The sequence below is a fragment of the Sinorhizobium terangae genome, from assembly GCF_009601505.1.
Classification (GTDB): domain Bacteria; phylum Pseudomonadota; class Alphaproteobacteria; order Rhizobiales; family Rhizobiaceae; genus Sinorhizobium; species Sinorhizobium terangae.
Window position 1 is genome coordinate 1 of sequence record NZ_WITC01000004.1, and the last position, 40,698, is coordinate 40,698.

General features: G+C 62.2%; 38 protein-coding genes and 1 other RNA gene. 17 read left to right on the forward strand and 22 right to left on the reverse strand.

What is annotated here, in order from left to right:
• Positions 1-157: 157 nt before the first annotated feature.
• The 4 genes from GHK62_RS00355 to ruvC all read right to left on the reverse strand — a co-directional run bounded on the left by GHK62_RS00355 (position 158) and on the right by ruvC (position 3,664).
• Positions 158-1,060, reverse strand: coding sequence for a metallophosphoesterase (locus tag GHK62_RS00355; protein ID WP_153436392.1), 903 nt, complete (start codon positions 1,058-1,060; stop codon positions 158-160).
• A gap of 2 nt (positions 1,061-1,062) precedes the next feature.
• Positions 1,063-2,103: a Holliday junction branch migration DNA helicase RuvB gene (gene ruvB / locus GHK62_RS00360; RefSeq protein WP_153436393.1), complete on the reverse strand. Its 1,041-nt coding sequence runs from the start codon at positions 2,101-2,103 to the stop codon at positions 1,063-1,065.
• A gap of 171 nt (positions 2,104-2,274) precedes the next feature.
• Positions 2,275-2,892, reverse strand: coding sequence for a Holliday junction branch migration protein RuvA (gene ruvA / locus GHK62_RS00365; RefSeq protein WP_153436394.1), 618 nt, complete (start codon positions 2,890-2,892; stop codon positions 2,275-2,277).
• Positions 2,893-3,151: 259 nt separating this feature from the next.
• On the reverse strand, positions 3,152-3,664 hold the full coding sequence (ruvC, locus tag GHK62_RS00370) for a crossover junction endodeoxyribonuclease RuvC (RefSeq protein WP_153436395.1): 513 nt from the start codon (positions 3,662-3,664) through the stop codon (positions 3,152-3,154).
• A 169-nt stretch (positions 3,665-3,833) separates the two neighbouring features.
• On the opposite strand from ruvC, the gene GHK62_RS00375 reads away from it, so the two are divergent.
• Positions 3,834-4,835 carry an LLM class flavin-dependent oxidoreductase gene (locus GHK62_RS00375; RefSeq protein WP_153436396.1) on the forward strand — a complete coding sequence of 334 codons (1,002 nt, stop codon included), beginning with the start codon at positions 3,834-3,836 and terminating at the stop codon, positions 4,833-4,835.
• Between the two features lie 92 nt (positions 4,836-4,927).
• Here the strand turns inward: GHK62_RS00375 and GHK62_RS00380 are convergent, their stop codons facing one another.
• From GHK62_RS00380 to GHK62_RS33815, 6 genes are all read right to left on the reverse strand, one after another.
• Positions 4,928-5,674 (reverse strand): YebC/PmpR family DNA-binding transcriptional regulator, encoded by a 747-nt coding sequence (locus tag GHK62_RS00380; RefSeq protein WP_153436397.1) that lies wholly within the window; start codon positions 5,672-5,674, stop codon positions 4,928-4,930.
• A 137-nt stretch (positions 5,675-5,811) separates the two neighbouring features.
• Complete coding sequence (locus GHK62_RS00385; RefSeq protein ID WP_153436398.1) at positions 5,812-6,645, reverse strand: MBL fold metallo-hydrolase; 834 nt, start codon at positions 6,643-6,645, stop codon at positions 5,812-5,814.
• A 284-nt stretch (positions 6,646-6,929) separates the two neighbouring features.
• Entirely contained in the window at positions 6,930-10,109 is a 3,180-nt protein-coding gene (locus GHK62_RS00390; RefSeq protein WP_153436399.1) for an efflux RND transporter permease subunit, read from the reverse strand.
• The gene (locus tag GHK62_RS00395; protein ID WP_153436400.1) at positions 10,106-11,266 is read right to left on the reverse strand and encodes an efflux RND transporter periplasmic adaptor subunit; all 1,161 of its coding nucleotides are present in this window, start codon (positions 11,264-11,266) and stop codon (positions 10,106-10,108) included. The genes GHK62_RS00390 and GHK62_RS00395 overlap by 4 nt, the downstream gene beginning before the upstream one ends.
• 291 nt (positions 11,267-11,557) lie before the next feature.
• The gene (locus GHK62_RS33810; RefSeq protein ID WP_153436401.1) at positions 11,558-12,382 is read right to left on the reverse strand and encodes a TIGR00282 family metallophosphoesterase; all 825 of its coding nucleotides are present in this window, start codon (positions 12,380-12,382) and stop codon (positions 11,558-11,560) included.
• A gap of 6 nt (positions 12,383-12,388) precedes the next feature.
• The gene (locus GHK62_RS33815) at positions 12,389-12,970 is read right to left on the reverse strand and encodes a 5-formyltetrahydrofolate cyclo-ligase (RefSeq protein WP_153436402.1); all 582 of its coding nucleotides are present in this window, start codon (positions 12,968-12,970) and stop codon (positions 12,389-12,391) included.
• Positions 12,971-13,251: 281 nt separating this feature from the next.
• Here GHK62_RS33815 and GHK62_RS00410 point away from each other — a divergent pair, with 281 nt between their 5' ends.
• The 3 genes from GHK62_RS00410 (at position 13,252) to GHK62_RS34035 (ending at position 14,648) form a co-directional block, all read left to right on the forward strand.
• A complete protein-coding gene (locus GHK62_RS00410) occupies positions 13,252-13,467 on the forward strand; it encodes a helix-turn-helix domain-containing protein (RefSeq protein ID WP_153436403.1) in 216 nt (71 codons plus the stop codon).
• Positions 13,468-13,785: 318 nt separating this feature from the next.
• Positions 13,786-14,334 (forward strand): LysR family transcriptional regulator, encoded by a 549-nt coding sequence (locus GHK62_RS34030; RefSeq protein ID WP_234886729.1) that lies wholly within the window; start codon positions 13,786-13,788, stop codon positions 14,332-14,334.
• A 44-nt stretch (positions 14,335-14,378) separates the two neighbouring features.
• A complete protein-coding gene (locus tag GHK62_RS34035) occupies positions 14,379-14,648 on the forward strand; it encodes a type 2 periplasmic-binding domain-containing protein (protein WP_234886730.1) in 270 nt (89 codons plus the stop codon).
• Between the two features lie 20 nt (positions 14,649-14,668).
• On the opposite strand, the gene ssrS is transcribed toward GHK62_RS34035, so the two are convergent.
• From ssrS to GHK62_RS00430, 3 genes are all read right to left on the reverse strand, one after another.
• Positions 14,669-14,827, reverse strand: a non-coding RNA gene (gene ssrS / locus GHK62_RS00420) — 6S RNA.
• Between the two features lie 55 nt (positions 14,828-14,882).
• A complete protein-coding gene (locus GHK62_RS00425; protein ID WP_153436404.1) occupies positions 14,883-15,260 on the reverse strand; it encodes a cell division protein ZapA in 378 nt (125 codons plus the stop codon).
• Positions 15,261-15,270: 10 nt separating this feature from the next.
• Positions 15,271-15,540, reverse strand: a complete 270-nt coding sequence (locus GHK62_RS00430) for a DUF4164 domain-containing protein (RefSeq protein WP_136508101.1) — start codon at positions 15,538-15,540, stop codon at positions 15,271-15,273.
• A gap of 526 nt (positions 15,541-16,066) precedes the next feature.
• On the opposite strand from GHK62_RS00430, the gene tkt reads away from it, so the two are divergent.
• The 6 genes from tkt to GHK62_RS00460 all read left to right on the forward strand — a co-directional run bounded on the left by tkt (position 16,067) and on the right by GHK62_RS00460 (position 23,333).
• Positions 16,067-18,049 carry a transketolase gene (tkt, locus tag GHK62_RS00435; RefSeq protein WP_153436405.1) on the forward strand — a complete coding sequence of 661 codons (1,983 nt, stop codon included), beginning with the start codon at positions 16,067-16,069 and terminating at the stop codon, positions 18,047-18,049.
• Between the two features lie 70 nt (positions 18,050-18,119).
• Positions 18,120-19,130: a type I glyceraldehyde-3-phosphate dehydrogenase gene (gap, locus tag GHK62_RS00440; protein ID WP_153436406.1), complete on the forward strand. Its 1,011-nt coding sequence runs from the start codon at positions 18,120-18,122 to the stop codon at positions 19,128-19,130.
• 5 nt (positions 19,131-19,135) lie between these two features.
• Positions 19,136-19,726 (forward strand): putative glycolipid-binding domain-containing protein, encoded by a 591-nt coding sequence (locus GHK62_RS00445; protein ID WP_153436407.1) that lies wholly within the window; start codon positions 19,136-19,138, stop codon positions 19,724-19,726.
• Positions 19,726-20,925, forward strand: coding sequence for a phosphoglycerate kinase (locus GHK62_RS00450; protein WP_153436408.1), 1,200 nt, complete (start codon positions 19,726-19,728; stop codon positions 20,923-20,925). The genes GHK62_RS00445 and GHK62_RS00450 overlap by 1 nt, the downstream gene beginning before the upstream one ends.
• Before the next feature lie 244 nt (positions 20,926-21,169).
• Positions 21,170-22,195, forward strand: a complete 1,026-nt coding sequence (locus tag GHK62_RS00455) for a class I fructose-bisphosphate aldolase (RefSeq protein WP_153436409.1) — start codon at positions 21,170-21,172, stop codon at positions 22,193-22,195.
• Between the two features lie 220 nt (positions 22,196-22,415).
• Complete coding sequence (locus GHK62_RS00460; protein WP_153436410.1) at positions 22,416-23,333, forward strand: PhzF family phenazine biosynthesis protein; 918 nt, start codon at positions 22,416-22,418, stop codon at positions 23,331-23,333.
• Positions 23,334-23,336: 3 nt separating this feature from the next.
• Here the strand turns inward: GHK62_RS00460 and GHK62_RS00465 are convergent, their stop codons facing one another.
• Both GHK62_RS00465 and GHK62_RS00470 read right to left on the reverse strand, forming a co-directional pair.
• The gene (locus GHK62_RS00465; protein WP_153436411.1) at positions 23,337-25,244 is read right to left on the reverse strand and encodes a TPR end-of-group domain-containing protein; all 1,908 of its coding nucleotides are present in this window, start codon (positions 25,242-25,244) and stop codon (positions 23,337-23,339) included.
• Positions 25,245-25,420: 176 nt separating this feature from the next.
• A complete protein-coding gene (locus GHK62_RS00470) occupies positions 25,421-25,576 on the reverse strand; it encodes a hypothetical protein (protein WP_153436412.1) in 156 nt (51 codons plus the stop codon).
• A gap of 233 nt (positions 25,577-25,809) precedes the next feature.
• Between GHK62_RS00470 and GHK62_RS00475 the strand changes: the two genes are divergently transcribed.
• The 3 genes from GHK62_RS00475 (at position 25,810) to rcdA (ending at position 28,352) form a co-directional block, all read left to right on the forward strand.
• Complete coding sequence (locus GHK62_RS00475) at positions 25,810-27,114, forward strand: MFS transporter (protein ID WP_153436413.1); 1,305 nt, start codon at positions 25,810-25,812, stop codon at positions 27,112-27,114.
• Positions 27,101-27,289: a DUF1192 domain-containing protein gene (locus GHK62_RS00480; protein WP_153436414.1), complete on the forward strand. Its 189-nt coding sequence runs from the start codon at positions 27,101-27,103 to the stop codon at positions 27,287-27,289. Before GHK62_RS00475 ends, GHK62_RS00480 begins: the two co-directional genes overlap by 14 nt.
• Before the next feature lie 544 nt (positions 27,290-27,833).
• On the forward strand, positions 27,834-28,352 hold the full coding sequence (rcdA, locus tag GHK62_RS00485; protein ID WP_153436415.1) for a protease adaptor protein RcdA: 519 nt from the start codon (positions 27,834-27,836) through the stop codon (positions 28,350-28,352).
• Between the two features lie 133 nt (positions 28,353-28,485).
• On the opposite strand, the gene rpmE is transcribed toward rcdA, so the two are convergent.
• On the reverse strand, positions 28,486-28,707 hold the full coding sequence (gene rpmE, locus GHK62_RS00490) for a 50S ribosomal protein L31 (protein WP_153436416.1): 222 nt from the start codon (positions 28,705-28,707) through the stop codon (positions 28,486-28,488).
• 260 nt (positions 28,708-28,967) lie between these two features.
• Here rpmE and GHK62_RS00495 point away from each other — a divergent pair, with 260 nt between their 5' ends.
• Both GHK62_RS00495 and GHK62_RS00500 read left to right on the forward strand, forming a co-directional pair.
• Positions 28,968-30,770 (forward strand): ABC transporter transmembrane domain-containing protein, encoded by a 1,803-nt coding sequence (locus GHK62_RS00495; protein ID WP_184108575.1) that lies wholly within the window; start codon positions 28,968-28,970, stop codon positions 30,768-30,770.
• A gap of 323 nt (positions 30,771-31,093) precedes the next feature.
• Positions 31,094-32,086 (forward strand): Bug family tripartite tricarboxylate transporter substrate binding protein, encoded by a 993-nt coding sequence (locus GHK62_RS00500; RefSeq protein ID WP_153436417.1) that lies wholly within the window; start codon positions 31,094-31,096, stop codon positions 32,084-32,086.
• Positions 32,087-32,323: 237 nt separating this feature from the next.
• On the opposite strand, the gene GHK62_RS00505 is transcribed toward GHK62_RS00500, so the two are convergent.
• The 6 genes from GHK62_RS00505 to GHK62_RS00530 all read right to left on the reverse strand — a co-directional run bounded on the left by GHK62_RS00505 (position 32,324) and on the right by GHK62_RS00530 (position 39,339).
• Complete coding sequence (locus GHK62_RS00505) at positions 32,324-33,973, reverse strand: FAD-binding dehydrogenase (protein WP_153436418.1); 1,650 nt, start codon at positions 33,971-33,973, stop codon at positions 32,324-32,326.
• Positions 33,974-34,050: 77 nt separating this feature from the next.
• Complete coding sequence (locus GHK62_RS00510) at positions 34,051-35,082, reverse strand: peptidoglycan -binding protein (protein WP_153436419.1); 1,032 nt, start codon at positions 35,080-35,082, stop codon at positions 34,051-34,053.
• Positions 35,083-35,086: 4 nt separating this feature from the next.
• On the reverse strand, positions 35,087-36,187 hold the full coding sequence (locus GHK62_RS00515) for a MotA/TolQ/ExbB proton channel family protein (RefSeq protein ID WP_153436420.1): 1,101 nt from the start codon (positions 36,185-36,187) through the stop codon (positions 35,087-35,089).
• A 239-nt stretch (positions 36,188-36,426) separates the two neighbouring features.
• Positions 36,427-37,227: an inositol monophosphatase family protein gene (locus GHK62_RS00520; RefSeq protein WP_153436421.1), complete on the reverse strand. Its 801-nt coding sequence runs from the start codon at positions 37,225-37,227 to the stop codon at positions 36,427-36,429.
• A 282-nt stretch (positions 37,228-37,509) separates the two neighbouring features.
• Complete coding sequence (locus GHK62_RS00525) at positions 37,510-38,676, reverse strand: tetratricopeptide repeat protein (RefSeq protein ID WP_153436422.1); 1,167 nt, start codon at positions 38,674-38,676, stop codon at positions 37,510-37,512.
• 9 nt (positions 38,677-38,685) lie between these two features.
• Entirely contained in the window at positions 38,686-39,339 is a 654-nt protein-coding gene (locus GHK62_RS00530; protein ID WP_153436423.1) for a thiamine phosphate synthase, read from the reverse strand.
• A gap of 190 nt (positions 39,340-39,529) precedes the next feature.
• On the opposite strand from GHK62_RS00530, the gene GHK62_RS00535 reads away from it, so the two are divergent.
• Together GHK62_RS00535 and GHK62_RS00540 are read left to right on the forward strand one after the other, a co-directional pair.
• On the forward strand, positions 39,530-40,309 hold the full coding sequence (locus GHK62_RS00535; RefSeq protein WP_153436424.1) for a sulfite exporter TauE/SafE family protein: 780 nt from the start codon (positions 39,530-39,532) through the stop codon (positions 40,307-40,309).
• Between the two features lie 85 nt (positions 40,310-40,394).
• Positions 40,395-40,655: an ArsR/SmtB family transcription factor gene (locus tag GHK62_RS00540; RefSeq protein ID WP_153436425.1), complete on the forward strand. Its 261-nt coding sequence runs from the start codon at positions 40,395-40,397 to the stop codon at positions 40,653-40,655.
• Positions 40,656-40,698 lie beyond the last annotated feature (43 nt).

Consider the following 40,698-nt stretch of genomic DNA (forward strand, 5'->3'; position numbering starts at 1 on the left):
GTGGAATCAAAGAGTTACAGCGTCCTTTGTGCGTCCCAAAGGACGCACGACGCTGTAGGATGAGAGGGTTGGCCCGCGAGTCCCTTCGCCCGCCTCCGGGGAGAAAGCGGCGGCAGCCAGATGAGGGGCGAACCCAATCGAGAAACGCGGACGCCACCTACCCTATGTCGACAACAACAATCTCCGGCGGCACGCCGAAACGGATCGGCGCGAGCGAGCAACCGAGGCCGCCGGAGACGATCAGGTGGCGATCATCCTCGATCACGTGTCCGTAGGCATAGCGGTCGCCGTAGCTCGACGGCACCATCGGAGCGTGGCCGAGAAACCGTACCTGGCCGCCATGGGTATGGCCCGACAACGTCAGCGCCACACGCGACGGCACGCGGGGAAAAATGTCCGGCTCATGCGCCAGCAGGATGGCCGGAGCGGTGTCGCTGACTTGCGCAAGCGTGCCGTCGAGATCATCGAGCCCCTGCATGTGTTTGCGTTTCCACTTCTTACCCGCAATCAAGGCGCGCTGGTCCTCGAGGCCTGCCAGCCAGAAGCCCTGACCATCCTTCTCCAGCCGGACCGCCTGGTTGCTGTAGACCTTGATGCCGACGTCCTGGAGCGCCCTGTGTCCGAAGGTCGGTCCGCTGCCATTTCTCTGCGCGGTCTTGTCTTCCCACCAGTCGTGATTGCCCATGATGGCATGAACGCCGAGCGGCGCCGACAGCGTCGCCAGCGCCTTGGACCACTCGCTGGAATGAACGTAGCGGGTCACGAAGTTCATGCCGGCCGCATAGTCGCCGAGCAACACAGTAATGTCGCCACCGAGATCGTTCGCCTGCCGACAGATCGAGGCGATGCGGCTCGCGGACATCCAGGGTTCGCAGGCATGGATGTCGGCGAGTGCCACGATGCGCAGCTTCAACCCGGGCGTCCAGCCGGTCGGCGTCAGCGCGTAACGGGTCACGTTGAGCCGGGCCAACGGCTCGAAGGCAAAGGCATAGCTGCCGAGCGCCGCAAAGCTCGTGAAACTGCCGCCGATGAATTTCATGAAATCGCGACGGGTGATCATCCTCATTCGTCCTCGAGCGTCAGGCGGAATTGCGTCGCCTCGATATCCTTCGGCGGGTTGAGCCCGAGATGTTTCCAGGCGTTCGCCGTCAGCACCCGGCCGCGTGGCGTGCGCTGTATGAAGCCCTGCTGGATCAGATAGGGTTCAATAATATCCTCGATCGCATCGCGCGGTTCCGAAAGACCCGCCGCAATCGTGTCAATGCCCACCGGACCGCCACCGAAATTCTGGGCAATCATGGTCAGATAGCGACGGTCAAGCTGGTCGAGCCCCATATTGTCGACCAGCAACCGCGTCAGCGCCTCGTCGGCAAGCTCCCGCGTCACCGCCTCGACCCGCGCCACTTCGGCGAAGTCACGCACCCGGCGCAGGAGCCGGCCGGCGATGCGCGGCGTGCCGCGGGCGCGGCGAGCAATTTCGCGCGCCCCTTCGTCGGTCATGCCGAGGCCCATCAGCCGAGCGCCACGCCGGACGATCAGCTCCAGCTCCTCGACCGTGTAAAAATTGAGACGAACCGGAATACCGAAGCGGTCGCGCAACGGCGTCGTCAGGAGGCCGAGGCGCGTCGTTGCCGCCACCAGCGTGAACTTCGACAGGTCGATCTTCACAGAGCGTGCCGCCGGTCCCTCGCCGATGATGAGGTCGAGCTGGAAATCCTCCATCGCCGGATAGAGGATTTCCTCGACCGCGGGGTTCAGACGGTGGATTTCGTCGATGAACAGCACGTCGCGTTCTTCGAGATTGGTGAGCAGCGCCGCAAGGTCACCGGCCTTGGCGATCACCGGTCCGGACGTCGAGCGAAAATTGACGCCGAGCTCCTTTGCCATGATCTGGGCAAGCGTCGTTTTGCCGAGCCCCGGAGGGCCGACGAAAAGCACGTGGTCGAGCGCCTCGCCACGATTGCGCGCGGCCTCGATGAAGATCTTGAGATTGGCGCGCGCTTCCGCCTGTCCGGTGAATTCGTCGAGCGATTGCGGACGCAGGGTCGCGTCAAGATCCTCGCCCCGCTTCTCCGGCGCAATCAGGCGTGCGGCTTCACTCATCTCAAAACATCCATTCGGGCTGAACCGCGGTCATGGGAAAGCTGACGGCAAAGCCGGCCGTCCCGACGGCTGCGACGCTCAACCATACCGGGAGCGCGGCAGCCGATCCAGCAAGGTCGGCTCGCGATCCATGTACTCCGATGTCATTGTGGCTGCAGAAAGGCCTGCCATTCACCGGGAGAGTTCCTTCAGGCCCAGGCGGATGAGTTTGGCGCTGTCGGCGTCCTCTCCCCCATTCTTCAATGCAGCCGCGACAGCGTTTGCCGCCTGATCGCGCGAATAGCCGAGATTGGTGAGCGCCGAGACCGCATCGGAAACCGGCGCCGGCGCAACGCCTTCGCCGAGTTCCTGCTTCAGGCCGATCGACGGGGTCATCTCGCCGGCAAAAGCCGGAGCCTTGTTCCTGAGTTCGGTGACGATACGAACGGCCACTTTTGGCCCGACACCCGGTGCTCGGGAAATCGACGTTTTGTCCTGCAAGGCTATGGCGTTGGCCAGCTCGCCGGGCGTCAACGTCGAAAGCACGGCCAATGCGACCTTGGAGCCCACGCCCTGAACGCTCTGAAGCAGCCGGAACCACTCGCGCTCCAGCGCACTCATGAAGCCGAAGAGCTTCAATTGATCTTCACGCACATAGGTCTCGATGAAGAGGACCGCTGCCTCCCCGGCCCGCCCGAGCTTTGCCAGTGTCCGCACCGAACAATGGGCGACGTATCCGACTCCGTGGACGTCCAGAATCACGTGATCTTCGCCAATCTCGTCTATGGTGCCCTTGAGCTTACCGATCATCTGGCTTCCGTCTCTCTGCGTCCCTGAACCTGAAGATTCCCTGGTAGGTCATCATCCATCCTACCCCCTCTGGCCTGCCGGCCATCTCCCCCACAAGGGGGAGACCAGATGCGGCACCATCCGTGCCTCCACCGGAGCTTTCCGCTTGCTGACCTGTTTCGGTCGAAGCGAGGGGTAAGCGGCACGTACTCTCCCCCCCTTGTGGGGAGATGGCCGGCAGGCCAGAGGGGGTGACCCATCGCAACCGTCCCTTCCACGACTACCCCGCAAGCGCCGCAAGGCGACTCGTCACCGCCTGCCGGTTGTGCGCATGGCAGATGGCGATGGCGAGCGCGTCGGCGGCATCGTTGCCCTTGAACTGAACCTTCGGCATCAGCACTTTCAGCATCATGTGGATCTGCTGCTTCTCGCCATGGCCGACGCCGATCACCGCCTTCTTCACCGCATTCGGCGCATATTCCGCTACTCTGAGACCGGCACGCGCCGGAACCAGCATGGCAATCCCTCGTGCCTGGCCGAGCTTCAGCGTCGCTGTCGCGTCCTTGTTGACGAAGGTCTGCTCGACGGCGGCTTCGTGCGGCTGGTAGCTGTGGACGACATCGGCAAGCCCGTCGTGCAATTGGCAGAGACGTGACGCAAGATCCATCTCGCCATCCGAAATCACCGTGCCTGAGGCCACGAAACGCAACGAGTTACCCAGCGTCTCGATAATGCCCCAGCCGGTGCGCCGAAGGCCCGGATCGATGCCGATGATGCGAATCGTATTCTGCATGCCTCACCCTATGTCGGTCAGCCTAACGCTGCCAGCAAAAAGTGAACAAAACAAAAACATTACACAGGAATGCCCGGCGGTGTCGTGAAAAAGGCTTGCGCACTATTGGCTTTAAGAAACTTGAACCTACATTGCGATCGATCAATTTCTCTTAATTGAAGGCCTCGCCATGATTCCCTTCTCCATTCTCGACCTGTCGCCGATTACCGAGGGCGGCAGCGTCGCCCAGTCGCTCGAAAACTCGCGTCGGCTGGCGATCGCCGCCGAGGAGAACGGTTACAAGCGCTTCTGGCTGGCCGAACATCACGGAATGAAGGGAATTGCGAGCGCGGCGACCTCGCTGGTCATCTCCCACGTGGCGGCGGCGACACGATCGATCCGCGTCGGCTCGGGCGGAATCATGCTGCCCAATCATTCGCCCCTCGTCATCGCCGAGCAATTCGGCACGCTCGCCGCGCTCTATCCGGGCCGCATCGACCTTGGCCTCGGTCGTGCGCCCGGCACCGACATGAGGACGGCACAGGCGCTCCGCCGCAACATGGAGGCGAGCGCCAACAATTTTCCGAATGATGTCGTGGAGCTCCAGGCGCTGCTCGGCCCCGTCACCGAAGACCAGAGGATCATCGCCGTCCCCGGCGCCGATACCAATGTGCCGATCTGGCTGCTCGGTTCCAGCCACTTCAGCGCTCACCTTGCCGGCATGCTCGGCCTCCCCTTCGCTTTCGCCTCGCATTTCGCCCCCGACATGCTGCTCACCGCTCTCGAAATCTACCGCGAGCGCTTCACGCCATCGGCCGGTCTCGAAAAACCGCACGTGATGGTCGGCGTGATGGGCGTCGCCGCCGATACCGACGAGGAGGCAAATTACCTCTTCACCTCCATGCAGCAGTCCTTCGTGGCACTCCGCCGCAACGCGCGCGGCCGCTTTCCGCCGCCGGTCAAATCCATGGATGGGCTCTGGAGCGACGACGAAAAGATCTTCGTCGATCACGCCATGACCTACGCGGTCGTCGGTAGTCCCGAGACGATTCGCAGGAAAATTCAGACCTTCCTTGAGCAGACCAGGGCCGACGAGCTGATCATTTCCATGCCGATCTTCGACATGGAGGCGCGGCTGCATTCCTTGAAGCTGTTTGGCGAGGCGCAGGGGGATCTTGCGGCCGCAGAGTGAGCAAAGGTTTCGTCGGCAGCGAAGCCATGCTGAAACAAAAAACCCGCGTTCCACTCGGAGCGCGGGTCGTTTTCGTCAGATCAAAAGAAAACTTAGGCCGAAAGCCTGGCAAGAACCTCATCGGAAACTTCGAAGTTCGAATAGACGTTCTGAACGTCATCGTCGTCTTCGAGGTTATCGATCAGCTTCATCAGCGACTGCGCCTTTTCCTCGTCCACCGGCACGGTGTTCTGCGCCTTCCAGATCGCCTTGACGGTTTCCGCCTCGCCAAGAACCTCTTCGAGGGCCTTCGACACCTCGCCGATATTCTCGAAGCTGCAAATGATCGTGTGACCGTCTTCGTCCGTCGTCACATCGTCGGCGCCCGCTTCGATCGCCGCTTCCATGACCTTGTCTGCATCGCCGGCGGAAAGCTTGTAGGTGATTTCGCCGACGCGATCGAAGGAGAATGAAACCGAGCCGGTCTCGCCAAGTGCGCCGCCGGCTTTGGTGAAGGTCGAGCGGACATTGGAGGCGGTGCGGTTGCGATTGTCGGTCAGCGCCTCGACGATGACGGCGACGCCGCCCGGGCCGTAGCCCTCGTAACGGACTTCCTCATAGTTCTCCGCATCGCCGCCCGACGCCTTCTTAATCGCCCGCTCGATGTTGTCCTTCGGCATCGACTGCGCCTTGGCGTTCTGGATCGCCAGCCTGAGGCGCGGGTTCATCGCCGGGTCAGGCATGCCCGACTTTGCCGCGACGGTGATTTCGCGCGCGAGCTTGGAAAACATTTTCGAGCGCACCGCATCCTGACGGCCCTTGCGGTGCATGATGTTCTTGAACTGTGAATGGCCAGCCATGGCGCCCTCTGCATGCATGAATTTATTGAGATGGGGCGCCTTATAGTTTCATTGCCGGGCCCCGTCCAGCAGGGCCGCGTGTTTTCAATGCGCGGAAATCCGCCGCCGTCAGAGCGCGGATCGCCGCGGTGGGCAGCTCAACCGCCGAGGAGAACATAGATCAGGGGCTTGCTCGGCAGGGAGCGCAGCGACACCTTCACGCTTGACTCCGTGGCAAAGCTCTTGTCGTAGTCGTCGCCGAACATCGCCAGAAAGTCGTTGATCAACGGCGGCCGGTGCATTGGCAGGATCAGCGCGGCGCGCAGACGGGATACGACGCGGCTCATGCTCTCGGCGCCCATCGTCAGGCCGCCATCGACCGGGACCATCAGCACGTCGAGCCGGCCGATCTGGCGGTAATGGCTGTCGTCGAGTTCGTAATGCAGGTGGCCGAGATGGCCGATGCAGAGGCCGGCAACCTCGAAGATAAAGATCGAATTGCCGTTGTGCTCCATGCCTCCGTAGCCGGAACGTATGTCCGTCGTGACATTGCGGATATAGGCGTCGCCAACGACGAGATCATGGTCGGCCGGCTTGCCATTATCGCCCCAGCCATGCAGGACGTGCTGGATGGCGGGGTCCGGCGTCAAAGTATAGTGGCTGGAATGGGCCTTGTTCATCGTGACCACAGTCGGCGGTGCAGGGGGCCGGAACCAGCCGTTGTAGTCGGTGGCGATCGAAATTCCGCCTGGCGTTTCGATCAGGAACGTCGAGTGGCCGAGGTAGGTTATATTGACTTCGCTGTCGGCCGCACTCGCCGGCATTGTCCCCGGAACCGTGAAGCTGGCGAATGTCGCCTTTGGCGTGGCTTCGGCTATCGCCTGGCATTGGCTCACCGGCGGTGAAGGCTGCTGCGCATGCGCATGTTCGGGCCAGAACGTATGGATCAGCCAGATGGCAGCCAGAGTGTAGGCAAGGTATCGGAGCAGCATCCTTCACCTCTCACACGCGTTTTAGGGCGGGATGAGGAAAAGTGTACGCGGTTTTCCGCCCGCATCCCGCTCTAACTCCTTAGAATCGATCACGATGACTTCAGGTCGATAAGATCTAAAGTCATCGTGATCTGGCGCGTGGCAGGATCATTCAAGGCCGCAGGCCCGTCCAGCGCCAAACTGGCGCCGGCGCTCACAATCGCGTCATTGTCCGCATTTGTCGAACGAGGGCACTGAAAGCGTATTCAGGTCCAATACCCTGGCGCAGGATCGGCAAGACGCACTCACTCAGCCGGTGCGCCCGGTGCTTCCTCGACGGCTTTCACCCGTTTCCGGCCAAGCGAGCGCAGCGTCACATAGAAGACAGGCGTCAGGAACAATCCGAGGAGGGTCACGCCCAGCATCCCGGAAAAGACCGCCGTACCGAGCGACTGGCGCATTTCGGCGCCCGGACCCGTTGCGATCACCAGCGGCACGACGCCGAGGATGAAGGCGAAGGCGGTCATCAGGATCGGCCGCAGCCTCAGCCGGCTTGCGTCGATCGCTGCCTCCACCGGCGTTTTGCCTTCCTCCTCACCTTGTCTGGCAAATTCGACGATCAGGATGGCGTTCTTGGCGGCAAGGCCGATCAGCACGACAAGACCGATCTGCGTGAGCACGTTGTTGTCGAACCCCCGGATGGCAACACCGAGAAGGGCAGCCAGAACGGAAAGCGGCACGATCAGGATGATCGCCAACGGCAGCACCCAGCTTTCATATTGCGCCGCGAGCGCGAGAAAGACGAAGATCACCGAGAGCGTAAAGATGAAGACGGCCGTGTTGCCGGTCTGGCGCTCCTGGAAAGCAAGCTCGGTCCACTCGAAGGTTGTACCCTGCGGCAGGACCTGGGCAGCGAGTGCCTCCATCTTGTCAAGCGCGGTGCCGGTCGCGACGCCAGGCGCCGGATTGCCTTGGAGCGGCACGGAAACATACATGTTGTAGCGCTGGACAAGCGAAGGCCCGCTGGTGTCGCGGATTTCGACGAGCGTTCCGAGCGGTACCAGCGCACCCGATGCGGAACGAACCTTCAGGGCGAGGATGTCGTCCCGTTCTACCCGGTATTTCTGGTCGGCCTGGGCGCGAACCTGGTAGACACGACCGAATGCGTTGAAATCGTTGACGTAGGATGTGCCGAGATTGATCGAGAGCGTTTCGAAGATATTCGGGATCGGCACGTTCAGTGCCCGTGCCTTGTCTCGGTCGATCGCCAGGAAGAATTGCGGGCTCGACGCCGAGAAGGTGGTGAAGACCCCGGTCAGCCCCTCCGTCTGGCTGGCCATGCCCATCATCTGGCGGGCAAGCCCGAGGGCGCGGCGCATGTCGGCGCTCTGACGATCCATGACCTGCATCTTGAAGCCACCGGCATTGCCGATGCCGCGCACGGACGGCGGCGGAATAGCGATGATGAAGGCCTCCTGGATGCTCTGCATCGTGCCGAAGATCTGGCCGATGATCTGGGTGGCGCTTTGCCCGTTCTTGAGCCGCTCCTCGAAACTGTCGAACGGCGTGAAGATGACGCCGGCGTTGGATGCATTTGTGAAGGTCGCGCCACTGAAACCGGCAAAGGCGACGGCGTCCCTGACGCCTGGCACCTTCCTGATCATCTCCGATGCCCGCTGCACGACCGCGTCGGTCCGTTCGAGCGAAGCACCATCGGGAAGCTGGATGACGACGATGGCATAGCCCTGGTCCATCGTCGGGATGAAGCCGCGCGGCACGATCTGCGCCATGTACCAGGTGGCCCCGAGAAGACCGGCGAAGACGACGAGCGAGGCGCCAATCGCCAACCGTGTCTTGACGAGATGGCGTACCACCCAGCCATAGCCGTCAGCCATGCGATCGAAGCCGCGGTTGAAGCCGTTGGCGAACGCCCGACCGACACGTGTGACCGGATTGCGGCTCTCACGCTCATGGTTCTCGTGCGGGCGCAACAGAACGGCCGCGAGCGCCGGCGAGAGCGTCAGCGAATTGATCGCGGAGATCACCGTCGCTACTGCGATCGTCACGGCGAACTGCAGATAGAACTGGCCAGAGATACCCGGAATGAAGGCGGTCGGCACGAATACCGCTGTCAAGACGAGCGAAATCGCAATGACCGCCGCACCCACCTCGTCCATCGTCACATGCGCCGCCTCTCTCGGCGTCATGCCTAGCGCGAGATTGCGCTCGACGTTCTCGACGACGACGATCGCGTCGTCGACGACGATGCCGATCGCAAGCACGAGCCCGAATAGGGTCAGCATGTTCAGCGAAAAGCCGAAGGCAAAAAGCAGCCCGAAGGTGCCGATCAGCGAGACCGGGATGGCGACGATCGGAATGATCGCCGTGCGCCAGGATTGCAGGAAAACGATCACCACCAAGGCCACGAGGATCGCAGCCTCACCGATCGTCTTGTACACTTCATTGATCGATTCCGAGATGAACTCCGTCGGGTTGTAGATGATCCGGTATTCCAGCCCCTCCGGAAAATCCTTCGAAAGCTCAGCCATCGTGGCCTGGATCGCTTCCGCCGCCGCGAGCGCATTGGTACCGGGGCGCGAGAAGATGCCGAGCGCAACGGCGGGCTTGCCATTCAGGTAGCTGTTGGTGACATATTCGCGGGCGCCAAGCTCGACGCGGGCGACGTCCTGCAACTGCACGAGCCTGCCGTCTTCCGTGGCCTTGACAATCACGTAGCGGAACTGCCGCGGGTCGCTGAAACGCCCGTCGGTCGTAACCGTGTACTGGAAGGCGGTGTCGCCCGACATAGGCGGCCCGCCGATGGAACCACCCGAAACCTGGACGTTCTGCTCGCGCAGCGCCTCGACGACATCGCCGGAGGTCATGCCATAGGCGGAGAGCTTCTGCGGATCGAGCCACACACGCAGCGCATATTCGCGCTCGCCGAACAAGGTAACGTCGCCGACGCCGTCCAGCCTGACGAGAAGGTCGCGGATGCGCGTACGGGCGTAGTTCGAGACATAGAGCTGGTCGTAGCGGTCGTTCGGCGACAACAGATGAACGACCATCATCAGATCCGGCGAGCTCTTCGTCGTCGTGACGCCGATGCGCCGGACCTCCTCGGGCAGCCGGGGCTCGGCTACTGAAACGCGGTTCTGCACCAGCACCTGAGCCTGGTCGAGATTCGTGCCAAGCTTGAAGGTGATCGTCAGCGCCATCGAGCCGTCCGCGGTCGAATAGGAGGACATGTAGAGCATGTTCTCGACGCCGTTGATCTCCTGCTCGAGCGGGGTGGCGACGGTGTTGGCAACGGTCTCGGCATCCGCGCCCGGATAGGAGGCGCGTACGACGATGGTGGGCGGCGCGATTTCCGGATATTGCGCCACCGGAAGCTGGGAATAGGCGATGCCGCCGACGATCAGCAGCACGATCGAAAGCACCGAGGCGAAGATCGGCCTGTCGACAAAGAAATGGGCGAACCTCATTGGGCGCTCTCCGCCGCTTGCGCCGCTTCCTGCGGCAGCACGACGAGCTCCGGCTTCACCTTCGCGCCCGGCCTGACGCGCATGAGACCGTTGACGATAATCGTCTCGTCGCCGGTCATGCCGCTGCGGATGACCCGATAGCCATGCAGCCGCGGTCCGAGACGCACGGGCTTGGTCACGACGCTGCCATCCTGGCCGACCTCGTAGACGACGCGTTCGTTCTGGTCGGCGGCGATCGCCTCATCAGGAACAAGGATCGCCTTGTAGGTGTTTGAGCCTTCCACCTCCACACGCCCAAAGAGGCCCGGCTGGAGGATGAAGTTCGGGTTCGCGAACCGGGCGCGCAGGCGCATCGTGCCTGTTTGGTTGTCCACCCTGTTTTCCGAGAAGTCGAGCTTGCCTTCGAACGGTCGTTCGGTGGCGTCGGCGATCGTCACCAATACGCTGAGCGCCCCACCGCCCTCCTGTAGCGCACTGCCCCGCTCCCGGGCAGTGCGGGCGTAGGAAAGCACGCGACGCTCATCGACATCGAAATAGAAGTCGATCGGGTCGAGCGAAACGATGGTCGTCAACACCGTCTGATCGGCCTGGACGAGGTTACCCGGCGAGATCAGGCGTCGATCGACGCGACCGCTCAGCGGCGCTGTGATCGTCGTGTACTCGAGGTCGAGCTTGGCCCGCTCGACGGCTGCCTCCGAGCCGCGCACATTCGCCTGCGCCGCAAGCAGCGCGCGGCGATCGTCATCGAGCTTGGACACGGAGAGCGTGCCGCTTCCGGTGAGCGACTCCGTCCGCTTGAACGTGCTCTCCGCGAATTCAAGTGTCGACCTCGCCGCCGCAAGAGAGGCTTCGGCCTGGGAGAGAGCGGTGCGGAACGGTCGCTGGTCGATGACGAAAAGTTTGTCGCCTTTCTTCACCAATGCCCCGTCGGTAAAGAAGACCTCATCGAGATAACCGCCGACGCGGGACCGGACGGCGACCTGGTCGACGGGCTCGAAGCGACCGATGAATTCATCAGCGTCGATCACATCGCGCACGACCGGCTTGGCGACGGTCACCGTCGGCGCCGGCGGCGCGTTCTGGGCAGCCGCAAGCGATGCGGCGAGAAGAACGAACGGAACACTGAAGATTGCGGGCAACGGCCACTTTCGCAACATGCACGTCCTCCGAAAGCAGTTGAAAGCCGAAATCGCCCGGCGTGGATTTTACGTTCGGGCTGGCGACACTGAAACCCGAAGCGGGAGGCATTCGGGCGGCATTAAATGGAAAACTTGCAACAGCGGCCGCATCCCGTGCGGCTCTGATTTTGACGCTAACCTGCCACCATTTGGCGGGGCTGTCACTTGAAAAAACGCAATTCCCGGAAGACGATACCGCAGGACGGGATAGCCGGCTGCAAGTGCTAGAATAGGGTGGAAAAGCGCTTGCTCGCGCCGGCTGCGCCCCGTTTACGACCAGAACTCAGGGATCGTTTCGTCGAGCCTCGGGCCGAGCCGGAGCGGCGCGATCTTCTCCGCAAGACCGGTGCGATCGGAAATCTCGACGCCGACGCCGCAAAGGGTCGCGGGCCCGGACGCCGCCTCGAAGCGGCCCTTCGGCATCTTTGAGATGAACCGGTTGAGCGGCTCTTCCTTGTCCATGCCGAGTGACGAGTCATAGTCGCCGCACATGCCTGCATCGCTGATATAGGCGGTGCCGCCGTTGAGGATCTGATGGTCGGCGGTCGGAACGTGAGTGTGGGTTCCGACCACGAGGCTGGCGCGGCCATCGACGAAGTGTCCGAAGCATTGCTTCTCGCTGGTGGCCTCGGCATGGAAGTCGAAGACGATGGCGTCGGCCTGCTCCCCGAGCGGACAGGCGTCGAGGATCGTCTCGGCGGCCTTGAAGGGATCATCGAGCTCGGGATGCATGAAAACCCGCCCCATGATGTTGGCGACCAGCACGCGGGCCCCGTTGCGGGCAAAGAAGAGATTGGAGCCACGCCCCGGCGTGCCGGCCGGATAGTTCGCAGGGCGCAGGAACTGGTCGTGCCTCTCGCAGAAGACCACCGCTTCCTTCTGGTCCCACACATGGTTGCCGGTCGTCACCACGTCGGCACCGGCATTGATCGTTTCCAGGAAGATATCTTCGGTGATGCCGAAGCCGCCTGCGGCGTTCTCGCCGTTGACGATGACGAAGTCGAGCTTCAGGTCCCCGACCAATCCGGGGAGGCGTTCCCAGACCGCCGTGCGGCCCGTCTTGCCAACCATGTCCCCGAGAAAAAGAAGCCGCATACCCGTTCAATCCTGTTTGAAATGCCGGAAGCCGCTCTCCGTCAGCACCGCGTCCAGCGCGACGTCGTGCGGTTCAGCCGGCACTGATGCCACTTCCTGGCAGTCGAATGCAATCCCGATCAGTCGCGGCATATGCCCTTTGCGGCGCAATCGTTCGATTGCGCGGTCATAATAGCCGGCGCCGTAACCGATCCGGTGCCCGGCCGAATCGAAGGCGGAAAGCGGCACAAGCATGATGTCGGGATCGAGTTCGGGCGCGTCCGGCCCGGGGCCGGTGGTGCCGAACCCGGTTTCGACCACCGCGACGCCGTCGACAAGTTCGCGGAAGACGATGGTTTTCTTGTCCAGGATCACCGGCAGGCAGAGCCGGGCGCCGCGGTCCCTGAGCCGCACCATCAGCGGACGGATGTCCGCTTCCGAGCGAATGGGCCAGAAACCGGAAACGACATGGCCGGGATCGAGCGCGATGACATCACCGGCGTGCTCGGCCATGGACAGGCTCGCCTCGATGCGCACCTCCAACGGCATTTCATCACGCAGAGCCAGGCGTTCCTTTCTAAGCGCTGCCTTCAAATCTTTCGGTGACATCCGACAACCTTATCCTGCGGGGTTTTCGCCTTCATAGCGCAAAGCGCTCCGTAGCTGGAACCACGCCGCCGCCGCTTTTGCAACACCTCACGACAATCCCGTGCGCCTTTCCCGTTTCGGCACAGCATTAGCGCTCCATTCATCACTGCGCGCGGTTCCGCTTTCACGCGTCACCTTGGGCGTGCAAATAAGTTCGCGTTTTCAGATAATTAGCATCATCTAATCCGCGCAGAGAATGCGGAACTGTGGCCTTAACGGGCGAGAGTGGGCGGGCAGACAAGATGAACCAACTCGATCCCCTCGAACTGCGTTGCCTCACACTAGCCGCCTGCGGCAGGACCAGGCAGGACATGGTGCGTGAGACCGACATTCCGATGGAACGCATCAACAGCGCGCTCGATGAAGCGATGCGGAAGCTTCAGGCGACCAATCTCGCGGAAGCCATCTTTCGCGCAGCAAGACTCGAACTGCTTCATAACATCCAGTGGGAACGATAGGCCGGGTCCAGGCGGGTGGCGTCGAGGTCCGCTAACCAGCCGGGCTCGCCCGGAAGACCAGCGTCATTGAGCAATCGCGGATTATGCCATGGTGCCTCTGGATACGGCGCAGCCTGCGCGGCCTGCCACACGCGCCAGCGCGCGACCAGCCCCTGTAGTTGAAAGGCGAGGGAGGAGCCGGCGGAACCGGCAAGGAATGGCACACTCATCAGCGGAACTCCGGATGGCGCTCGACACTGTTGAATTCTCCACCCTCCGTTGACATCCGGCAAACGAATTGCAAACATAGCTGTCATCAGATTTTCTGATGGCTGCAAGATGTCCCTTCCGCTCGACAGCGACCTGCTGAGAACCTTCCTTGCGGTTGCCGACACCGGCAATCTGACCAAGGCGGCCGACAGCGTCGGGCGCACCCAGTCAGCCGTGAGCATGCAGATCAAGAAGCTTGAAGATGCGCTCGGCGACACGCTTTTCGACCGGCATTCGCGCGGGGTCGCGCTGACGATGCAAGGCCGGCGCCTTATCGACAACGCGCGGCGCATCGTGGCGCTCCTCGACGACACCGCGGCGGCCATGCGCCAGCCCGCGCTCGACGGCGCGGTCAGGATCGGGATTCCCGAGGAGTATATCAACTCCACGCTTCCAAGAGCGTTGGGTGCGTTTGCCGCCATACACCCCGGCGTGGAGGTCACGGTGCAACAGGGCACCTCGATGTCCAACCGAACGGCCCTCGAGGCAGGCGAGATCGACATTGCGGTCGTTTTCGAGCCCGGCGGGCGCACCAAGAACGAAGTCTCATGGTGGATCCGACTGTCTGGGTTACCTCGGATCAGCACTGCACACATGAGCGGCAGCCATTGCCGATAGCCACATACACATACGCCACGGGCGGATGGTGCGATGACTTGGCGATGCAGAGTCTGAAGAGGCGTGGAAAACGCAGTCGCGTCGCCTATGTCAGCCGAACGAGCGGCGGTCTGATCGCGGCCGTCGTTTCCGGTCTTGCGATCGCGCCGCTGTCGCGCAGCGCCATACCGCCCGGCTGTCGCGAACTGACCGAGGATGACGGGTTCGGCATCATCGACATGTCGAATGTCGTGCTGCGCACTAGGCTGGAAAATCGGTCACCGACGATCGATGCCATGGCCGACGCCATCCGCAGCGCTTTCTTGGGCCCATAGCGGTCCGCCAAGAAGGAGAAGTGCGATCCACGACGACCGGTGGATAGTTTACGATCCCGGGTGCCTACTAAGTAGGTGGGCGCCGTATGTCCGAACCCACGAGTTCGGCCAGGGACAGCTCCCTTGAGATCGTGTATGGCCCCGGGGATTGTGGTTCCTGTCGGGAAGCGCAGACCGCGCGCTCAGATATAGAGGCTCTTTTCCGTTTTCGCCAGAGGGGTCTTTTAAAGACGATCAGTTGGCCGGAACAGCGGGGCGGCCATTGAGCTTGGCAGCGATGCTATGAATCTGGGCCGTGACTTCGCTGAGCGCCGAGGCCAGTGCCTCCTCGCTCCTCGCCTGTTCGGACAACGCAACGTCGCGGCCGCTCTTCAGATTGCCGAGTTCCGTTTCAAGGCTCTTCAGCCGGCGATTGACCTCGCTCAATTCGTCCATGACCATGATGCCGGCCATCACGGTCAGCCGAAGATCGCCGATTTCTCCGAACTGTCCCTTGAGATGGGCCACATATTGGTCGAATCTCGCCGCGAGGTCGCTGAGGTGATCCTCCTGCCCTTCCTCGCAGGCCATGCGGTAGGCCTTGCCGTCGATCGTCACCGTTACCTGCGCCATCGCGTAAACCTCAACGATCCAGCACCGCTCGAATGGTTTCCATTGCCGTCACCAGGCGACGGGAAACTTCGCGGTTGACTTCCTCCAGCCGGTTGGCCCGGAACTGGGACTGGTCGAGCTCCTGTGCCAGCCGCGCCCGGTCGGTATTGACCCGCCGCACCTCGCCCTCGAATTCGCTCAAGTCCCTTTCCTTGTCGAAACGACCGTCGATCGCGCCCTCAAGCGACTGGACCGCGTTCCGTAGCTCCTCGATCGCCGCTTTGACCGTCTTTGCCGGCATGCTCCGATACCTCTCTGGAGCGGGATGAGGAAAACGTGTGAAGCGGATTTCCGCCCCGCCCTAAGTCAACCTGCCACTGCATGATCCCCTAAATCGAAATCGACTTAAGGACAAAATCATGCAGCATTCCAAAGTGCTACAGCGACCTTGGCGCGTCCGACTGGACGCGCGGGCGCCGTAGAATTCTCTGCGCGTTCCGGGAACGCGGCGCTCCGGAAGAGCCGAATCGGCAGACGCAGTCCGCTGCTTCGCCTCGATTCTTTTTAAACCCATTCCCCAAGTCTCAACAATGCCCTCGGCCGCAATCGGCGTCGGAAGCTGTGGATCATCGCTCCTTAGCAAGCGCAACATCACTCAATGCTGCAGCGCAAGAACGATATCGAAAAGCACGCCACCATTTAGTCGCGGAAGGCCAGTATTTCGTATCAATTGACTCGCGCGGTGCACCTGCTATGTGTCTGCCGCTTCTCATACGGTCTTGGAGGATAGAGACCGTCCCTGACCACCGAACTCAAACGGAACAGTCATGATCTCTCGCGAAAAACACGATCGGATGGCAAATGCGATCCGCTTCCTTTCCATGGACGCCGTCGAGAAGGCAAATTCCGGTCATCCAGGCCTCCCGATGGGCGCTGCCGATATCGCAACCGTCCTTTTCACGCGGTATCTGAATTTCGACCCCAAGAACCCGGCCTGGCCCAACCGCGACCGCTTCGTGCTTTCGGCCGGCCACGGCTCGATGCTGCTCTACTCTCTGCTCTATCTCACGGGCTACGAGGACATCACCATCGACGAGATCAAGAACTTCCGCCAGCTTGGTTCGCGCACGGCCGGCCATCCGGAATACGGCCATGCGGCCGGCATCGAGACCACCACGGGTCCGCTCGGCCAGGGCATTGCCAATTCGGTCGGCATGGCGATCGCCGAACGCAAGCTGCGTGACGAATTCGGCAGCGACCTGATGGAGCACTATACCTACGTGCTCGCCGGCGACGGCTGCCTGATGGAAGGCGTCAGCCAGGAGGCGATCGCGCTCGCCGGCCATCTCAAGCTCAACAAGCTGATCGTCTTCTGGGACGACAACAACATCTCGATCGACGGCCCGATCTCGATCGCGGATTCGACCGACCAGCACGCGCGCTTCCGCGCCTGCAACTGGAACACCATCGCAGTCGACGGCCATGATCCGGATGCGATTGCCGCTGCGATCGAGCAGGCCCAGAAGTCCGACAAGCCGACGATGATCGCCTGCAAGACCGTCATTGGTTTCGGCGCCCCAAACAAGGCCGGCACGCACAAGGTCCATGGTTCGCCGCTCGGCGCCGACGAAATCGCCGCCACCCGCAAGGCGCTTGGCTGGGAGGCCGAGGCCTTCACCGTTCCCTCGGACGTGCTTGACGCCTGGCGCCTCGCCGGCCTTCGCTCGACGAAGACGCGGAAAGACTGGGAAGAGCGCCTCGAAAAGACCGAGACCGAGAAGAAGGCACAGTTCATCCGGCGCTTCGCCGGCGAGCTCGAAGGCAGCCTTGCCTCCGCAATCAGCGCCTACAAGCAGAAGCTCGCCGAGACCAAGCCGTCGCCCGCGACCCGCAAGGCCTCCGAGGACGCGCTCGAAGTCATCAACGGCATTCTCGCCGAGACGATCGGCGGCTCTGCCGACCTCACCGGCTCGAACAACACCAAGACCAGCCAGACCCATTCGATCACGCCGGACAACTTCTCCGGCCGCTACATCCACTATGGCGTGCGTGAACACGGCATGGCGGCGGCGATGAACGGCATGGCGCTGCACGGCGGTCTCATCCCCTATTCCGGCGGCTTCCTGATCTTCTCGGATTATTGCCGTCCGTCGATCCGCCTCGCAGCGCTGATGGGCATCCGCGTCATCCACGTGCTGACCCACGATTCCATCGGTCTCGGCGAAGACGGCCCGACCCATCAGCCGGTCGAGCACATGGCTGCGCTGCGCGCCATTCCGAACCTCTTGATGTTCCGTCCCGCCGACGCAACCGAAACAGCCGAATGCTGGCAGCTCGCGCTCGAAAGCCACAACCGTCCGTCCGGCATTGCGCTGACGCGCCAGAACCTGATGGCGGTGCGCACGGAATATGAGGAAGACAACCTCTGCGCCCGCGGCGCCTATGACCTTATCTCCGCCAGCGATGCCCAGGTGACGATCTTCGCCACCGGCTCGGAAGTCGAGATCGCCGTCAAGGCCTGCCAGGCGCTCACCGCCAAGGGTGTTTCGACGCGCGTCGTGTCTGTTCCCTGCTTCGAGCTCTTTGCCGAGCAAAGCGAAGATTACCAGCAGGCGATCATCGGCAATTCACCGGTTAAGATCGCCGTCGAAGCCGGCATCCGGCAGGGGTGGGATCACTTCATCGGCACCGATGGCACGTTCATCGGCATGTCGAGCTTCGGCGCTTCCGGTCCTTACAAGGACCTCTACAAGCATTTCGGCATCACGCCGGACGCTGTTGTAGCGGCCGCCGAAGCCAAACTGTCCTGATCAAGCCGGGGGGCGCTTCCCAAGGCGCCTTCTATTCGTAAAACGCCATTCTGATAGGGAAGGACCCGATATGACAGTGAAAGTCGCCATCAACGGTTTTGGCCGCATTGGCCGCAACGTGCTCCGCGCGATCGTCGAATCCGGCCGCACCGACATAGAAGTCGTCGCCATCAACGATCTCGGCCCCGTTGAGACCAACGCTCACCTGCTGCGCTATGACTCGATCCACGGTCGCTTCCCGGCCGAAGTCAAGGTCGAAGGCGACACGATCACCGTCGGCGGCGGCAAGCCGATCAAGGTAACGGCGATCAAGGATCCGGCGACGCTGCCGCACAAGGAACTCGGCGTCGACATCGCGATGGAGTGCACCGGCATCTTCACCGCGCGCGACAAGGCGGCCGCCCACCTCGAAGCAGGCGCCAAGCGCGTCATCGTCTCGGCCCCGGCCGACGGCGCCGACCTGACCGTCGTCTACGGCGTCAACCATGACAAGCTGACGAAGGATCATCTGGTCATCTCCAACGCCTCCTGCACGACAAACTGCCTGGTTCCGGTCGTCAAGGTGCTGAATGACGCTGTCGGCATCGACCACGGTTTCATGACTACGATCCACTCCTACACGAACGACCAGCCGTCGCTCGACCAGATGCACAAGGATCTCTACCGCGCCCGCGCAGCCGCTCTGTCGATGATTCCGACATCGACCGGCGCCGCCAAGGCCGTCGGCCTGGTTCTGCCGGAACTGAAGGGCAAGCTCGACGGCACGTCGATCCGCGTTCCGACCCCGAACGTCTCGGTTGTGGATTTTAAGTTCGTCGCCAAGCGCAACACCTCGGTGGAGGAAATCACCAACGCCATCAAGGCTGCCGCAAACGGCGCGCTGAAGGGTGTTCTCGGCTACACGGAAGAGCCGCTCGTTTCGCGCGACTTCAACCATGACAGCCACTCCTCGATCTTCGCGATCGACCAGACCAAGGTCATCGAAGGCAACTTCGTCCGTATCCTCACCTGGTACGACAACGAATGGGGCTTCTCGAACCGCATGGCCGACACGGCGGTGGCCTTCGCCAAGCTCATCTAACTCAGATGTTTCGCGCCCTTTCTCCAACGACGGTCCGCTGGCGTCCGCTGGAAGGGGAAGGGCTCGAACACCTGACACTGACATCAACAGATACTCCTGACGGCGCGGTCATCCGCGCCGTTGGCGTTCTCATCGGCAACCGCGGCGGTGTGCCCTACGGCGTGCGCTACCGGGTTGACTGCGACGAGACATGGCTGGTCCGCAAGTTGATCGTCGACACGACAGACGGTCGGAGCCTGCATCTGCGCTCGGATGCCCCGGGCAAATGGGCTACGGCGCGAGGCGCTGCCCTTCCTAAATTCGACGGCTGCATCGATATCGATCTCGCCGGGACGCCCTTCACCAACACGCTGCCGATCCGCCGCCTCGGTCTCACCCGCCGGTCCGGCACCGTCAGGCTCAAGATGCTCTACGTACCGTTCAATACGTTCGAGCCGATTGTGGACGGACAACACTATACCTGCCTCGATGATTTCAAGCTCTACCGCTACGAGGCCGAGGACCGCAGCTTTGCCGCGGACCTGCCCGTGGACGAGGACGGCCTCGTCATCGACTATCCCACCCTTTTCCAGAGACTATCACCGGAGACTATCTGATGACTTTCAAGACACTCGACGATCTGACCGACATCGCCGGCAAGCGCGTGCTCGTGCGCGTCGATCTCAACGTGCCGGTCAAGGATGGCCAGGTAACCGACACGACCCGCATCGAGCGTGTCGCCCCCACCATCGGCGAGCTTTCCGAAAAGGGCGCCAAGGTCATCCTGCTTGCCCATTTCGGCCGTCCTAAGGGTGAGCCGGTCGCCGACATGTCGCTGAAGACAATCGCGCCCGCCGTCGAGGAAATTCTCGACCAGCGCGTTCATTTCGCCGCCGACTGCATCGGCGACAAGGCTGCCAATGCCGTTGCCGAGATGAACGACGGCGATGTGCTCCTGCTCGAAAACACCCGCTTCCACAAGGGCGAGGAAAAGAACGATCCGGCTTTCGTCACGGCACTGGCCGCCAATGGCGACCTTTACGTCAACGACGCCTTCTCCGCCGCTCATCGCGCCCACGCTTCCACCGAGGGTCTCGCGCATCACCTCCCGGCCTATGCGGGCCGCACGATGCAGGCTGAACTCGAAGCCCTCGAAAAAGGTCTCGGCAATCCGAGGCGCCCGGTCGTCGCGATCGTCGGCGGCGCCAAGGTCTCGACCAAGATCGACCTCCTGCAGAACCTGGTGAAGAAGGTCGACGCCCTCGTCATCGGCGGCGGCATGGCCAACACCTTCCTTGCGGCACAGGGCATCGATGTCGGCAAGTCGCTCTGCGAGCATGATCTTGCGGACACGGCAAAGGCGATCATCGCCGCGGCGTCGGCGGCCGGTTGCGCCATCGTGCTGCCGGAAGACGGCGTTGTCGCGCGCGAGTTCAAGGCGGGTGCTGACAACGAGGTCGTCGACATCAAGGCGATCCCGGCCGACGCCATGGTGCTCGATGTCGGCCCGAAATCGGTCAGCGCGATCAACGACTGGATCTCCCGCGCCGAGACGCTGGTGTGGAACGGCCCGCTCGGCGCCTTCGAGATCGCACCCTTCGACAAGGCGACCGTCGCCGCCGCCAAGCATGCGGCCGCCCGCACGCGGGCCGGTTCGCTCGTCTCCGTCGCCGGCGGCGGCGATACGGTCGCGGCCCTCAACCACGCCGAAGTCGCGGACGATTTCACCTATGTTTCGACGGCCGGCGGCGCCTTCCTCGAATGGATGGAAGGCAAGCCGCTGCCGGGTGTCGACATCCTCAACCAACAGAAGTGAAGCAAGCCTCCGACCCGGGCGCATGCGTCGCCCGGGTCGGAGACGCAAAAATAATTATGATATTTCAAACGATTAAAATAATTTAAATCGTTTCAGTCGATTTTCGCGCCATTTTCCCGGACAATTTCTTCTGTTATCGCGCCATTATTCGGAACGCGGCGGACGTAAGCTGCGCCTCAGACCGAACTTGTTTTCATTCGTCGCCCGCTCCGTTGGTGATCGGCGCTGTCTAAGGAGAAAAAACATGAGCGAAAGACTGGAAGATATTGCGGTTGCCATGGTCGCGAACGGCCGAGGCGTGCTCGCTGCCGACGAGTCGACCGCAACAATCAAGAAGCGCTTCGACAGCATCGCACTGGAATCCACCGAGACCTCGCGCCGCGACTATCGCGAGATGCTGCTGCGGTCCGATGAGGCGATGCGCAATTACATTTCCGGCGTCATCCTCTATGAGGAAACGCTGTTCCAGAAGGCGGCCGACGGCACGCCGCTCGTCGAAATCATCCGCAAGTCCGGCTCGATCCCCGGCATCAAGGTCGACACCGGTGCCAAGCCGATGCCCTATTTTGCCAAGGAGACGATCACCGAAGGGCTCGATGGCCTCGCGGGACGGCTTGCGAAATATTACGAAGCCGGCGCCCGCTTCGCCAAATGGCGCGGCGTCATCGCCGTGTCCGATGACCTTCCCACCTGGGGTTCGGTCAAGGCCAATGCCCACGCTCTGGCCCGCTACGCCGCACTCTGCCAGGAAGCGATGATCGTTCCGATCGTCGAGCCCGAAGTGCTGATGGACGGCGCACCCGGCGATCATTCGATCGAGCGCTCGGAAGAGGTCACCGAATGGGTGCTGCGCACCGTCTTCGAAGAACTCGGCGACGCACGCGTGAAGCTCGAAGGCATGATCCTGAAACCGAGCATGGTCATCGACGGCAAGAAGGCGCGCAAGGCGTCCGTCAGCGAAGTGGCCGAGCGTACGGTCAAGGTGCTGAAGCGCACCGTGCCCTCCGCCGTTCCCGGCATCGCCTTCCTCTCCGGCGGCCAGTCGACGGAAGAAGCAACCGCGCATCTCTCCGCCATCAACACGATACGCGACCTGCCCTGGAAGCTCACCTTCTCCTATGGCCGCGCCCTGCAGCAGGAGGCGCTGAACGCCTGGAACGGCAAGGCGGAAAATGTTGCCGCCGGCCAGCGCGCCTTTACCCATCGCGCGAAGATGTGCAGCCTCGCGGCCAAGGGCACCTGGAAGAAGGACCTCGAAAAGGCCGCTTGAGCGGCGACCGCATGGACCGAAAGTGGGAGTGGTTTCGGACAACCCGAAGCGCAACCAGAAAGAGCGTTAGAAGGCCCGGCGGCAGCGATGTCGCCGGGCTTTGCATGGGCGCCGTCCGCCCTGAGGTTCGCGGTGAGGCAATTGTCATGGAGACAAGTTCGCTGTTTCAGGCGACTCGCAAACGGCTCTAAATCCTGCTTCGATCGAGCAGGAGCCTGCAATGCCAACCGTTTCCTTCGTCACTGTCGATGTTTTCACCTCCGAACGCTTTGCCGGAAACCAGCTTGCCGTCATCCCGGACGCGCGAGGGCTGAGCGATCGTCAGATGCGGGCGATCGCCACGGAATTCGGCTATTCCGAAGTTACGTTTGTTCTTCCGCCGGACGATCCCGCAAACACCGCTCGCGTGCGCATTTTCACGCCCACGACCGAAGTGCCCTTTGCCGGACATCCGAATGTCGGCACTGCCTACGTGCTCGGTCGGCAATCGGAAATCTTCGGCAAGTTGCCGGGCGACCGCCTGCGTTTCGAGGAAAAGGCCGGGCTGGTTGAGGTGGCTCTCCTTGACCGCGATGGCGTTGTTACCGGCGCGCGCATTGTCGCGCCGCAGCAGCTTCTCGTCGGCCCTGCGATCGACGCAGCGGCCATCGCCGCCTGTGCCTCGCTCCCCGTAGCAAGCGTGAGCGATCGCCGCCACCCGCCGGTGCGGATTTCCGTCGGGCTTCCCTTCGCCGTTGCAGAAGTCCGGGACGTGGAAACGCTCTCAACGGCGCGTCCGAACGTCAGCGCCTTTCACGAGGCGAATGGCCGTTATCCGCTGGCCGAGGACAGTTTCAGCCTGTTCCTCTACGCGCGCAAACAGCACCAGCCATGGCGGATAAGGGCCCGCATGTTCGCGCCACTCGACAATGTCATCGAAGACCCGGCAACCGGCAGCGCGTCCGCCGCACTCGGCGCCTATCTCGTCTCCCTTCATCCGGAGGACGATGCCGAAATCGAACTCACGATCGAACAGGGCGTCGAGATGGGCCGGCGCAGTCTGATAGCGGTTACCGTCAGCAAGCAGGGGGGCACGGTCGGCAAGGTCAGCGTCTCGGGTGAGTGCGTGACGGCGATGCACGGATCGATCGAGCTATGACGTTCAGCGGGGTGCACCCTCGCAGTCCTCGATCGCGTCGAGGAGCGCCTGGAAGCGGGGATGGTCGCGAATGGGGTCGAGATCCGAATCGTGTTTGAACCAGTGGAGGTGGTAGCTCGAGCTCTGCGGCACGACCGTCTCGAGGAGATCGAGCGCGCGCTCGCCCTCGCCGAGAAGCGAATAGACACAGGCGGCATTGTATTGCGCAACAACATCGTCCGGGTCGATCGCCAGCGCGCGGGCCACCCATTCCTTGGCGCTCTCGGCTTCGCCCATATGCGCAAGCGCCAGTGCACCGCGATGGGCCGGGCTGGCGTTTTCCGGGTGCCGCTCCAGCGCTCTTTTCGCCCGTTCGATGCCGATGCGTGCCCAGCGCTGGCGCTCGGGCTCCATGCCGAGTGAGAAATAGCAACCCATCAAATGAATTGGCGAAAAGTAGTCGTCAGGTCGGATCCCGGCCGCACGCTCGAAGAAGCCGATTGCTTCTTGAAATCGACCCTGTGCGAACAGGAAACGGCCATAGTACAAGTTCGCCTCGTAGAGCGAAGGCTCTAGCGCCAGAGCCTGGCGAAACTCACGGCCCGCCTCCTCCGTTTGTCCGTCGTGGGTCAATGCCAACCCGCGTGAGGCGTGCGCTTCTGCCAGGTTTGGGTCAAGGGCCAGCGCCCTGGCGCTCATCTCGAAAATGCTCTCGAGCGGAAAATCCTTTTCGTGCCAGTCTCGGATCGCGCATTCGCATTCGGCTATGCCTGCATAGGCACGGGCATAGTTCGGATCGAGTTCGACAGCCTTCAGGAACATCCGGCGCGCGAGCAGAAGGTAGGGCCGGGTCCAGGTACGCGAGAACTGGCGGCCGCGAAGGTAGTAGGTATAGGCCTCCACGGAGGTGGTCGGATCGCTCTCGATCGCCTTCTTCTCTTCCGGCAGCAGCTTGATCCTGAGCTGGTCGACGATCGCGTGCGTGATCTCGTCCTGGATCATGAAAATGTCCGTGAGTTCGCGGTCGTAGCGGTCGGCCCAAAGATGCCCTCCGGTCTGCGCGTCGATAAGCTGGCCGGTGATGCGGACGCGCTCGCCTACCTTGCGGACACTGCCTTCGAGAATGAAGCGAACGCCGAGTTCCTGGGCGATCTGCTTCACCTTCACCGGCTTGCCCTTGTAGGTGAAGACGGTGTTCCGGGCGACGACATGAAGGCGCGAGATCTTCGAGAGATCGGTGATGATGTCCTCGGTGATGCCGTCGGAGAAATATTCCTGCTCCGGGTCGTGGCTCATGTTCGTGAAGGGCAGAACCGCAACCGAAAGCTCATAGCCGGGTTCCACCGCGACGGCGACCGGCTCCGCTGGCTTCTGGGCAGCCACGTCGCCGAAGGAGATGGTGTAGACGCGCACACTCGGGGCAATGTTCTTCAATGCGTGCTCGCCCTTGTCCACGAAGCCGAGGTCGAGCCGCGGGCCGACGTGATCGCGTACCGAGGCAGAAACCGCGATGCCGGAGGGCTCGGCCAAGCCTTCGAGCCTCGCCGCAACGTTCACGCCGTCACCGAAAATGTCGCCGTCTTCGACGATGACATCGCCGAGGTGAACACCGATCCTGAGCTCGATGCGCCTGTTCCTTGGCAGTCCTTCGTTCCTTGCGAGCATGCCGCGCTGAATTTCTGCCGCGCAAGCGACCGCATTCACCACGCTCGAGAATTCGACGAGCATGCTGTCACCCGCAAGTTTGACGACACGTCCCTTGTGGTTTGCAATCTTGGGCTCCAGGAACTCGCGGCGATGTCTTTTCATTGCTGCCAGCGTGCCGGCCTCATCGGTACCCATGAGACGGCTGTAACCCACGACTTCGGCAGCGAGGATGGCGGTCAGACGACGTTCCAAGAGACCCTCGATTTTCATCTTGTGTCCGAACAAGCTAACTTATCCTTTTATGCACCGGATGTCGTGTGGATACTACCGCATCTCCGTAGCACAGCCGCCAAAGGCGGATCTGTTTCAAATGGAACGGTTTCGTGAGCCTCAACCAGTCCGGGTGCTGCCGCATTACGTCCGAGGCGCGGCAGAGGAAAGCGCATCAATGAAACGACCTACTACGGCCGCACAAGCACTGTGATCATCATCACCGCGATCGCGAAAACGGCGATCTTCCAGAAATCGCGTCGTTGCCGCAGCCCCGGAAGGCCGAGCGGCTTGATGACTTGAACAGACATCGCGAGCAGAAAGAGTGCCATCAGGATTTTCGACATTCATTCGATTCCCGCAGAGTTCCGCAGTGATGCCCCCACAAGGGATGGGGCGGAAGACGCTTATGCACTTTTTCTCGTCCCTCTCGCCAGCGTCATACCGCCGTCACTTTTCGTCGCATAGAGGGCTATTGTTTCCGCCACCGATTTGCAATGACGGGTAGCACAAAATCCGGCTGGCAATTGCGGGAACTCGCCCCTAGCTTGCTGACAGCAGAACGATTTTCGGATTGATGATGAGAAAGAACCTGCTTCCCGTCGCTGCGCTCCTGGCTGGCACCCTGTTTCTCTTTCTTGGAAACGGTCTGCAGAGTCTGCTCCTGCCGGTGCGCGGCACGGCCGAGGGATACCCGACAACCATTCTCGGCCTTCTCGGCACGTCCTGGGCCTCCGGCTTCGTCCTCGGCTGCTTTCTAGGCCCGAACGTCGTCAAGCGCATCGGGCACGTGCGCGCCTTCAGTGTCTTTACGGCCCTGATAGCGATCATCTCGTTGTTGACCGGCATCCTGGTCGATCCCATCTGGTGGGTTGTCTTGCGCGCGGTCACGGGTTTCTCGACCGCCGGGACGTCGATGATCATCGAAAGCTGGTTGAACGAACGCGCCACCAATGAAAGCCGCGGCGTGATTTTCTCGCTCTACATCGCGATCACGCTTTTCGGTGTCGTCGGCGGCCAGATGATGATCCCTTTCGGCGAGACGTCTACGACCTTCTTCTTCATGATCTGCGGCATTCTCTATTGCGTCGCAATGCTGCCGACGCTGCTTTCCAAGGCTGCCTCGCCGCAACCGCTGAAACAGGTCCGGCTCGATCTGCGCGGCCTCTATCGCAATTCACCGGTATCTTTTCTGGGCATCCTTCTGGTCGGCATCGCGAACGGCGCCTTCGGCACGCTTGGCGCCGTCTTCGGCCGCCAGGCCGGTCTTTCCGACAGCACCGTCGCGACGATGATGAGCGTGGCGATCTTTTCGGGAGCCGTCATGCAACTGCCTGCGGGCCGTATTTCCGACCGTGTCGACCGCCGCTACGTGCTGGCTGTGCTGGCCGGCATCGGCGCTCTTGCGGGCCTCCTGATCTTCCTCGTCGAACCGAGCCAGGTCTGGATCGTTTTGACGCTGATCGCCATCTACGGTGCCGCCGCCAACGCCCTCTACCCAATCGCGGTCTCCCACGCCAACGACTTCGCCACGCCGGAAGAATTCGTCAAGGTTTCGGGCGGCCTCTTGCTGCTCTACGGCATTGGCACGATCATCGGCCCGACGATCGGTGGGCCGATCATGACCGCAACGGGACCTTACGGCCTGTTCATGATCACGGCTTGCGCGCATATGCTAATCACGGCCTACGCGATGGTTCGCAGCCGCCGCCGCGCGCCGGTTCCGGTCGCCGAGCGCGACGCCTTCTCGCCGGTCAATGCCGGTACGCCGACGACGCCGGAAAGCCTGCAGCTTTCGCCGCGCGCCGCGCCCCTTGACGAACTGCGCGAGGAGGATGTCAGCGACAACCCCGAGGAAGAGGAGAGATCGAATGAGCCTGTTTGACGACGACCTCCCAAAGAAGAAGACAGCCCACGAGATCGGCAGCGATCTGTCGCTGCTCTCGGTCGATGAACTGACGGCGCGCATCGCGCTCTTGACGGAGGAAATTGCGCGATTGGAGGCCGAACGGGAGCGCAAGTCGGCGAGCCGGTCCGCGGCCGACAAGCTCTTTCGCTAGAGCGGGATGAGGAAAAGTGTGCGGTTCTCCGCCTGCATTCCGCGTCTCAACTCATCAGAATCGATCACGGCGCGGAAGCGATTTGCCTTGCGCACGCGCGCTTCCTGCTTCGTGACCCGAAATAAACGCAACTTAACGGCAAATTAAGCATTTTCGGCGATTGTCGAGTTATCCGGTTCCCCCGGACTCAGACATTTTCTCCGACTGGCGAATGGGTCTGATTTCTCCCTGTTTTACCTTGAGAGCCGCTTTCCGCGGCTCTTTTTTTGTCTTTCAGCGCCGCGCGTCCTTGGGACACGCAAAGGACGCTGAAGCACTTGGAATTGCCGAATGATTTTGTCCGCGGAATCGACTCCGATCTGGGGAATCAAGCGGGAGCAAACAGGGCATTTCAAAGAATTGTGGAGATTAACCCTTTCTTAAGAATACCCTTGCGCGGAATGCGGTAAGGGATCATTCTTCAACCATAGAGGGGGCCAGGGGAGCTTTTCCCGGAGTCGCCCGTTACCCGACCGTGATGCGTTTGAACCAGGGAAAACAGGCCATGTCCGAGAGAGGATTGAATACCGTCAGTTTCGCGGGACACGCTGCGTCCTCGGCGCAGTTCAAGGCGCTCTATGCAGAAGGCATGGGCCTGGTCGAGGAAACCGCGAGCTATCTCGATGGACCTGGCCGTCTTGCCTCCAAGGCGCTGCCCCGCATGGCCTCGGTGCTCTACGCCGCAGAGTCTATGCGGCTTACCACGCGGCTGATGCAGATGGCCTCCTGGCTTCTGCTTCAGCGTGCCGTCAACAACGGCGAAATGAGCCGCGATCAGGTTCTCTCGGAAAAGAGCAAGGTGCGCCTCGACAGCTTCAACGTCGATCGCAACGCGCCGGGCTGGAACGATCTCCCCGAGATGTTCCGCGATCTGATCGAACGATCGCTCCGCCTGCAGAACCGTGTCGCGTTACTCGACCGCGAGATTTACCGGCCGCAGGAGGCGACGACCTTCGTTCCGGACAACCAGAACGGCGTCAAGGCGCAGATCAAGCTGCTGCAAACCGCCTTCGGCACCAACTGATAGCGACGCGCTGATCGTCCCTGACAATCTTGAACCCGGCCGCGCGCCGGGTTTTCGTTTTGGGGCCATTGCTGCGCGCAAACAAAAAAGCCCGGCAGAGCCGGGCTTCGAACACGCCGTAAAGGGCGAGCGATCAGAGGCCGAGGCCTTCGAAGCGCTTCTTGAACTTGGAAACCCGGCCGCCGCGGTCGACGAGCTGCTGGTTGCCGCCGGTCCAGGCCGGATGCGACTTCGGATCGATTTCCAGGTTCATGGTGGCACCTTCCGCACCCCAGGTCGAGCGGGTTTCATATTCGGTGCCGTCGGTCATGACCACCTTGATCATGTGGTAGTCGGGATGGATGTCTGCCTTCATAACAATCTTCCTAGAGTTCCAGGGTCCAATTGTCGCAAGGCATTGCGACTTTGGGACCGAACACGTAAATGGAGCCGCAGACCGCTCTTGGGCCGCGGCTCCCCAATTCGATGCCGTGCCTATACATGAAGGTCTGCGGGATAACAAGTGCCGCGCGGAAGACTTATAAAGAAGGCCTTCCACGCTAGTGCATTTCAAGGTGCTACAGCGACCTTAGCGCGTCCGATCGGACGCACGGCCTGTAGGCGATCGGGGGTCATGTGTCCAGACGAGAAAACCAACCGCCAGCTCGCAGATCCATTCGCCCGCTGGCCACAGTGCTGCCCTACCTCGCGCGATACCGCCGGCTGGTGATCGGAGCGGCGATCTCGCTGACACTCGCCGCAATCACCACCCTGACCTTGCCGATGGCCGTTCGGCGAATGATCGACAACGGCTTCTCCAATTCCGATTCCGGCTTCATCAACACCTATTTCTCCATGCTGATGGTGCTGGCCGTCGTGCTCGCCCTTGCCAGCGCATCGCGCTACTATTTCGTCATCTCGCTCGGCGAGCGCATTGTCGCCGATCTCCGCCGCGAGGTCTTTGCGAAGGTCACGCAGCTTTCCGCCTCCTTCTTCGACGTCAACCAGTCCGGAGAGATCGTTTCGCGCCTGACGGCCGACACGACGCAGATCAAGTCAGCCGTCGGCGCCACCGCCTCGGTGGCGCTGCGCAATCTGATCCTCTGTCTCGGCGCCATTGGCATGATGATCTATACCAGCCCGAAGCTTTCGAGCCTCGTGCTTGCGGCGATCCCCATCATCGTCTTTCCCCTCGTCGGTTTCGGCCGATCCGTCCGCCGGCGTTCGCGCCAGGCGCAGGACACCCTTGCCACGGCCTCGGCCTATGCCGGCGAGGCAATCGCCGCAGCCCGCACGGTCCAGGCCTTCAATGGTGAGGAAAGTGCCAACCGGCATTTTGGCAGCGCGGTGGAAGACGCCTATGGTGCCGCCCGCGCCGCGATCCGGGCGCGGTCGATCCTTACCGGTTTCGCCATCACCATGGTCTTCGGCAGCGTCGTCGCGGTGCTCTGGTTCGGCGCGCGCGACGTGCTTTCTGGAACGCTCTCTGCGGGCACGCTCAGCCAGTTCCTGCTTTATTCGGTTTTCGCCGCCGGCAGCCTCGGTGCGCTCTCGGAAGTCTGGGGCGAACTCTCGCAGGCGGCAGGTGCCGCCGAGCGCCTCAACGAACTGCTGACCGAAGTGCCGCAGATCCAGGCGCCCGAGCACCCGGTCGCCATGCCGGTGCCGGCCCAGGGCGCCATCGCGTTTACCGATGTCCACTTCGCCTATCCCGCCAGACCTGACTACAAGAGCCTCAACGGCCTGAATTTTGCGGTCAAGCCCGGAGAAACCGTGGCGATCGTCGGCCCCTCGGGCGCGGGCAAGAGCACGGTCTTCTCGATGCTTCTGCGCTACTACGATCCGGTCAAAGGTGCCGTCACCGTCGACGGTATCGACGCCCGCAGTGCCGACCCGAAGGATTTGCGCGACCGCATCGCCATCGTGCCGCAGGACGTGACGGTCTTCGCCACGTCCGTGCACGACAACATCGCCTTCGGTGCAGCGGATGCGAGCCGGGAAGCCGTGCGCGCAGCCGCCGTCGCCGCACAAGCCGACGAATTCATCGCAAGGCTGGACCAGGGCTATGACACTCAGGTCGGCGAGCGCGGAGTGACACTTTCCGGCGGCCAGCGCCAACGCATCGCGATCGCGCGGGCAATCCTCAGGAACGCACCGATCCTTCTCCTCGACGAGGCAACCTCAGCACTCGACGCCGAGAGTGAGACATTGGTGCAGACGGCGCTCGACGGGTTGATGCGGCAGCGCACGACCATTGTCATCGCCCACAGGCTGGCGACCGTGCTCAAGGCCGACCGTATCCTGGTCATGGATCATGGCCGCGTCGTCGAGGAAGGCACCCATGCTTCGCTGATCCGCCAAGGCGGCCTTTACGCGAAACTCGCCCGACTGCAGTTCGACCACGGCGCGGAAGCGCTATTCGTCGCAGCGCGATCTTAGTGCATGTCGCCCAAAAAGTGCGTAGCGGTTTTGGGACAACGACATGCATAAAAACAAGGACCTAAAGCGCGTCGCATGACAAGGCGACGCGCTTTAGTGCATGTCGCCCAAAAGTGCGTAGCGGTTTTGCGGCAACGACATGCATAAGAGGGGAGCAAGCGCGCAGCAATCCATTCCCATTGGATGCGCCGCGCTTAGACTTTCGTCGTCCAACCGCGGCTGATCCACTCTGCGCCATTGCACAGCGGGAGCCGGACCCTATTCTTAAAGGGCCGGCCCTTCGCAGCCGGCATCGCCACGACGAGTTTGGGAGGATTTTCCGCATGGCATTTACGAGACTGACCCGCCGCGGCGCTATCGCGCTCGGCCTGACGGCGCTTTCCGCGCTGAGCCTTGGCACGACGGCGCAAGCGCAGGAGTTTCCGGACCGGCCGATAACCCTGGTTGTCCCCTTTGCTGCCGGTGGCTCGACCGACGTAGTCGCGAGAATCATCGCCCAGAAGATGTCAGAGGATCTCGGCCAGCAGGTGGTCGTCCAGAACGTGGCGGGTGCCGGCGGCAATCTCGGGGCGGCCAATGTCGCGCGTGCCGACCCCGACGGCTACACGATCCTCATGGCCACGGTCGCGACGCACGCGCTCAACCCGCTGATCCTGAAGACAAAGCCCTATGATCCCGAGAAGGATTTTGCACCCATCTCGCTGCTCGTGATCGTTCCGAACGTACTGGTCGTCAATCCGGAACTGCCGGCCAAGAATGTCCAGGAACTGCTCGCCCTGCTCAAGGCGGCGCCGGACCAATACAGCTACGCCTCGTCGGGCAACGGAACGCCGCTCCACCTCTCGGGCGAGCTCTTCAAGAAGATGGCCGGCGTTGAGATGCAGCACATCCCCTACAAGGGCTCCGGGCCGGCGCTGAACGACGTCATCGGCAATCAGGTCCCGATCATGTTCGACAACCTTCCTTCGTCATCCGGACACATCAAGGCCGGGACCCTGCGGGCGCTCGCGGTGACGACTGCCGAACGCGCGCCGTCGTTCCCCGATATTCCTACCATCGCCGAATCCGGTATTCCGGGCTATGAGACCTATACCTGGAATGCGCTCTTTGCGCCGGCCAACACGCCGCAACCGGTGATCGCGCGATTGAACGAGTCGGCGAAAAAGGCGCTTGCCGATCCGGCTGTCCAGAAGCGCATGGAGGAGTTCAGCGCCAAGATCGTCGGCTCGACGCCTGAGGAATTGGCGGCGCATGTCAAGGCGGAGCTTGAGAAGTGGACGCCTGTGGTACGTGACGCGAACATCCAGATGGATTGACGCTTTGAGGCAAGCGTTCGCGCTATCGCCCCTCATCCCGCTGCCGCAACCTTCCCCCGTTTCGACGGGGAGAAGGGACAAGCGGCGAGCGCATTACAGTGCCGCGCGTCGAATCGGACGCGCTAAGGTCGCTGTAACAATTTGAATGGCTGCATGAAATCATGCAGTCCCCTCGCCCCACTTGCGGGGAGAGGGTTAGTCCTCGGGCTAAACCCAAGGACAGGGGCAATCACGGGCTCAAACTTCCTTAGCCGCATTCCGCCCCGCGGCGAGGCCAGAAAAGATACAACCGCCGAGAAAGGTCCCCTCAAGCGCGTTGTAGCCATGCATGCCGCCACCGCCGAAGCCCGCCACTTCGCCTGCGGCGAAGAGCCCCGGCACCGGCTCGCCGGAAAGCTCCAGCACTTGGCCGGAGAGGTTGGTCTGAAGTCCTCCAAGTGTCTTGCGCGTCAGGATGTGCAGCCGAACGGCGATCAGCGGTCCGGCCTTCGGATCAAGAAGACGGTGGGGCCTTGCGGTTCGCAGCAACCGGTCGCCGCGATAGGCCCGCGCTCCGCGGATAGCGGTCACCTGGGCGTCCTTGGAGAAAGGGTTGGCGATCTCACGGTCGCGCGCCTCTATCTGCGCCCTGAGATGTGGAGCCGAAAGCCGGTTCTCGCCGGAAAGCCGGTTCATCCCCTCGACGAGATCCTCCAGCCGGTCGCGGACGACGAAGTCCTCGCCCTTGTCCATGAAGGCCTGTACCGGGCCGGGCGGATTTTTGCCAAGCCGCTTCAGGAGAAGTGCGACGCTCTTGCCGGTGAGATCGGGATTCTGCTCCGATCCGGAAAGGGCGAATTCCTTCTTGATGATCGCTCTCGTCAGGATGAACCAGCTGTAGTCGTGTCCGCTGCGCCGGATCGCCTCCAGAGTGCCGAGCGTGTCGAAACCCGGCATCGCCGGTGCTGCAAAGCGGTTGCCGTCGGCATCGCACCAGAACGAGGACGGCCCCGGGAGAATGCGAATGCCGTGATCCGGCCAGATCGGGGCGAAATTCCTGAGGCCCTCGGTGTAGTGCCACATGCGGTCGGCGTTGATGACGGAGCCGCGCGCTCGGGCTGCAATTTCGAGCATACGGCCGTCGACGTGATGCGGTACGCCACTTACCATGGTCGCCGGAGGTTGCCCGAGGCGCTTGCGCGGCCAGTTTCGGCGTACAAGCTCATGATTGCCGCCGATGCCTCCGGAACTCACGATGACCGCTCCTGCCGAGATCTCGAAGTCGCCGACGACGTCTCGGGCGCTGCGCTCGCCCCGCGCCACCGGATCCGCCTTGAGGATCGTCCCGCGGGCGCCCGTCACCACACCATCGGTCGTCACCAACTCGTCCACCCGATGGCGGAAGCGGAACCGCAGCAGGCCGCGGCTTTCCGCTTGCCGGGCCAGTCGGACAAAGGGTTCGAGAACGGCGGGGCCGGTGCCCCAAGTCACGTGAAAGCGCGGGACCGAATTGCCATGGCCGTGGGCAAGCCCGCCCCCGCGTTCGGCCCAGCCGACCACCGGAAACCAGCGAAGCCCAAGCGAATGGAGCCAGGAGCGCTTCTCGCCGGCGGCGAAGTCGAGATAGGCGTCAGCCCAGAGCCGCGGCCAGTGATCTTCCGGCCGGTCGAATTGCGACGAGCCCATCCAGTCCTGGCGCGCGAGTTCGCGGCAATCGCGAATCCCCATGCGCCGCTGCTCGGGACTGTCGATGAAGAACAGTCCTCCGAGCGACCAGAAAGCCTGGCCACCGAGATTCTGCTCCCCCTCCTGGTCGAGAACGATCACCTTGCGGCCACCGGCCGCAGCTTCGGACGCCGCCACGAGTCCAGCAAGGCCCGCGCCGATGACCAGGACATCACAATCCATGAAAGGCGCCCTCCCCGCATCCCTCGACGTAACTGTTACGCAGACGTCAAGGTCAATTCAAGGGCTCGGGCCCGCCGCTATTTCTCGGTCAGCTTCAGCTCGATGCGCCGGTTTTGTGCCCGAGCTTCAGGATTGTCACCCTCGGCAATGGGCTGAAATTCGCCGAACCCCGCAGCCACCAGCCGGTCCGCAGGCACGCCCCTGGACATCAGAAACTTCACCACCGATGTCGCGCGGGCGGACGACAGTTCCCAGTTGTCGGCAAAACGGCCGGATCCCGACAGTTGCACATTGTCGGTATGGCCATCGACGCGCAGGACCCAGTTGATCTCGGCGGGGATTTCTTTCGCGAGATCAAGAAGCGCCGTGGCGAGTTTCGCCATCTCCGCCTGGCCCTCCGGATTGAGGTCGCTGCTGCCCGATGGGAAGAGCACTTCCGACTGGAAGACGAAGCGGTCGCCGACGATGCGGATGTTTTCGCGGTCGGAAAGGATTTCCCGCAGGCGACCGAAAAAGTCGGACCGGTAGCGGTTAAGCTCCTGCACCCGCTGAGCAAGCGCGACATTCAGGCGGCGGCCGAGATCCGCGATCTTGGCCTGGGATGCCTGATCCTTTGCCTCCGACGCTTGAAGGGCGCCTTCAATGGCGGCGATCTGGCTGCGCAGCGCGGCAATCTGCTGATTGAGAAGCTCGATCTGGCTCATTGCGCGGGCGCTGACCTCCTTCTCGGATGCAAGCTCCGATCCGAGTCGGCCGATCTTCTGGTTCGCCGCTTCAGCGCTGCCGGCGCCCTGATTGAGCAACGCCTGCAGCCGCGAGCGCTCCCCCTCGGACTGGGCAAGCGAGGCCTGGAGGTTGGCAAGTGAATCCTCGAGATCCTGTTTGCCACTCTTTTCCAATGCCAAAAGCTGCGTCAGTTCGTTGATCTGGCTGTTCAGGCGGTTCAGCACCTCGTCCTTGCCGCTGATTTCCCGTCCGAGCAGGAACTGCGCCATCACGAAGACGCTCAAGAGAAACATGATCGCCATCAGCAACGTCGACAGCGCGTCGACGAAGCCCGGCCAATAATCAATCGTTCGGTGACTGCGACCTTTGCGGGCGAGGGCCATGGGCTCAGTCGCCTCCGCTCTCGTCTACGCGGCGGAACTGCGCAATCGATTTGTCGCCATGCACCGCGATCCTCTCGGCTTGGCCGATCCGCGACGTCAGCTTGTCGAGCGTCTTGCGCATCGCCTTCGCTTCCTCCTGCTGCGCTTCGATCCAGTCTCTGAGCATCTGCTGCTCGCCGCGCATATTCTTGACGAGCCCCTGGATGCCCTCGGCCAATGAGGCCATTGCGGCCGTCGTGCGCTGATTTGCACCACCCTCCTGATTGAGCCGCGTGAGCTGATCGGTCAGCCGGCGCAGCTCTTCGATGGGCGGCTCCGCGGCAATGCTGATCGGCGAGGAGATTCCCGAACCGACGTCGGTCACCGAGGAAAGCCAGTTTTCGAGTTCCGTGTAAAAGCGGTTCTGGGCGCGGCCGGCCTGCAGATCGAGAAACCCCACGATCAGCGATCCGGAAAGCCCGAAGAGCGAAGCGGAAAAGGCCGTTCCCATGCCCGTGAGCGGCGCGGACAGGCCGTTCTTCAGGGAGCTCAGCAAATCTTCCGTGCTGCCGGTACCGGCGTCCAGGGACTGGATCACCGTGTTGATCGAACCGATCGTGCCGAGCAGGCCCCAAAAGGTCCCGAGCAGGCCGAGGAAGACCAGAAGGCCGGCGAGATAGCGGGTTATGTCGCGCGACTCATCGAGACGCGTGGCAATGGAATCGAGAATCGAGCGCAACGCGATTGTGGAAATCGCGGTCGTCTGGCGACCGCCGATCAGTGACCGCATCGGCGCGAGCAGGACCGGGTCGCGTCCGACCTTGTCGGCGCTTCCGGCGGCACGAAAGGAGTTGAACCAGCGGACCTCCGGCCTCAGGCCCAGGACGTGATTGAAGGCGAGCAGGATGCCGATGAGCAGGACGCCGAGAATGAGCCCATTGAGGCCTGGATTGCCGGCGAAGGCTTCACGGGCCTGCCTGAAGAGAATGGCGGCGACGAAACCAACGATGATCAGGAAAAGGACCATCGTCCAGAAATAGGGCATGGGGCTCGAAAGCTTGTGCGGATTATAGTTCTCTTCCACGCTCTCCCGACCGTTCCATCCGGACAGATTGAGTTTCGTCATAGGTTAGCCAGACTCCCGGGTTCACTCCAGCGCCGCGCGCCCTCAGACACGCAAGGGTGCCGCAACACTTTGAATTACCGAAGCATTTCTCGAAAGCGATTCGAGAATTTGCATCGTCGGCAGCAGCACGGCACCGCTGGCCCGGAGACTAGTGGAACTTTGCGCCAAATTGAAGGGAAAACGAATGCCCCCGACGCATAACGCACCTGAGACTGCAAGGCTCGGGAGAGGGCCGTTGGCTACTTCGCCGGAACCGGGCGATGGATCACGTCACGCAGCGCCTTGGCGATGTATTCGTTGCCGCAAACGACCGAGCCGTCCTCGAGCGGCTTGCTGCCGCCGTCGACATCGGTTGCCCAGCCGCCGGCTTCGCGGATGAGCAGGATGCCGGCCGCAATATCCCACGCGGCAAGGTCCCGCTCCCAATAGCCGTCATAGCGGCCTGCGGCCACGTAGGCGAGATCGAGCGCGGCAGATCCGAAACGCCGGATGCCGGCGACTTCGCCCATGACATGGCGAAGTTCGATCAGATATTTGCCGTGATTGCCGCGACCGAGATGCGGTGTCCCGGTGGCAATGACGGCGTCCGAAAGGTTCTTGCGAGCGCCGACGCGCAGCCGGCGATCGTTGAGGAAGGCACCACCGCCCTTCTCTGCGGTGTAGAGTTCATCCGTTGCCGGATTGAAGACGACGGCAGCGACGATTTCGCCCTGACGCTCAAGCCCGATCGAAACGGCAAAATGCGGGATGCCGTGCAGGAAGTTGGTGGTGCCGTCGAGCGGGTCGACGATCCAGCGATGCGCGCCGTCGGTCCCCTTGATTTCCTCGCCTTCTTCGCCGAGGAAGCCATAGGTCGGCCTCGCCTTCAACAGCTCTTCCCGGATGATCCGTTCGGCCTTGCGGTCGGCCTGGGAAACATAGTCGCTCGGTCCCTTCAGCGAGACCTGGAGGTTCTGCACTTCGCCGAAATCGCGCGCCAGCGACTTGCCGGCCTTGAAGGCGGCCTGGACCATGACATTGAGAAGGGCAGAACGGGCCATGTGGCGATCCTTATGATAGCGAAGGCCGGCCGAGCCATCTCGAGCCGGACATTGAACCTGTCTGACGTATCCCGCACGATGTCGCGCACGGCGCGAGCGAAGCTGCGGGTTTCGTCGTCAAAAAACCGAGTGAAGTCACTCCGTCCGCCGGGCTGAATTAGGAAATGAGCAAGCCGCGGACAAAACCGCGGCTTCAAGACCACAAAAGCCGCAGAAGTTCAAGCGAAATAGCATTGCTGCAGCCATCGACGCCAGTGACAACCGCCTTGGCGGAGACCTGCCTCACGAGGAACGGAACTTGTTCGCAGCCGCGAGCGCCGACTTCTGCTGCGTTTCGTTGAGGCCGAGATAGAAGTCCTCGAGCGCATCGTCCTTGAGGCCGGCGCGACGCGACAGCACATACCACTTTGCCGCCTCGACCGGATCCGGGCGCGTGCCGATCGCATTGACATAAAGATGCGACAGCCGGTTCTGCGCGACGACATTGCCGCCTTCCGCCGCGCGCTTCATCCAGGCAAACCCTTCTTCGAGGTTGCGGTCGCCGGCGATCCCTTCGACGAACCAGATGGCGATGTCGAGCTGCGCGGTATCAAAGCCGGCGCGGGCGGCGCGCAGCAGCCATTCGCGGGCACGCGCGCGCTTGTTCTCCTCTATGCCGTCGACATTGATGTAAATCTGCGAGAGAGCGTATTGCGCATCGGCGATGCCCTGCTCGGCGGATTTCTCGTAATAGGGCATCGCCGCCTTAAGGCCCTTCTCGCCCGGCATGTCGGCAACCAGCGTTTGCCCGTAATTGAACTGGGCCGAGGCATTGCCGAGATCGGCCGCCTTCTTCATAAGCTCTTCGGATTTCTTCCTGTCGCGCTTGACGTAGCGCCCCTCCATCAGGATCAGGGCATATTTGAACATGGCGGCCGGATCGCCGTTATTGGCAGCCTGTCCGTACCAGAAGGCCGCCTCCTTGGCGTTGCGCGCAACGCCAAGACCCTGTTCGAGGATCGATGCAACCAGCGTCTGGGCAGCGGGATCGCCGAGCTGCGCCCGCGGCAGCGCAAGATCCATTGCCGTCAGATAATAGCCGCGCTGGAAGGCGCCATAGGCATCGTCCACTTTTCCGGTGAACGGCTTTTCTGCCGGGAGCGCCGGCAATTGCGCGCCCATGCGATCGAAGACATTGACGCCCTCCGAAGGCGTGCTGCCGTCTCCGGCCTTCGCTTTTTTTGCCGCGCCTGTCTCGGGCTTCTGCTGCGGAGCCGCCCCTTCCGGCACGATCGCCCCGTTGAAGGGTGTGATCCGGCCGCGCTTTGGCACAGTCCCCTCGTCCGCGACTCCATCCTCCGCCGGCACGCCCGTCGCCGGCTGCTGCGCGCGAGTCGGCACCGCCGCAAGTGCGACGGCCATAAAGAGGACTGCAGCCCGGCCAGGCTTCGACGACAAGCGGCTCAACATCGGACCGTCTTAATCTTCAAACCGTGGCGCTTTTTCGTCAAGCAGCGCGTTGACGGCCGCGACGACCGCCGGCGCCTGCTCCGGCTCGCCAAAGACGGCGAGGCGAAGTGCCACGAATTCGGCCCCCGTTTCGGCAACCGCGAGCACCGATTGCGGGTCCGTGCCGCCCATGACGACACAGGGGATTTCGATCATCGACGCCCACCATTCGGCAAGTGCCAGATTTTTCGGATGCGGCTCCGGCTTGATATCACCGTCGGTGCGACCGAAGAAGATGTAATCCGGCCTGAGTTCGCCGATTTCGAGCGCATGGTGGCGGTCGGAAGCATTGCCGCCGCCAACGATCAGCTTCGGCGTGTGCTTTTCGATCGCATCGCCGAGGACATCGGCGCCCCCAACGATATGCAGGCCATCCGCCTTGGCACGTCCCGCGACGCGCGTGTCACCTTCGATCAGCGCCGCAGCCCCCGCCTTCTGGATCACCGGCACCAAGAGCTCGGCGTGCTGCTGGAATTCGGCGTCGCTGAGGCCGTATTGCGGCAGGATGACGGAAGCCACGTCGCCTCCCCGCAAAGCGCCGGCAAGCACCTTCGAACGCTGTGCGAGATCCGGCATGTCCGGCACGACCAGCACAAGGCGGCAGCGGTTTTCTACATTGCTCATAGTATCCGTTCCTGGCGGCACCCGCTCATTGCATGATTCCTTTTAAGGACAAAATCATGCAGCACTTCAAAGTGCTACAGCGATCTTGGCGCGTCCGATTGGGCGCGCGGCGCTGTAGGAGCGAAGCCGCCACTCGATTTCGTTCGGGAAAACCGATAGACGGAGATGACAAAAGGATCAACCGCCACCCATGCTTCCCGATTTCGACTTCTATCTCGTCGCCATCCCCGCAGTCCTGCTCGTAGGCCTTAGCAAGGGCGGCATGGGCGAAGCGCTTTCGTTGATGGGGGTTCCGATCCTGTCGATGGCGGTATCGCCTGTCCAGGCGGCCGCGCTGCTGCTGCCGATCCTCATTGCCATGGATATCGTCTCCTTGTGGATCTGGCGCAAACATGGCGACCGGGAAACCCTCACGATGCTGCTGCCCGGCGCGATCGCCGGCATCGCCATCGGCTGGGCGACCTCCGCCTATGTGCCGCGCGACGCCTTGAGGCTGATCATCGGCCTCATCACGGTCGTCTTCGTGCTGCGCTATGTCTATACCGTCTGGCGCAGTCGCAGTGGCGCCCCGATCAGCCCCAAGAAACAGCGCGCCGGCCCCGCCGCGCTCTGGGGCTCCCTTGCCGGTTACGGCAGCTTCGTCGCCCATGCCGGCGGCCCACCTTTTCAGATCTATGCATTGCCGCTGAAGCTCGCACCGCGTGAGTATACAGGCACCATCGTGCGCTTCTTCGCGATCCTCAATGCGGTGAAACTCATTCCATATTTCGCCCTCGGCCAGCTCGATATCAGCAACCTGAAGACATCGGCCACGCTTTTCCCGCTGGCGATGGTGGCGACGGCCTGCGGCGCCTGGATCGTCCGGCGGATGAAGCCGCAGATTTTCTATCCGTTCATGTACACGATGGCCTTTATCGCCGGATCAAGACTTGTCTGGGACGGTCTTACCAGCCTCGTGTCGGGCGGCTGAGGCGTCCGGAAATGCTGCGAAGCAACCACATACCGCACCGCACAATTTTCTTGCCGCTTATGGAGAATTCGCTTAACGTCTGCCCATGACCATTGCGGACCCATTCGATGCCATCGCGGATCCGAACCGGCGCTACCTGCTGGAGGAACTCAGGCGCGCACCGAAAACCGTGAACGAACTGGCCGAAGGCCTGCCGATTAGCCGCCCGGCAGTGTCGCAGCACCTGAAGGCGCTGCTCGACTGCAATCTCGTGTCGGTTTCATCGAGCGGAACGCGGCGGATCTATGCGATCCACAAGCCGGGCTTCGACAAGCTGAACCTGTGGCTCGACCAGTTTTGGTCCTAGCGCATCGGCCCGAAAATCGGACCCGATTTTCGGAAAGCACGAT

Excerpts from the sequence above, each read along its gene's own strand:
- tkt (WP_153436405.1), top strand. The coding sequence starts at position 16,067 with ATGATCTCTCGCGAAAAACACGATCGGATGGCAAATGCGATCCGCTTC.
- GHK62_RS00390 (WP_153436399.1), bottom strand. The coding sequence starts at position 10,109 with ATGAGGTTCGCCCATTTCTTTGTCGACAGGCCGATCTTCGCCTCGGTG.
- GHK62_RS00430 (WP_136508101.1), bottom strand. The coding sequence starts at position 15,540 with ATGCCGGCAAAGACGGTCAAAGCGGCGATCGAGGAGCTACGGAACGCG.
- GHK62_RS00520 (WP_153436421.1), bottom strand. The coding sequence starts at position 37,227 with ATGGCCCGTTCTGCCCTTCTCAATGTCATGGTCCAGGCCGCCTTCAAG.
- GHK62_RS00410 (WP_153436403.1), top strand. The coding sequence starts at position 13,252 with ATGAACCAACTCGATCCCCTCGAACTGCGTTGCCTCACACTAGCCGCC.
- GHK62_RS00355 (WP_153436392.1), bottom strand. The coding sequence starts at position 1,060 with ATGATCACCCGTCGCGATTTCATGAAATTCATCGGCGGCAGTTTCACG.
- GHK62_RS00510 (WP_153436419.1), bottom strand. The coding sequence starts at position 35,082 with ATGGCCCTCGCCCGCAAAGGTCGCAGTCACCGAACGATTGATTATTGG.
- GHK62_RS00475 (WP_153436413.1), top strand. The coding sequence starts at position 25,810 with ATGAGAAAGAACCTGCTTCCCGTCGCTGCGCTCCTGGCTGGCACCCTG.
- gap (WP_153436406.1), top strand. The coding sequence starts at position 18,120 with ATGACAGTGAAAGTCGCCATCAACGGTTTTGGCCGCATTGGCCGCAAC.
- GHK62_RS00505 (WP_153436418.1), bottom strand. The coding sequence starts at position 33,973 with ATGGATTGTGATGTCCTGGTCATCGGCGCGGGCCTTGCTGGACTCGTG.
- GHK62_RS00395 (WP_153436400.1), bottom strand. The coding sequence starts at position 11,266 with ATGTTGCGAAAGTGGCCGTTGCCCGCAATCTTCAGTGTTCCGTTCGTT.
- GHK62_RS00525 (WP_153436422.1), bottom strand. The coding sequence starts at position 38,676 with ATGTTGAGCCGCTTGTCGTCGAAGCCTGGCCGGGCTGCAGTCCTCTTT.
- ruvA (WP_153436394.1), bottom strand. The coding sequence starts at position 2,892 with ATGATCGGTAAGCTCAAGGGCACCATAGACGAGATTGGCGAAGATCAC.
- GHK62_RS00385 (WP_153436398.1), bottom strand. The coding sequence starts at position 6,645 with ATGCTGCTCCGATACCTTGCCTACACTCTGGCTGCCATCTGGCTGATC.
- GHK62_RS00470 (WP_153436412.1), bottom strand. The coding sequence starts at position 25,576 with ATGTCGAAAATCCTGATGGCACTCTTTCTGCTCGCGATGTCTGTTCAA.
- GHK62_RS00460 (WP_153436410.1), top strand. The coding sequence starts at position 22,416 with ATGCCAACCGTTTCCTTCGTCACTGTCGATGTTTTCACCTCCGAACGC.
- GHK62_RS00515 (WP_153436420.1), bottom strand. The coding sequence starts at position 36,187 with ATGACGAAACTCAATCTGTCCGGATGGAACGGTCGGGAGAGCGTGGAA.
- GHK62_RS00425 (WP_153436404.1), bottom strand. The coding sequence starts at position 15,260 with ATGGCGCAGGTAACGGTGACGATCGACGGCAAGGCCTACCGCATGGCC.
- GHK62_RS00535 (WP_153436424.1), top strand. The coding sequence starts at position 39,530 with ATGCTTCCCGATTTCGACTTCTATCTCGTCGCCATCCCCGCAGTCCTG.
- ruvC (WP_153436395.1), bottom strand. The coding sequence starts at position 3,664 with ATGCAGAATACGATTCGCATCATCGGCATCGATCCGGGCCTTCGGCGC.
- GHK62_RS00455 (WP_153436409.1), top strand. The coding sequence starts at position 21,170 with ATGAGCGAAAGACTGGAAGATATTGCGGTTGCCATGGTCGCGAACGGC.
- GHK62_RS00540 (WP_153436425.1), top strand. The coding sequence starts at position 40,395 with ATGACCATTGCGGACCCATTCGATGCCATCGCGGATCCGAACCGGCGC.
- GHK62_RS00445 (WP_153436407.1), top strand. The coding sequence starts at position 19,136 with ATGTTTCGCGCCCTTTCTCCAACGACGGTCCGCTGGCGTCCGCTGGAA.
- rcdA (WP_153436415.1), top strand. The coding sequence starts at position 27,834 with ATGTCCGAGAGAGGATTGAATACCGTCAGTTTCGCGGGACACGCTGCG.
- GHK62_RS33815 (WP_153436402.1), bottom strand. The coding sequence starts at position 12,970 with ATGTCACCGAAAGATTTGAAGGCAGCGCTTAGAAAGGAACGCCTGGCT.
- GHK62_RS00380 (WP_153436397.1), bottom strand. The coding sequence starts at position 5,674 with ATGGCTGGCCATTCACAGTTCAAGAACATCATGCACCGCAAGGGCCGT.
- ruvB (WP_153436393.1), bottom strand. The coding sequence starts at position 2,103 with ATGAGTGAAGCCGCACGCCTGATTGCGCCGGAGAAGCGGGGCGAGGAT.
- GHK62_RS34035 (WP_234886730.1), top strand. The coding sequence starts at position 14,379 with ATGCAGAGTCTGAAGAGGCGTGGAAAACGCAGTCGCGTCGCCTATGTC.
- GHK62_RS00375 (WP_153436396.1), top strand. The coding sequence starts at position 3,834 with ATGATTCCCTTCTCCATTCTCGACCTGTCGCCGATTACCGAGGGCGGC.
- rpmE (WP_153436416.1), bottom strand. The coding sequence starts at position 28,707 with ATGAAGGCAGACATCCATCCCGACTACCACATGATCAAGGTGGTCATG.
- GHK62_RS00450 (WP_153436408.1), top strand. The coding sequence starts at position 19,726 with ATGACTTTCAAGACACTCGACGATCTGACCGACATCGCCGGCAAGCGC.
- GHK62_RS33810 (WP_153436401.1), bottom strand. The coding sequence starts at position 12,382 with ATGCGGCTTCTTTTTCTCGGGGACATGGTTGGCAAGACGGGCCGCACG.
- GHK62_RS00500 (WP_153436417.1), top strand. The coding sequence starts at position 31,094 with ATGGCATTTACGAGACTGACCCGCCGCGGCGCTATCGCGCTCGGCCTG.
- GHK62_RS00530 (WP_153436423.1), bottom strand. The coding sequence starts at position 39,339 with ATGAGCAATGTAGAAAACCGCTGCCGCCTTGTGCTGGTCGTGCCGGAC.
- GHK62_RS34030 (WP_234886729.1), top strand. The coding sequence starts at position 13,786 with ATGTCCCTTCCGCTCGACAGCGACCTGCTGAGAACCTTCCTTGCGGTT.
- GHK62_RS00480 (WP_153436414.1), top strand. The coding sequence starts at position 27,101 with ATGAGCCTGTTTGACGACGACCTCCCAAAGAAGAAGACAGCCCACGAG.